We start from the raw sequence: 57,671 nt of genomic DNA on the forward strand, positions 1-57,671 counted from the left end.
CCTACCCCGACATGAGCGACATCACCGCCTGGACCTTTGTCATTTTGGCACTGGGTGCATGGTCGGTGCGGGGCTGGATAACAGCTTACGGACAGGAACGTGTCGTCAGCATCTTTGCTTGGTCTTTATTGATAGGTGCAACCATACAGGCTGCCATCGTTTGGTTGCAATTTAAAGGCTGGTCCAACGTAGAGTGGTTGAACGGCATCGTCGCCCGAAGCAACGGCACCGTAAACGGCCAACTCGGCCAGCGCAATCATTTGGGACATTATTTGATGTGGGGTATTTTGGCGGCATCCTATTTATGGACGGCGCGCAAAATGTCCAATGCAGCAGGTTTTCTGTTCGTATTGGCATTAACTGCGACCCTCGGCCTTGTCAACTCGCGCACCATCTTAGGCTACATCGCCGCCCTATTCCTGATTACGCCGTTATGGTTTTGGCGTACCCGTTTCCAATACAAACGTGCACTGTGCATTTTCCTTCTGACTGCCATCCTGGCCGCCGCTTTCCAATTCGGCATGGGCAGCCTGTTGGATTTGTTTGGCAATATTAAATACGAAACCGCTGTCGAACGCGCAGGTACCAGCGGTTTTGAAGGCTCCATGCGCCAAATCGAATGGAGCAAGGCATGGATTGCCTTTCAATCCGCACCTTGGTTCGGACATGGCTGGAACAGCTTTGCCCAGCAAACCTTCCTGATCAATGCCCAACAACAATACTTCCCCAACAATATTCTCGGCGTACTGTTTACCCATTCGCACAATATCGTCATGCAGTTATTGTCTGAAATGGGCATTGCCGGCACCTTGCTTGCAACCTTAACCCTGCTTGCAGCCGTATGGCGACTGTCGGGCCGCAACCAAACGCCGGCTTCCCTGTTTTTGCTGACCGCCGCCGCCGTCAGCCTCTGCCACAGCATGCTCGAATATCCGCTTTGGTATATTTATTTTCTCACCGTATTCAGCCTGATTCTGTCGCTGACACCTTCTTATCCAAAAGATGTTTCAGACGGCCCTTTATCTACCCGAATCAGACAGTGGACAGGCGGTATAGCCGCTTTATCGATTTTAATCGGCATGGCAAACCTCAGCTGGGAATATCAAAATCTGACCCAATATAGCCGTGTAGGGAAAACCGACGATCCGCAAACAGTCCAAAACAAAATCGACGGTTTGCAGCAGCTTTCCAAAGAAAGCCCTATGCTTGCCTATTACGCCGATTTAAGTTTGAGCAAACGTGCCGACCCGACCGATGCCTACATCCGCCCATGGGCAGAAGAGGCCGCACTTAAAGCCCTGACCTACCGCCCCTACTCCAACGCCTATCAAGTTGGCCTCTACCTCTACCGACAAGGCAAAAAAGAAGAAGGTGCGCAATGGATGCAGGCAGTGCAATATTATTATCCGTATATGATGTATTTCTACGCCGACAAAATACGCAGCCATCCGGCATTCGCCCCACTGCTGCCCAAACTTTTGTCTGATTGCAAAGATTTCATCAATGCACCGAAACACCAAACTGCCAAATCTTGTGATAAACCCTAAACAAAACTCACTCAATTGTCAGTTTGTCCTTACAGGCCGTCTGAAAATGTAAAGAGCGACAAGTTTCTATGCAAAAAAGCGCAAAAGCACAGAAAATTACGCTATCAACAAAAGCAGATTGCATGTTAAGATTGAATACAACTCTATTTTAATCGCCGCACCGCCTATTTAGTGCCACGGCGCATACAATCACGAAAAGGAAATTCCATGAGTCGCGTATTACTCGTAGATGACGATGCCCTCTTGACCGAATTGCTGACCGAATACCTGACTGCCGAAGGCCTCAACGTTCATAGCGTTCCTGACGGCGAAGCCGGCGTTCAAGAAATTCTGACCGGACAATACGATGTCGTCGTATTAGACTCCATGATGCCTAAAATGAACGGTTTGGACGTTTTGAAAAACGTACGCACCCAAAGCACTGTGCCCATCATCATGCTGACTGCAAAAGGTGACGACATCGACCGCATTATCGGTTTGGAAATGGGTGCGGACGATTATGTACCGAAACCATGCACACCGCGCGAACTCTTGGCGCGTATCAACGCCATCTTGCGCCGTGCGCAACACAGCAACGAACAAAACAACGCGCCTAACAGCATTTCTGTCAGCGACGTTGTCCTCTATCCTGCCAAACGCCAAGCCAGCATCAAAGACACCCCGCTTGAATTGACCAGTACCGAGTTCAATCTGCTCGAAGTTTTGATGCGCCACGCCGGACAAGTGGTCAGCAAAGAAACTCTGTCCATCGAAGCACTCGACCGCAAACTGGCTAAATTTGACCGCAGCATCGACGTACACATCTCCAGCATCCGCCACAAATTGGGCGATGCTTCCCTGATTCAAACTGTACGCGGCTTAGGCTACCTGTTTGTTAAAAATTAAAGATTAAACAGATCAATGAAACTGTTTCAACGCATCTTCGCCACATTTTGCGCAGTCATCGTCTGCGCAATCTTTGTGGCGAGTTTTTCATTTTGGCTGGTACAAAACACCCTTGCTGAAAACCAATTCAACCAACGCCGCACCATCGAAACCACATTGATGAGCAGCATCATCTCCGCGTTTAACTCGCGCGGAGACAGCGGTGCGCGCGAAATTCTTTCGGAATGGAAAAACAATCCGGTTTCCAATGCCGTTTATGTGATTACCGGCGACGATAAAAAAGATATTTTAGGCCGCAACATCGACAGCCTGTCCATCGAACGCGCCCGCATCTTTGCCATCAACAATCCCGAATCCGATTTAGCCCACATCGAATACGACCGTTTCGGCGAAGAATACCTCTTCTTCATTAAAGGCTGGGACAACCATCAAGCCCAACGCCTGCCCAGCCCGCTCTTCATTCCCGGCCTGCCGCTCTCGCCGATTTGGCACGAATTTATCATTCTGTCTTTCATCATCATCGTCGGCCTTTTGATGGCATATATCCTTGCCAACAACATCACCAAGCCCATTAAAATTCTTGGCGGCGGTATGGACAGGGTAGCCAACGGCGAACTCGAAACCCGCATTTCCCAGCAAGTTGACGACCGTGACGACGAATTGTCCCACCTTGCCGTGCAGTTCGACAAAATGGCCGAGAAACTGGAAAAACTTGTTGCCAAAGAGCGTCATTTGCTCCACCACGTTTCTCATGAAATGCGCTCGCCGCTGGCGCGTATGCAGGCGATTGTCGGCCTGATTCAATCTCAGCCGCAAAAACAAGAGCAATACCTCAAGCGCCTTGAAGGCGAATTGGTACGCATGGATACTTTGGTCGGCGAATTGTTGACCCTCTCTCGCCTGGAGACCTCCAATATCCCTTTGGAAAAAGAAAACCTCAAACTCGTTCCTTTCCTGACCAACTTGATTGAGGACAACCAAAGCATTGCCCACCAAAACAACCAAAGCGTTACCCTGAGCATTGACCCAAAAATCCCTGAAAATGCCGTGGTCAGTGCCAACGAAGGCTATCTATACCGTGCCTTTGACAACGTTATCCGCAATGCCATCAATTACAGTCCGGAAGGCAGCACCATTCAAACCCATATCGGACAAGACGGCAAAAACTGGATTATCGATGTTACCGACAACGGGCCTGGTGTAGATGAAATGCAACTTCCGCATATTTTCACTGCCTTTTATCGCGCCGACTCCAGCGCGCACAAACCCGGTACAGGTTTAGGGCTTGCATTGACACAGCACATTGTGGAACAGCACTGCGGTAAAATCATCGCTGAAAATGTCAAACCCAACGGCCTGAGGATGCGTTTTATCCTTCCCAAAAAGAAAGCCGGAGACAAAAAAGAAGTCTAAAAATAAGGCCGTCTGAAACTTTTCAGACGGCCAAAAACACAAATAAGGAACCATCATGAGTGCAACCGTCCAAACCGGCTACTTCTTCATGCCTGAACACATCATCCTCGTCGGCGCCAGCGAACGTCCGCACAGCCTTGGCGAACGTATTTTCAGCCACCTGCTCGGTTCCTCATATCAAGGCAAAATCACCCCCGTCAATCTTCGACACAGCAGTGTCGCAGGCATTCCCTCCTACTCCAGCCTCAGCAAAATCCCGGGCCAAGCCGATTTGGTTGTTGCCGTTATCCCGCCCGACCATTACGACTCGCTGTTCAAAGCCTGCCGTAAAAAAGACCTACGCCACATTATCCTGATTCAAGATTGGGAAAACCTACCGCCCGAATCCTGTAAAAACGCCCGTTCCATCATTCAAAAACATCACGGCGACGAATTGAACATCAGCGTATGCAACAGCGCAGGTATCCAACTTCCCTCGCTCAACCTCAACATCGGCACCCAAACCGACTATCCGGCCGGCCATATTGCTTTACTGACCGGCCACAGCACCGTCAGCCGCAACATCAACCATCTGCTGAACACAATGCATCAAGGCGTATCGCGCCACATCAGCCTCAACTATGATCTAAGCCCCACTACATCCGCCGACTGGCTCAACCGCTTCGGCCACAACCGTCATACCAAAGTTGCCGTCATCCACTACAATCCGGCCGAAAACCAACGCGAGCTGTTCAGCGCCATCCGACACTTTGCACGCCACACCCCGCTTATCCTGTTGTCCACACATTACACCGACGACACAGACAAAGCCGTCCTACACAGCCTCGGCCGCCATTGCAACTTCCTGCCGGTATTCAATATCAACGAACTCGAAGCAGCCTTAAAAGCCCATCTTTCCGGCATTCCCGTCATTACCCATCCCACTATTTTGTCCGATACGCCGATAGAATGGCTGCGCAGCACCGCCGATGCCTGCCAATTGACCCTCAACCTCCCAACCGACGCACCATCCATCCAACAAGGCTGCATCGGCAGCGACCCCACGCCCGCACGCATCCACCGCCTGGCACTCGAACAATTGCAAAATCCGCACACCCAAGCCCTGCTCGGCATTATTTCGCCGGACACGCCGGACGCGTACGGCATTCATCAAACACTGAATAACTTAGCACAAAAAACCAGCAAACCCATTCTCATCAGCCATCGTTTTTCAGACGGCCTGACCCGGTTCAACACCCCGGAAGAAGCCTTGCTGACACTTTATTTCCGCAATCAAACCGCCTGTTTGCAACAAGCGCAAAACACCCCTGCCCCGGCCAAAACAGGCCGTCTGAAAACGCCTAAAAACAAAAGTATCGATAAAGCCATTGCATCCGGCCAAACCGATCTGATGGCAGAGGCCCTATACCTGCCTCCGTGCCAAACCCAAAAGCACAATGCCGTTCAATTCCGATTCAGCCGTCATCCCATTTACGGCAACATCCTTACCGCCCGTTACAACGGCCAAACCCAAGCCGCATTACCGCCCTTTACCACGCTCGATATCCAGCGTTTAAGCCAATTTGCAGAACTTGACAACACTTCCGTTCTCAATCAATTCCTGCATTCCCTAAACACGCTTATCCACAACAACCAGCATATCGGCGACATCATCCTCAACTACAACGGCAGCCAATACAGCAGCACCATCATTCCCGAAATTGTGGAAAAACCAGCCGCGCCGACAACCAAAATCCCAAAAAAAGCCGTCCAAACCTTAGAACAGGCCGCCGCCAAAATGCAAAGTGCCGCCGCCTACCTCCAACAAAAAAATCCGGCCGCAGCCGAGTTTCTACGCAACACCGGCGAAGCCGCGTCCGAACTGCTGCACCCTAAAACCGAAACGCCCGAAATACGAAACGTACTCGCCCCCTACCCGAACCAAACCGACACATTCACTCTACCCGACGGCAACACCCTGCACATTCGCGCACTAGAGCCTGAAGATGCCGAAGCCAAACAAAAATTTGTCCGTCAATTACCCGCGGCCGACCGCTATACGCGCTTCATGACCCACACCAACGAATTGCCGCAGCCCACACTCGCACGGCTGACCCGCCCCGATTTCCATAACGAATGCGCATGGGCCGCCTTCGCTTCAGACGGCCGTATCATCGCAGTCAGCCGTTACAGCCGCATCAATCGCAACGAATGCGAGTTCGGCATTACATTGGCTGCCGAAGCCCGCAAAACCGGCTTGGCCGGCAAAATGATGAGCCTCATTATCCAAACTGCCACACAGCAAGGTTATCAAACCATGAATGCGGAAATCCTCAAAGAAAACACACCGATGCTCAAACTCGCTGAAAAATCAGGATTTACCGTTACTCCGTCGGAAACCGACCGCGGACTGTATCAAGCAAGCCTCGATTTGAACGCATGGCAAAACAGCAACAAAAACAAATAAAAACTTGCATAACCCGTGTGAAATATCCTAAAATTAGCGGTTTCTATATATCCGCATTTTTCAAAAGGACTCAAAATGGTAGTTATCCGTTTGGCTCGCGGCGGCTCAAAACACCGCCCTTTCTTCAACGTAGTCGTAACTGACTCTCGCAACCGTCGTGACGGCCGCTTCATCGAGCGCGTAGGTTTCTACAACCCCGTTGCCAACGAAAAACAAGAACGCGTACGTTTCGACGCAGACCGCATCAACCACTGGGTTGCTCAAGGCGCGAAAGTTAGCGATGCAGTTGCCAAACTGATTAAAGAGCAAAAAATCGCTGCTTAATCAGCTGAAACGACCATGACAGACACTCAAAAACGGGTAGCCATGGGCTACATCAAAGGCGTATTCGGCATTAAAGGCTGGCTTAAAATTGCCGCCAATACCGAATACACCGACAGCCTGCTGGACTACCCAGAGTGGCAGTTGTGCAAGGATGGCAAAACCCTGAATGTCACGCTTGAGGCAGGTAAAATTGTCAATGGTGAACTTCAGGTCAAATTTGAAGGGATAGACGATCGCGATCAAGCATTTGCCTTGCGCGGCTATACCATCGAAATTCCCAGAGAGTCATTCGCCCCTACTGAGGAAGACGAATACTACTGGGCAGATTTAGTCGGCATGACCGTCATCAACAAAGAAAACATCGTCCTCGGCAAAGTCAGCAACCTGATGGAAACCGGCGCGAATGATGTTTTGATGATTAAAGGCGAACACGGACAAATCCTGATTCCCTTCGTCTCCAACTATATCGAATCTGTCGATACCGACAGCAAAACCATTATCGCCGACTGGGGTTTGGACTACTGATGCTGATTCAAGCCATCACCATTTTTCCAGAGATGTTCGACAGTATTGTCGAATATGGCGTTACAGGCAGGGCAAGAAAACAAAACCTTTGGCAGTTTCAAGCCATTAATCCCCGAAAATTTGCCGACAACAAACTTGGCTATATCGATGATCGCCCCTTCGGAGGTGGCCCGGGAATGATTATGATGGCACCACCGCTTCAAGCGGCAATCGAAGAAGCCAAAGCAAACTCGCAAAAACCTGCCAAAGTAATTTATCTCAGTCCGCAAGGTCAGCCGCTGACACATAAAAAAGCCGCAGAACTTGCCGAACTGCCCCATCTTATTCTTCTATGCGGACGCTATGAAGGCATAGATGAAAGACTGTTGCAACGCAGTGTGGACGAAGAAATCAGCATTGGCGACTTTGTCGTCTCGGGTGGCGAATTGCCCGCCATGATGTTGATGGATGCCGTCTTAAGATTGGTTCCGGGTGTATTGGGCGATATACAGTCAGCCGAACAAGACTCGTTTTCAGACGGCCTTTTAGACTGTCCTCATTACACCAAACCCGTAGAATTCCAAGGCATGATGGTTCCTGATGTCTTACGTTCAGGAAATCATGGCTTGATTGCCGAGTGGCGATTGAAACAATCGCTACAACGCACTTTAGAGCGCCGACCCGATTTATTGGAAAAGCGCAGTTTAATCCCAAAGGAATCCCGCCTCTTAAAAGAAATCTTGCAAGAGCAACAGGAAATCCAATCATAACTTAGGAAAAACAAATGAACTTGATTCAACAATTAGAGCAAGAAGAAATCGCTCGCTTGAACAAAGAAATCCCTGAATTCGCTCCAGGCGACACCGTTGTCGTATCTGTACGCGTGGTTGAGGGTTCCCGCAGCCGTCTGCAAGCATACGAAGGTGTGGTTATCGCCCGCCGCAACCGTGGTCTGAACAGCAACTTCATCGTTCGCAAAATCTCTAGCGGCGAAGGTGTAGAACGTACTTTCCAACTGTACTCCCCTACCGTAGAAAAAATCGAAGTTAAACGCCGTGGTGACGTACGTCGCGCCAAACTGTACTACTTGCGTGGCCTGACCGGTAAAGCGGCCCGCATTAAAGAAAAATTGCCTGCTCGCAAAGGTTAATCGCTTTCTTCAAAAACCCACTTCAATGAAGTGGGTTTTTTGTTTTTATACAAGATCTCCTCGTCTTTCTTACACAATCCTGTAAGCCAATCACAATTCCCATCTCACGCATAAACTTAAACAGAATCCCCTACTTTTGACCTCTATAAAAAAGGCCGTCTGAAACAAAAGATTCAGACGGCCTTGAATTACATCGGGCGGTTATTTAAACCATCCCGCTAATGCTGGAATACGTGATAATAACAGTGTATCCAAAATCCAAATAACAGCGATTGCGGCAATAGCCGTCGGGAAAATCACAGCCAAAATAAGAAGTGGCACAGCCATTGCCCACCATACCGGCAATTTGATTTTCTGTGCAGGAGGAACCAAACCACGTGCTTCCGAAGGACGGCGTTTCCACCACATCACACAGCCGCTGACACAGATAAAAATAATCGCCAGGCAGAACACAACATTCGCCAACACGCTCCACCAGCCCAGTGTACCCATATGCAAAGCAATACTTGCCGCCATAAACTTGCCAAACCAGTTGTAATCGTCAAAATGAATATCAGCCAGGATTTTGCCACTGTATTGATCAATGTGTACCGTACGATCCGCAGTCGGACTAACCATATCGTAGCTCATTGAGTCTTGCGACAGCGTCCATACGCCGGTTTCGCCTTTAGGTAGGTTCAACTGATAGCGGCCTTTGAAGCCAATTTCGCGCGCAAAGCGGTCAACCGTTTCCAACGTCATCGGTTCACTTGGATTAATGCCGTTTTCGCCCAGTGTCGTACCGGAAACCGGCATAGGCGTCAGCTCTAAAATCCACGGCACTTCTTTGGATTTGCCATCATTCAACACATCGCCATGAGTTGGCACGGAAGATACCGGATTAGGCTCCACGCCCCATTTACCGGCTGGGAATTGACTCCATGCCTGAACCACTTTACCACCCCAAATACCGGCCCAAGCAATACCAGACAAACAGAACAGCAGCAAAATCAAAGAAACCCAAGAGCCAAATGCACCGTGCAGGTTGCGCCACCAAGAACGGCCTTTGCCTGCTTTAGGCAAAAGGACGGCCTTCAGACTACGCTGTTTCACCCACCACAAATAGATACCGGTCACAATCATGATGATGGTTAGCGACGCAGCAGTTTCCAACAAGTAGTCACCAGTCGCACCCATCATCATATCGCCGTGGATTTCGTCCATCGTGTGATACCAGCCTTGACTGCGCGGCATCGTATTCACGACTTTTGCCGTATAAGGATCAACGGCAACCATAGTGGCTTTATCGTCGTTGTTCACACGAAATACGGCCACCATATCATCTGCGCGCGGCGCAATATACTGCACTACAGAAGCAGTTTCCGGATTAACAAACTGTCTGGCGGCTTCAGCCTGAGCCGACAAAGGCTGCACCACTGCTTGCGGCGTAACATGTATCCGCTCGCCTTCTTTACCGGTAATATTGGCAAATAACAGCATTCCCAACCCTGTAACAGCCAGCAGGGTTAAAAACGGTGCAACCAAAAGTCCGGCATAAAAATGCCATCGCCAAACAGTCAAATAACGGCGGTTAGCCTGTTGTTCATTTTGGGAAGTTGGTTTTGTTTCCATATATTCTCTTTATATAATTAAAGTAGACTAATCCTTAAGGATTATTAGCAAACATTTTAATCAAAACCATTCATTTACGAAACCGTTTTTCAAGCGTAGCTTTGAAATACTTCAACATTTAGTTTGCAGGCCGTCTGAAAAAACAAAATAGACAGAAAACAACACTTTACTGAAAACCCATTTTAATCATTGCGGTTTCGGCAGAATTTGGTAGAATACAGGCATTACTTATTTATTCATCAAGCCGCCAAGCTTTGGCGGCTTGTATTTTTATTTCCAATCCGGCTGCCGCGCGTGGCCGGATAAAATTTTAAAAGCATCATCATGCTTTCATGGAGAACTCAATGCAAAAAATCCCTTTGACCGTCCGTGGTGCAGAATTGTTGAAACAAGAACTTCAACACCTCAAAAGCGTGGCTCGTCCAGAAATTATTGAAGCCATTGCAGAAGCACGTTCACACGGCGATTTGTCTGAAAATGCCGAATACGAAGCCGCCAAAGAGCGTCAAGGCTTTATCGAAGGCCGTATTGCCGAGCTGGAACACAAACTCTCTATGGCCCACATCATCAATCCTGCCGAAATCCATGCTGAAGGAAAAATCGTATTCGGCACAACAGTAACACTGGAAGATTTGGAAACCGAAGAACAGGTTACCTACCAAATCGTCGGCGAAGACGAAGCAGACATTAAAGAACGCAAAATCTACGTTGGCTCCCCAATTGCCCGTGCCTTGATCGGAAAAGAAGAAGGCGACGTTGCAGAAGTTCAGGCCCCCGGCGGCGTGCGTGAATATGACATCATTGCCGTACAATATATCTAAATAAACAAAAGGCCGTCTGAAAACATTTTCAGACGGCCTTTTGTTGTACCTAAAAACACCATAATCAAAGAAAGCGAAATCTTCCCAGGAGAAGCATAATGAATCTACTGTACAAAATTATCCAAACCGCTTCCGCCATGTGGCTCGGTATGCAGCTGACCGCAGGCTATGTTACTGCTCCTGTCCTGTTCCGCCTCCTGCCTAAAATGCAGGCAGGAGAAATTGCCGGCATCTTGTTTGCCATTACAGCACTATGTGGCTTAGTTATTTTTGGCGTAGCCTATGCCTTTTTCAGAAAGCAACTGGCCTCACTTTCTTGGTGGATATTGGTTCTTTGGCTACTCTTAGCCTGCAACCATCTTTTGGTTACACCGGTTATCGAGGCGCACAAGTACGGGCTGGATAACTGGCTGCTGTCCCTAGTAGGCGGAACATTCGGAGTTTGGCACGGCTTATCCAATATCATCTTTTTGATTTGCACAATACTCGCCGCTGTTTGCGTATGGAAATGGCCGAAGCCAAACTAATCTGTCTTAATAAAAGGCCGTCTGAAAATAAATCTTTCAGACGGCCTTTTATTTTGAATCATGAATTCCCCAAATCTTCAAATATAAACCATAAAAAAATGCCCTGCACATTGCAGGGCATTTTTCACAAACCGATTAAGGTTTAGCGTAACCGTGAACGCCATTGTAAGGAGCTGGGATCCAACCTTCATCAGTAGCAGGCAATTCGCCTTGACCTTCGATAGTTTGGCCTGGAGCAACTTGACGAGTGACAACGCTGCGGATTTTAACATCAACGCGACGGTCAGGTTCGATACAAGCGATAAGAGCAGCACGTTTCTTAGCTTTAGAAACTTTTTTGCCCAGTTTAGCAACTTCAGCTTCACAAGTAGCAGTCATGCGAGCTTGAGATTCGCCCAGACCTACTGCAGAGATTTTGCTAGAAGCAACGCCATGACCTACCAAGTAGTTAGCAACTACGTTGGCACGACGCTCAGACAGAGCTTGGTTGTATTGCTCAGAACCCATGAAGTCAGTATGACCTTCAACACGTACGGTTTGTACGCTTTCGTTGCTCAGGCGTTGAGCCAAAGCGTCCAGGTTTTCTTGAGCTTCAGGGCGCAGGTTGTCTTTGTCGAAGCCGAACAGAGTTTTAGTAGACAGAGAAACAGTTTCATCAACATACTCAGGAGCTTGTTGTACAGGAGCAACTGCTTCGCGGTCACCACATTCAACACGGCCTTGGGTAGCTTTGTCGAAGTAGCTGTTTTTCCAGCATTCGCCGTAGTTGTTACGGACGATTTCTTGAGATTGGCTGCTTACGGTGTAACCGTGTTTGGTATGCGCTTCGCTGGCCATTGCGGTGCCAGAGGCAACCAAGGCAACGAACAATGCGCTTAATTTCAGCTGTTTGGTCATTTTATTCCCTCATCAAATTGTTATGCGGCGGACTAGGAAAGCAACCGCTGCAAAGTACCAATATACAGGCCGCAGTATCAAAACAGCGGCAAATCGGATATATCAGGTTGCACTATAAAGAAGCGCAAGGCAAACTGTCAATACTCGATGCCTTCAAACAATTATGAAGTGCCTGCTTCCTAGTAGTTAATCATGCCGAAAAATCAATCTTGTGTCATTAATTTAGGGCAAAATCAGCCAATTCACCCGCCCAAAGTTGTACAAAAACAACAAAACTTCATCCCCCTTTCATTCACAGATTTCCTGTTTTCATATCATTAAAAGATATTTTCATTAAAAACAACCATTTTCAAAACTCAGGGCAAAACCGGGCAAAATATGTTAAATTACAGACCGTTTGTCGCACAAAATCCACAATAACAACGTATCCGATACTGCCACCATGAAACTGCAACAATTACGTTACGCCCTTGAAGTTTACCGGCACAATCTGAATGTCTCCGAGGCTGCCGATGCGCTTTTTACATCCCAGCCCGGCATTTCCAAACAAATCCGCCTGCTTGAAGAAGAATTGGGTATCCAAATTTTTATCCGCAGCGGCAAGCGTGTGGTTTCCGTTTCGCAACCGGGCAAAGCCGTGTTAGAGATTTCGGAACGGATTTTGCGCGATGTACAGAACATTAAAAATATCGGCAGCGAATTTACCGATCATGACAGCGGCTCCCTGACCATTGCCACGACGCACACCCAGGCGCGTTATGCATTGCCTAAAATCGTTGCAGAATTTGTGAAAAACTACCCTAAGGTCAATTTGACCATCAAACAAGGCAGCCCTTCCGCCATTGCCCAAATGGTCAGCAGCGGAGAAGCAGATTTGGCAATTATTACCGAACGCATTGACGATCACCCCGAGTTGGGCAAACTGCCCTGCTATGAATGGAACCATGCCGTCATTGTCCCGCACGACCACCCTCTTTTAGACTGCCGCAATCCTTTAAGCCTTGAAGATTTAGCTTCTTTTCCGCTGGTTACTTACGAATTTGCGTTCAACTCTGGCAGCAGCATTGCGCGTACCTTTAATAAAGCGCATATCGAGCAACCTGATGTTGCTTTATCGGCTGCCGATACGGATGTATTGAAGACGTATGTACGCTTAGGCTTAGGCGTAGGTTTGATGGCCAAAATGGCTTACGATCCCGTTGTCGATCAAGACTTGCAGTTGATAGACGCGGCGCACTTATTTGAGCCATCGCCCACTTGGATAGCCTTACGCACCGACACTTACCTGCGTGGCTATGCCTATGATTTTATACAGATGTTCGCACCGAAACTGACCAGAGAAGTAGTCGACTGCATTCTGTACACGCCGGTTGTTGAAGATTTTTCAATTTAACATCTAACTATCACCTGCGTAACTTAACAATTATTCTTTAACTTTTGTTAAAAAGGCCGTCTGAACAATTTCAGACGGCCTCAGATTCAGATAGCGTGCGAACAACCGGAAACCATTTTCTTCAAAGTCGTCGCATCTAGGATTTTGATGTGCTTGTGTTCAACCGAAATCAAGCCTTCGTGATGGAATTTGGATAAGGTGCGGCTGACCGTTTCCAGCTTCAGCCCTAAATAGCTGCCGATTTCCTCACGCGACATTCGCAGGATAAAATCGTTGGCGGCAAAACCTCGTGAATAGAGACGCTGAGACAAGTTAAGCAAAAATGCGGCCAAGCGCTCTTCGGCGCGCATATTGCCCAAAAGCAACATCACGCCCTGATCTCGGACAATTTCACGGCTCATCAAGCGGAAAAAGTGAGAGCGCAGACTGGGAATATCCTGACCAAGTTCTTCAATGTGTGTAAACGGAAGCTCGCATACCTCGCTATCTTCCAAAGCCACAGCATCACAACTATGAATATGGGAGCAAATCCCATCCATCCCGATCAGCTCGCCCGACATAAAAAAGCCGGTTACCTGATCCCGTCCGTCTTGGCTGGCGACTGTTGTCTTAAAGAAGCCTGCACGGATGGCAAATAAAGAGGTAAACGGCTCGCCGGCACGAAATAAGTACTCGCCTTTTTTCAGACGGCGGCTTTGACGGATCACCGCATCCAATTGTAAAAATTCGTTAGGCATTAGTCCAACAGGCAAACACAGTTCGCGTAAAGAACATGTGGAACACAAGGTTTTCATTTGATGTGTTGCATTGTGTGTAGCCATAACGCACCTTTAATTTGCTTAGTTCTCTCAATCCCTGATTAAGCCGAATAACTATTGACCCATATCAAAGTCGGCATATCATTATGAGGCATTCTACCAAACTATCGAAATTTTGACTAAAATTTTCCCTAATTTCCTTACTTCATACTACAAGCCCCGACCATGAAAATCATCCCCATCTCAAATAACACCAACGCAAACAATGAATTACCGGAATTCGACCGCGAATTGATTGCCAGTTTGCCATCAAGCGGTCCACGTTATACATCCTATCCGACCGCTGACCGCTTCCATGAAGGCTTTAAAGAAGCCGAATATATCCAAGCTTTAAACCTGCGCAACATGGGCGCGCTCAACAAACCCCTTTCACTCTACATCCACATTCCCTTCTGCAATACCATCTGCTACTACTGCGGCTGCAATAAAATCATTACCAAAGACAAAAGCCGTGCCGATGCCTATATCCAATATCTGGAAAAAGAAATGGAATTGCTGGCACCGCATTTGGGCGGAAGACACCAGCTCGCGCAACTCCACTTCGGCGGCGGCACGCCGACATTCCTAAGCGACGACCAACTCGAACGCGTCTTCGACATGATCCGCAAATACTTCCAGCTGATTCCCAACGGCGAATACTCCATCGAAATCGACCCGCGCAAAGTCAGCCGCGAAACCGTCCTCAAACTGGGCAAACTCGGCTTCAACCGCATGAGTGTCGGCATTCAAGACTTCGACCCTAAAGTGCAGGCAGCCGTCAATCGTATCCAAAGTTACGAAGAAACCAAAGAAGTCATCGATGCCGCCCGCGAAGCAGGGTTCAAATCTGTCAGCGTTGATTTGATTTACGGCCTGCCGCACCAAAACACCGAAAGCATCAAAACCACCATCGACACGGTCTTGTCCCTCAACCCCGACCGCCTCGCCCTCTACCACTACGCCCACCTGCCGCATATCTTCAAACCGCAACGCCGTATCGACACCAATGTCGTTCCCGGCAGCGAAGAAAAACTCGATATGCTGCAATATTGCGTCCAAACCCTGACTGAGCGCGGCTACGTCTTCATCGGGATGGACCACTTTGCCAAACCTGACGACGAGCTCTCCATCGCCCTCAAAGAAGGTTTCCTGCAACGAAATTTCCAAGGTTATTCCACCTATGCCGACTGCGACTTGGTAGCAATCGGCGTGTCCTCTATCGGCAAAATCGGCAGCACCTACTCCCAAAACGAGCGCGACATCGATGCCTATTACGCCGCACTCGACGCCGGACACCTGCCCATCATGCGCGGCTACCAGCTCAATCAAGACGACATTTTGCGCCGCAACATCATTCAGGATTTGATGTGCCGCTTCTCGCTCGACTATCGGATTTACGAAAGCGTGTTCGGCATTCCGTTTAGCCGTTATTTCGCGGTCGAACTGGAGGACATGAAACAACTGGAAACCCTCGGCCTGGTCCGCCTCAAACCGCACGGCCTGACCGTTACGCCGAAGGGACGTTTCCTGATCCGCAACATCGCCATGGTGTTCGATTATCATCTGCGCCATAAAGAAACCAAAGCCAAATACTCGCAAACCGTATAAACACTTAGGCCGTCTGAAAGTATGTGTTATATTTCAGACGGCCTTTTTCACATCAAAAGCAACACAATGGATCAACCCGATTTCTTCCCCATTCCCAGCCCCTGTATCGGCGTTTGCGAAGCCAATGCCAAAGGCTATTGCAAAGGCTGCCTGCGCAGCCGGGAAGAGCGCTTGTACTGGCACCAGATGACCGACAGCCAAAAACATCAAGTCATGCACCTCCTAGCCCTCAGAAAAACCAAAATCCGCAACCGCAAAACAGAAAAGCCCGACACGGGCGAACAACCGGTTCAAAACCTGCTCGATTTCTAAACCGCCCTTACCGCACACACCAAAAGGAAAAACATGAAAAAACTACTCGCCTGCCTGCTTGTTCCATTGACCGCCCTTGCCTTGGGTGCCTGCAAACCCGCCGCAACTTCAACCGACAACAAACCTGCCGAACTTAACTGGCAGCAGCCTAAACTGACCAGCAATGTTTGGAAAATCAGCAAAGAAGGCCAACCCGATTCCTATCTGCTCGGCACCATCCACATGGGGCAAACCAATCAAACCTTGTCTTCCGATGCCCTCAAACTATTACAATCCACCGACCAACTGACCACAGAAGTTAACGCATTGCCGGACAGCAGTCCGGAAACAAAAAAAATGTATCAAAAATACTTCAAAGAAGTCATGAGTACCGAACCGCTCAGCCGCAAGCTTGGCAAAACAGATTTCCGTCTTTTACAAGAAATCTATTCACAAAATGAAGAAAGCCGACCCATCGCCCAAATTGCCGACAAACTCCATCCGTGGGCGGCATTCATTTTTGCCGGCAGTACATTTCCCCAAGAGTATAGCTCAGAAACCGGTGCAGATATGTTGCTGACCAACGCGGCAGTCGGCATCAATAAGCCGCGTGGTTCATTAGAAAGCTTGAACGATGTTACCGCGATCTTCAAAGCCCAGCCTGAAGAAACCATGCTCAACTTTCTGAAAGCCAGTATTAAAACCAATAAAGAAGAAACCGAAGATGTCAAAAAACTCCATCAAGCCTATTCAGACGGCCGCTTTGAAGAACTGATCCCACTTTTGGAAGAAACCGAACAACGCACCCTCAAACGTGTTGATGCCAAATACGCCAAAGCCATGTCCGATTGGCTGAAAAACGACCTCCTGATCCGTCGCAACCAGGCATGGTTGCCTGAAATCCGCAAGCAATCCGCCAAACAAAGTACCCTCTTTGCCGTCGGCATTGCCCATTTACCCAGCGAAAAAGGCTTAATCGAATTGCTACGTCAAGAAGGCTATCAAGTAACCCCCGAACCCAAAGTCCTGATTTGGCAATAAACCCCAATCCAACAACAAGGCCGTCTGAAAATCTTTCTTTCAGACGGCCTTTATTTAATCTCTATTAAATGAAGCGGTAAGCAATGTTGAGCGCAAAATCAATCGCCCAATGCCGCTACCATCACCGCTTTAATCGTGTGCATCCGGTTTTCTGCCTGATCAAACACGATGCTGGCTTCGCTTTCAAAGACTTCTTCCGTTACTTCCACACCATTCAGGCCGAATGTCTCATAAATCCATTCGCCGACCTTGGTTTCACGATTATGGAAAGCAGGCAGGCAATGCATAAACTTGACTTGCGGATTTTCAGCCGCCGCCATCAACTCGGGCGTAACTCGGTAATCTTTCAGCAAATCGATACGTTCCTGCCACGCCTCTTTAGGCTCGCCCATGCTGACCCACACATCGGTATGGATAAAATCCACGCCTTTCACGGCTTCTTTCACATTCTCCGTCAACAAAATCCGTCCGCCGGTCTCTTTGGCAACAGCCTGCACCGTCTCGATAATGTTTTCAGACGGCCACAAACTTTTCGGCGCACCGATACGCACGTCCATGCCCAGTTTCGCAGCCAACACCAGCAACGAATTGGCCATGTTGTAACGCGCATCGCCGACATAGGCAAACGCAATTTGGTTCAAAGGCTTGTCGCTATGCTCGCGCATCGTCAGCGCGTCGGCGAGCATTTGAGTCGGGTGAAACTCGTTGGTCAAACCGTTGAACACAGGTACGCCTGCATACTTGGCCAGCTCTTCCACCACATCCTGTCCAAAGCCGCGATATTCGATGCCGTCAAACATCCGCCCCAAAACACGCGCCGTATCCTTAATGCTTTCCTTATGCCCGATTTGGCTGGCAGAAGGCTCCAGATAGGTCACCCCTGCACCTTGGTCGCGCGCGGCCACTTCAAACGCGCAACGGGTGCGGGTCGATGTTTTCTCAAAAATCAGGGCAATGTTTTTTCCCTGCATCCGCTGCACCTCGCGCCCTGCTTTTTTAGCGGCTTTCAATTCGGCGGCAAGGTCGAGATAGGCAGTAATTTCTTCGGGTGTGAAATCCAAAAGTTTTAAAAAATGACGGTTTTTCAGGCTCATGTCTTATTTCTCTTTTTTCTAGCGTGGGCGTTACCCAACATTTTTCTCCATGCAGATTTCGTCGGGCTTCCACCGACCTTCTGCTGCTCAATTTTTTTTAACGTGCGAAGCCTACCCGAAGCATGACCCCTTATGCTCTATCAAAACTCAAAACAAGGCCGTCTGAACCTCGCCTCGCTCCAACGCAAGCAACGATTGTTTGCGGTTCAAACCGCCTGCGTAGCCGGTCAGTTTGCCGTCACTACCGATAACACGGTGGCAGGGAATCAGGATGGACACCTTGTTCTGCCCGTTTGCAGCGGCAACGGCGCGAATAGCCTTAGGATTGCCCAACTGTTGCGCCTGCTCCTTGTAGCTGCGCGTTTCGCCGTAAGGAATAGTCAGCAACGCATTCCATACCTGCTGCTGAAAGGCCGTGCCTATCATTTCCAAAGGCGTCGCAAAAGCTTTCAGACGGCCTTGGAAGTATAAATCCAATTCTTGGTGCAAAAGTTGCGTTTGCTCATTTTCTTGGAAAATAAACTGTCCGTGCAAAGCTTTTTGGACAGCCGTGATTTCCTGCCCTAGCTGTTTCTGACCGACAAATTCCAGCAGACACAAACCCTTGCCACCGAACACCGCCAACATCTCGCCCAACGGCGTGGCAACTGCGGCAACAGTCAGTTCGTTCGGACTATCCGGATAACGCGTTTCCAACAGTCCGATGGTTCGGCGGGTACGGACATATTCTTCAGGGGCGCAACCGATACTGTCGATAAAATCCTGCTCAAGCTGCTTGGCTTCATGTTCCGTAAGACGCTCGTGTAACAAGGTTTCGAGGTCTGTGGAAAAATCGGTTTCCAGCCGCTCGCGGATTTCATTCCACTTTGATGGAAGCTCGTTTAAAGAAGGCAGAGTAATCATATTTTGCCTTATGCAATTATTGATAACTTCATAGAAAACAAAAAGAGCAAAAGAATCATATCGCCCTATCGTTTTTCAAAGCCTACGGTACGGCCTTTTCACTTCAACAAGCGTTTCAACATACCCTCATACACCGCCGACAGCTTCGGAATATCTTCCAAACGTACGTTTTCGTTGATTTGGTGGATGGTCGCGTTAGATGGGCCTAATTCGATGAGTTCTTTGGCAATGGCTTTGATGAAGCGTCCGTCCGAAGTGCCGCCGGTAGTGGACAATTCGGCCTCAACGCCACAAATCTCGGCAATGGCTTCGCGTGCCACGTCGGTCAGTTTGCCCGCGTGGGTTAGGAACGGTTGGCCTGAACAAGACCACTGCAAATCGTATTGCACGCCGTGTTTGTCCAAAATGGTGTGGACGCGTTGTTTCAGACCTTCTTCGGTGGACTCGGTAGAAAAACGGAAATTGAATTTGACGTTCAGCTCGCCCGGAATCACATTGGTCGCGCCTGTGCCGCCGTTGATATTGGAAATTTGGAAACTGGTCGGCGGAAAGTATTCGTTGCCCTCGTCCCAGACTTCCTGTGTCAGCTCTAACAAGGCTGGGGCAAAAGTATGCACGGGGTTGATGGCCAAATGCGGATAGGCAATATGGCCTTGCTTGCCTTTGACGGTCAGGTTGCCCGACAACGAGCCGCGGCGGCCGTTTTTCAACATATCACCCAATTTATCCACGGCAGTCGGTTCGCCGACGATACAGTAATCAATCAACTCGCCGCGCGCTTTCAACACATCGACGACTTTGGTCGTGCCGTCCAGCGCATCGCCCTCTTCGTCCGAAGTAATCAGGAGTGCGATGCTGCCTTGATGATCGGGATGTTCGGCAACGAAACGCTCGCAGGCGGTAACGAAACAGGCAATGCTGGTTTTCATATCCGCTGCACCGCGACCATACAGACGGCCTTCACGCTCGGTCGGTTCAAACGGTGGCGAATCCCATTTTTCAACAGGGCCTGTCGGCACGACGTCGGTATGTCCGGCAAAGCAGAACACCGGAGCCTGTGTACCGCGGCGCAACCAAACATTTTTGGTGTCGCCAAAATGAAGCTCTTCTACGGCAAAACCGATTTTTTGCAGGCGTTCGGCCAGCAGTTGTTGGCAATTTTGGTCATCCGGCGTAACGGACGGGCGGGAAATCAATGCTTTGGCGAGTTCTAGGGATTGGGTTTCGGTCATTGTGTTTACTTTGAAAAACAGGCCGTCTGAAACGTTCTGAATATGATTTTCAGACGGCCTTGAGTTTATTTGAAGATACTGAATGGGCAGTCTGCCTTTCAGTATTCTGAGTTATTTTCCATGGCAAGCTTCATAAAGCGGCAGTAATTCTTCCACTGTTTCCACTATCCATTTCGCAACATCCTGCTTGCCCAAATCATCGCGTTCGATGTGTTTGCCGATACAGAAGAAATCTTTGTCGTCTCGAAGCTTTCTATCGCCGTCGCTTTGTTGGGCGACGGTACGATAATCGTCATATTCGCTTTCCGCACCGTGCCACATATCGAATGAAGCGTATTTTTCGGTATCAAAATTATCCAGCCAGCGGTTGTAATCGGGCAGCGCAATGGGGGAAACATCGGCTTTATAGCAGTGCCAATCCAAGCTGACGCTCAAACGGCGGCGGTTGAGCAAAATCGATAAAATTGCTGCGGAATTTTTATATTGTTCGTATTTGAAATAGGCAAAGAAATGGGCGCGGACCTGCCAGCCGTTACACCAGCGTTCGATATGCGGCGGCGCAAACGGTGCACCCAATTCGGCGGCAACCTGCTGGATCAGCTGCTGCCATACTTGCCAGTTTTCTTTATAGTCGGCCTTGATTTGCGGAATGCTTTCAGGCTGATATTTTTTAAGCTGGGAAAATTGGAAAAAGGGAATATTGAACAAATCGCAACTTTTTGGGGTCAGCATAATATATCCTTGAGACGATTGTTTCAGACGGCCTTATTTGCGGCGGCGTGCAGCCATAATTTCTCCGATTTCGGTCAGTTTTTCTTTGGGGATAAAGGTTTTGCCCATATCAAACAGCGGCTCTTCAATCGCCAGATGAACATCATATCCTGCGACAAAGCGTTTGAACGCTTCCGCATCGGGGACATAGGCGTTGTCTGCTTCGAGTTTGGCGAATTCAGCGGATACCGCCGCCCAGTTGTTGTGCAGGCTGATATGTTGGCGCAAAAGCTCGTCAACGCTTTCTTGAGCTTGCGGCGCATATTGCAATAGAAGCGGGAAGAAATTTTCTTCTTCGTCTTCATGGTGCAACGGCGCGGCAACATTAAAATATTGGGCAATCTGGTGGATGGTTTGCAAAACGATTTGATTGCAGCCGTTTTCGGTAATATAGTCCGACAACATGGCAACCTGGCTGCAGAAACGGCGCACTTTACCATGACAGGCGTACAGCATTTCAATGGGTTCGGCAAAAGTAACGCTTTTGGTTTCAAACGGATTCATGGTTTTGAGGTTTTATTCTTAAATTAATGTTTCCAGATTATAACAAAACAGCCTGCGCAAGGCAGGCTGTCTATTTTTAAGCTTAAAGCGGATTAGTCAACCAAAGTAACTTTACCGTTCATCAAAGCACCGTGACCTGGGAAGGTACAAGCGAATTTGTATTCGCCGCCGGCCAATTTAGCAGGATCCAGAGTCAGAGAAGCTTCTTCGCCGCCGCCAACCAGTTTGGTGTGGGCAACAACGCGTGCGTCGTCAGGTTTAACGTAGTCAGTTGCAGCAGCACCGGCACCATCTTTGAAAATACCGTCCATGTCTTCGGCTTTACCGATGACGATGTTGTGACCCATGCTTTCTTTAGGTTGGGTACCGGTGTGTTTCAAAGTGATGGTGAATTCTTTACAAGCTTTGCTTACTTGGATTTCTTTAGTGTTAAACTGCATAGCGTCGTTGGCTTCAACAGTAGTTGCGCAGTTGCCGGCAGCAGGAGCGGCGGCAGCATCGGCCGGAGCAGCTTCAGAGGCAGGAGCGGCATCGGCAGGTGCAGTAGTTTCTGCAGGAGCAGCTTCAGAAGCAGCGGAAGCAGCAGGTGCTTCAGCAGGTTTTGCAGCTTCTTGAGAGCATGCAGCCAAGCCGATAACGGCAGCGGAAATCAGAGCCAGATAAGCTTTCATTGATGTATCTCCTAATGATGAGAGTCTTGTTAAGTTCTATTAATAGAACCCGCGCGAATATATTAACAAAGGCAAATACCAGACTTAAACTTATTCACGCAGAGCGATAAGAAATTCAGGCGTTATTTTGCTATAAACTTCGCACGAAATCAAAGTTTCAGGCCAAGTTTACATCAGTTTACCTAAAAGAAAACAGTTACTGTTTAGGTCGTATTTCTTTAGTATTAGATGCTATCGGTCAAATGAAATAAGTTTTAACATTTATTAACCATAATCTCATTCGGCATGATTTTAGCGGCTGTGCTTGCGTACCAATTCTGCCAATGCCGCCGCCAATTCGGGATGTTTGCCTTCCAATTTGGCTGCCGCCTCATCGAAACTGTCTAAAGCTGCCTCGCTCAATCGCAAACTATTGGTTTTCGGCTGAGCCGGAGGCTTGGGGACTACCCTGACCACCACTTCCCTCACGCCTGCATGCAATGTTTGCAACTTGGGCAGCATGGCGGGCAGGATCATTTTTAAACGCGAAGCAGCCATATTGTTGGCGGCAAGCAAGACCAATCTTCCGTCTTCTACGCAGGCCGTCTGAAAATGCGGATGCAGGTTGGCCGGCAAAACCGTTTTGATTTTTGTATCCAATTTCCGCCATTGTTGCGATTGTTGCAACAAGCCCGCCAATAAATGATCGCGCTTGCCTAATTGTGCTAAATCCATATATTTCAGACGGCCTCTCAGTAAATTAACCAAACAATTACAATTGAAATACAGCAAAACCGCCTTTATTTCAAACAGCATTACCGCGTTATACAAGCGCTTGTGTTAAAATCCCAGTTTCGCCCACTATTATATCAAGGCGCAGGAATTATTCATGCTGACAAACATTGCTAAGAAAATCTTCGGCAGCCGCAACGACCGCCTGCTGAAACAATATCGTAAATCCGTTGCCAAAATCAACGCGCTTGAGAAACAAATGCAGGCCTTGAGCGATGCAGAACTGCAAGCTAAAACAGCCGAATTCAAACAACGTCTCGCCGACGGACAAAGCCTGGACGACATCTTGGTCGAAGCCTTTGCCGTCTGCCGCGAGGCATCCCGCCGCGTATTGGGCATGCGCCACTTCGATGTACAGCTGATCGGCGGTATGGTCCTGCACCATGGCAAAATCGCCGAAATGCGTACCGGTGAAGGTAAAACATTGGTGGCTACCCTTGCCGTTTACCTGAATGCATTGTCAGGAAAAGGTGTACACGTCGTTACCGTCAATGACTACCTCGCCTCCCGTGACGCAGGCATTATGGAGCCGTTGTACAATTTCTTAGGCTTGAGCGTCGGCGTGATCGTAGCCGATTTGCAACCTTTCGAACGCCAAACCGCTTACGGTGCCGACATTACTTACGGCACCAACAACGAATTCGGCTTCGACTACCTGCGCGACAATATGGTGACTGACCAATACGACAAAGTTCAGCGCGAATTGAACTTTGCCGTTGTCGACGAAGTGGACTCCATTTTGATCGACGAAGCGCGTACGCCGCTGATTATTTCCGGCCAGGCAGATGACAACATCCAGCTCTACCGCGTGATGGATGCTGTTCCGGCCCACCTTATCCGCCAAGAAACCGAAGAAGGCGAAGGCGATTACTGGGTAGATGAAAAAGCACACCAAGTTATTCTGAGCGAAGCCGGTCACGAACACGCCGAGCAAATCCTGACCCAAATGGGCTTATTGCAGGAAAACGACTCGCTCTACTCTGCCGCCAATATCTCCCTGATGCACCACCTCATGGCGGCATTGCGTGCACACACCCTGTTCCACAAAGACCAACACTACGTCATTCAAGACGGCGAAATCGTGATTGTAGACGAGTTCACAGGCCGTCTGATGGCCGGCCGCCGTTGGTCCGAAGGCTTGCACCAAGCTGTTGAAGCCAAAGAAGGCGTAGAAATCAAACGCGAAAACCAAACGCTTGCCTCCATTACCTTCCAAAACTACTTCCGCCTGTACAGCAAACTGTCCGGCATGACCGGTACGGCCGACACCGAAGCCTTCGAGTTCCAAAGCATTTACAACCTCGAAACCGTCATCATCCCGACCAACCGTCCGGTACAACGTAAAGACTTCAACGACCAAATCTTCCGCTCGGCCGAAGAAAAATTTGAAGCCGTTGTCAAAGACATCGCCGAATGTCACAAAAACGGCCAACCGGTTTTGGTCGGTACCACCAGCATCGAAAACTCCGAACTGGTTTCCCGTTTGTTACACGAAGCCGGTCTGCCACATAACGTCCTCAACGCCAAAGAACACGAGCGCGAGGCATTGATTGTGGCCCAAGCCGGTAAAGTCGGCGCAATTACCGTTGCCACCAACATGGCCGGCCGCGGTACCGATATTGTCTTGGGCGGCAACCTCAAACATCAAATCGAAGCCATCCACGCCGATGAAACCCTGAGCGAACAGCAAAAACAAGCGCAAATTTCCGCCCTTGAAAGCGGTTGGCAAACCGAACACGACCAAGTTGTGGCCGCAGGCGGTTTGCACATTATCGGTACGGAACGCCACGAAAGCCGCCGTATCGACAACCAATTACGCGGTCGTGCAGGCCGTCAGGGCGACCCCGGCTCCAGCCGTTTCTATCTGTCGTTTGAAGACCCATTGCTGCGCCTCTTCGCACTCGACCGTGCCGCCGCCATCCTCAACCGCCTGGCACCCGAGCGCGGCGTTGCCATCGAACACGGCCTGCTGACCCGTCAAATCGAAGGCGCGCAACGTAAAGTCGAAGGCCGCAACTTCGATATGCGTAAACAGGTTTTGGAATACGATGACGTTGCCAACGACCAACGTAAAGTGATTTACCATCAACGCAACGAAATCCTGACAACTAAAGACGTCAGCGATTTGACCCGCGAAATCCGCGCCGACGTTATCAGCGACTTGGTTGATTACCACATTCCGCCTGACAGCATGGAAGAGCAATGGGACATTCCGGCACTTGAGCACCAACTTGCCGCCGATTTCCGCCTGCATGTCGATATTAAAGGCTGGTTGAAAGAAGACAGCACTTTGGACAACCAAGACATTAAAGAGCGTCTCATCAAACGCATCGAAGACGAATATGCCGAGAAAGTCGAATTGGTCGGCAAACAAGCCATGTCGGATTTCGAACGCAACGTTATGCTGCAAGTTATCGACAACCAATGGCGCGAACACCTCGCCGCCATGGACTACCTGCGCCAAGGCATCCATCTACGCAGCTATGCTCAGAAAAATCCGAAACAAGAATACAAACGTGAAGCTTTCATCATGTTTGAAAACCTGTGGCGCAGCATCAAACAAAACATTGCCGCTTTGCTGACTGCCGTTCAAATCGAGCGCAACAGCGAATACGACCACACTGCCGCACAAAGCGTCAGTGATGTTCAAACCGTCCACTCCGACGCGCCCGATATGGAAGAATTGCTCGGCCAATCGCAAACCGATTTGGTGACCGAAGCATTCGATCCTGACGGTACCGACTTCAGCCCTGAAGCACTTGCTCAAAACGGCCTGATTGTTCACCGCAACGATCCTTGCCCTTGCGGCAGCGGCCTGAAATACAAACAGTGCCACGGTAAATTGAACTAAGCAGTCAATTCAAAAGGCCGTCTGAACAGTGAAACGAGAATCTTTGATTTCGTTCTCACGTCTGTTCAGACGGCCTGAGAATTATCCAAACAAAAAATTTCCAAACCCAATTTCAAAAGAGTATCCCTATGGCAGGCAATACTTTCGGACAAATCTTTACCGTTACCACTTTCGGCGAAAGCCACGGCGCAGGCTTGGGCTGCATCATCGACGGCTGCCCGCCCGGATTAGAATTGAGCGAAGCGGATATCCAGTTTGACCTTGACCGCCGCAAACCCGGCACCAGCCGCCACGTTACCCAACGCCGCGAAGCCGACCAAGTCGAAATCCTCTCCGGCGTATTTGAAGGCAAAACCACCGGCACCCCCATCGCCCTCCTGATCCGTAATACCGACCAACGCAGCAAAGACTATGGCAATATCGCCACCAGTTTCCGTCCCGGACACGCCGATTACACCTACTGGCACAAATACGGCACACGCGACTACCGCGGCGGCGGTAGAAGTTCCGCCCGCGAAACCGCCGCACGTGTTGCCGCCGGAGCAGTCGCTAAAAAATGGCTGAAAGAAAAATTCGGCACGGAAATTACCGCCTACGTTACCCAAGTAGGCGAAAAAGAAATCCAGTTTGAAGGTTACGAATATATTTCCCAAAATCCTTTTTTTGCCGCCAACCAAAGCCAAATTGAGGACTTGGAAAACTATATGGACAGCGTGCGCAAAGCATTGGACTCTGTCGGCGCGAAACTGCATATCGAAGCGGTTAATGTCCCCGTCAGCTTGGGCGAACCTGTTTTTGACCGCCTCGATGCAGAAATTGCCTATGCCATGATGGGCATTAATGCCGTCAAAGGTGTAGAAATCGGCGCGGGTTTTGATAGCGTAACGCAACGCGGCAGCGAGCACGGCGACGAGCTCACGCCACAAGGCTTTCTATCCAACCACTCAGGCGGCATCTTGGGCGGCATCAGCACCGGGCAAGACATTCATGTGAATATTGCCATCAAACCGACCAGCTCCATCGCCACACCGCGCCGCAGCATCGATATAGAAGGCAATCCTGTCGAGCTTGCCACACACGGCCGCCACGACCCCTGCGTCGGATTACGCGCTGCTCCGATTGCCGAAGCCATGCTGGCATTGGTATTGATTGACCACGCCTTACGCCATCGTGCACAAAATGCCGATGTACAGGTCAATACACCGGACATCGCCAAACTGGGAAAATAACCGTTTATTTCTGAATATTCTCAGAAAAATTTAGCCAAATCACAGTCTTTATACTACAATAGCACCTTATTGCCGTATGAAGAAAATACGGATTTAGATTAGAGGAATACAACCGCAATGGCACAAGAAACCGCTTTGGGCGCTGCACTGAAATCTGCCGTCCAAACCATGAGCAAGAAAAAACAAACAGACATGATTGCCGACCACATTTACGGCAAATATGATGTGTTCAAACGATTCAAACCGTTGGCTGTCGGCATCGACCAAGATTTGGTTGCCGCCCTGCCCCAATACGATCCTGCACTGATTGCACGCGTACTGGCCAACCACTGCCGCCGCCCACGCTATCTGAAAGCCTTGGCCCGCGGCGGCAAACGTTTCGACCTAAACAACCGCTTCAAAGGCGAAGTCAGCGCAGAAGAGCAAACCATCGCCCAACAGCATCCTGCCGTTCAACAGGCATTGGCTGCACAAGCCGAACGCCAAGCCGCTAAAGCTGCCGCTGAAGCAGAAGTGGCCCCTACTCAAGCTGAGGAGACCAACAACGCTGCTGAATAATGTTCAGACGGCCTGATAAGGCTTGCACTAAATAAATAGAGACCCCAATTCAATACGACATCTTTAACGTCGATGAATTGGGGCTTTTTTATTGCCTTAACCTTATAGTGGACTGATTAAAAATAACTTTGTTTGCCCTCACTAAGCCAAGTTTTGAAACCAAAAATCTTTTCTAAAATATTCCCAATAAGGTATTTCTCTATCATCTTGATTATTCTTGTATCAGTTCAAACATTGAAAAGCATGATTTATGCATCTCTAAAACAAACTGAAAACTACCCCTTATAAAGATAAGCAAAGACCGTCTGAAATCTATCTTTCAGACGGCCTTTTTCAATCAAGCACTCAGTTAAAACACGGCTTGCAAAACCAAATAGCTGACAACAGACAAAACGGCAGCGGCAGGCAAGGTAATGACCCAAGCAAGGCCGATCGGTTTCATCAATTTCCAGTTGGCATTGCGGTTAACCAAACCGATACCCAAAACTGCACCCACCAAGATATGAGTACTGGAAACAGGCAAGCCCATAAATGATGCGGCCATCACGACGGCGGCGGCAGAAAGCTCTGCAGAAAAACCTGACGCAGGGTGCATTTCCGCCAAGCTGGTCCCTACGGTTTTAATCACTTCTTTACCGACAAACCACAAACCGACGATCAAAGCGATACCGAAAGTCAACATGGCAATCGGCGGCACGGCGTTTTGAGCAGTAATGCTGTTGGTACGCAGCACATCCATAATCGCGGCAAACGGACCAATCGCATTGGCAATATCGTTCGCACCATGGCTGAATGCGAAACCGCAAGCGGTAAACACCTGCATCCATGAGAACATTTGGAAAGTCGATTTATCCAAATCTTTGCGTTTCAAACTTTTGGCAAATACAAACGTACCCATCCAAATAGCCGCACCGATCATGAAAATGGTCAGGAAGCTGTTGACATTGCTCATGCCCAAATGCAGATTTTTCAGACCTTTGAAAATCAACATGGCCGCAATCATCATACCGCCGACAGAGGCAATAAACGGCACCCAGGAATGCAGGGCTTTGTAAGAATCCACTTCGCCCTTACGGCTGTCAAAGCGGTATAGGCCGCGATAATACTCAGACTGCAACTCTTCGGGATCAAAGTCCGGCTCATCATAAATTTGGGCATCGTGCGCCATTTTAGTGGCGTATTCGACTTTTTCAGATTCACTCAAGGCCTCAAAAAACTGGCGGTGCTCTTCTTTATAGGCTTTCTTCTCCAGTTTGATGCCTTTCAGCGTATTGCCGGCCCAAGAGTTGTAATCCAAAACATTTTTCTTGATTCGTGAAAACAACAGATAGGAAACGATGCCGCCCAAAACCGGGGACAAAATCCAAGACAAGGCAATCTCACCCAATTTATCCCACTGAATCAATGCAACGGAATCTACGCCGTTTAACGTCGCCATGCACAATGCACTACCGACAATACCGCCGATAATGGCATGCGTCGTTGAGACAGGAAGGCCTTTGTGCGAGGCAAAAAGCAGCCACAATGCCGCAGCCAAAAGCGCAGACATCATAATAAAGACAAACTGCATCGGATCCAAATGCATCGCATTCAAATCGACAATACCCTTGCGGATGGTATCTGTTACCTCGCCGCCGGCAATCACTGCGCCGCTGACTTCAAATACCGCCGCAATCAGCAAAGCTTGCGGAATGGTCAATGTGCCGGAGCCGACACTTGTACCGAAAGAGTTGGCAATATCGTTACCGCCCACATTAAACGCCATGAAGACGCCGAAAAAGGTGGCAAGGATAAACAGGCCGGAATGGTTGTAATGGGTATAACCTAGGCCCCAATAAATAAAATAGCCGACCATGCTCACAAGCATAGCGGCGAAAGCCGTATTAATCAGCTTCAAGTTCGCACTCGACTGAGTTTGAGCCATGGAAAGTTTCCTTTTGGAAAACATGTTGAGTCGCGCTATTTTAACCTCTTTGTAATCTTTCTTGCACCAACTATTTACATTAAATGCCGAAATTCCCGTAAAAACGTCAAAAGGCGTTAAAATGTCGTTTTACCTTCTCTTTCTGTAACCGAAATGCAACCCCAATACTATATCGGCATCATGTCCGGAACCAGCATGGACGGTGCCGATGCCGTACTGATTCAAATGCAGGGTAAACAATGGCAACGCGCCGTCGCCCATAGCTTTCTACCCTATTCAGACGGCCTGCGCCAAGAATTGTTGGCACTGCAAGACATAGGCGAAAATGAATTGCACAGAAGCAATATCCTGGCGCAAACACTCAGCCGCCTATACGCCCAAACCGTACAGCAACTGTTGACAGAGCAAAACCTGTCTGCCAAAGACATTACCGCAATCGGCTGCCACGGACAAACCATCCGCCACGCGCCTGAACACGGTTACAGCATTCAACTGGTCAACCTCCCCCTATTGGCCGAGCTGACCGGCATCTTCACGGTCGGAGACTTCCGCAGCCGCGACCTTGCCTGCAACGGCCAAGGTGCGCCCCTCGTCCCAGCCTTTCACGAAGCGCTGTTTCGAGACGTAAATGAAACCCGTGCCGTACTTAATATTGGCGGCATTTCCAATATCAGTATCCTCCCGCCCGACGGCCCTTCTTTCGGCTTCGATACCGGACCCGGCAATATGTTGATGGATGCATGGATGCAACATATTTGGCAGCAGTCTTACGACAAAAATGGGGAAAAAGCCGCACAAGGCGAAATCCTCCCTGACCTGCTCGCTTCCCTGCTCGACCATCCTTACTTCAGCCGCCCCTATCCGAAAAGTACAGGCCGAGAGTTGTTTTCCCTAAGCTGGCTTCAAGGCCGTCTGAAAGGTGATGAAAAGCCGGAAGACGTCATGCGCACATTGGTCTTTTATACCGCACAAACCATTTTTGACGCGACCAAACAAGCTGCCCCGGCGATTCATCATCTTTATATCTGCGGCGGCGGCATCCGCAATCCGGTTTTGATGCAAGACTTGGAAACCCTGTTTTCTCCCGACACCCAATTGCACAGCACAGCCAAGCTCCATCTTGACCCGCAATGGGTCGAAGCCGCCGCTTTTGCCTGGCTTGCCGCCTGTTGGTGCAATCAAGTTCCGAGCAATCCCCACCATGCGACCGGCGCACATTCACACCGAATTTTAGGCTCTGGACATTACGGCAACTAAAGTCGGATAAATAAAAAGGCCGTCTGAACATTTTCAGACGGCCTTATCTATATTAATTAGCCTCTACTTATTCTTCTTCCGGCAAACGGTTGATTTTCACACGGGCAATCCGTTGTCCGTCCTTCTCGACCACTTCAAAACGCCAACCGTGATAATTGATAAAATCGCCTACATCAGGAATACTTTGCAACTCTTCCATAATTAAGCCGGCAACGGTATGAAAGTCAGCGTCTTCCTCTTGGGCAGGCAGACTTAATTGAGAAGCCAATTCCACATACTCCAATGCACCATCCACAGACAGCGTTTCATCCTGACTGGCTGGAGCAGCCTCTTCTTCCTCACGCTCGAATTCCTCGGGGAATTCACCGGCAATGGTTTCCAACAAATCTTTCATGGTCACCATACCCAACACCGCGCCAAATTCATCCACCACCAAGGCATAATCCGCGCTGCTTTGACGGAACAATTCAATCGCATTCAACGCCGTCGTACTGTCCGGCAAAATCAACGGCTGGCGCAAGGCCGTCTGAATATTGATTTCTCCCGATTCAAGCAGCTGGTTCAGCAAATCTTTTTTACTGATATAGCCCAAAGGCTCATCTACACCTGCCTTACCGACAACCAACAAACGGCTATACGGCGTATTTTTCAACTGCGCATTTTGTTCTTCCCGACTTTGGGAAATATCCAATTTCTCGATTTCCCGACGCGGAATCATCACACCCATAATCGGACGCTCCGCCAAAGTCAGCACGCTGCGAATCATGGATTTTTCGTTTTCTTCAAAATGCTCGTCATCGCCGCCATTATCGCCTGCTTTTGCCAAAATGCTTTCGCGGATACCCATCATGCCCAACACATTTTCAGCGGTGCGCTTACGCCAAGAGGTACTGATGTAGTCATTTTTGCGGGCATTCTTTTGCGAAACCTGATTAAACAGTTCGATCAAAATCGAGAAGCCGATCGCCGCATACAAATAGCCTTTCGGAATATGGAAATGGAAGGCTTCCGCAATCAGGCTGAAACCAATCATCAACAAGAAACCCAAACACAACATCACAACGGTCGGATGCTTGTCCACAAAGGCAGTCAACAGTTTGCTGGCAGAAATCATCACCGTCATCGCCACAACCACTGCACCCATTGCCACCACAATATGATCCACCATCGCCACTGCCGTAATAACAGAATCGATAGAAAAAACCGCATCCAAAATCAAGATTTGCGCCACAACGCCCCAAAAGGAAGAATGCTTCTTCTGCCCTTCAGCAACAGCAAATTGATTGTGGCCTTCAAGGCGCTCGTGCAGCTCGGTAGTCGCTTTATAAAGCAGGAAAATACCGCCGGCAAACATAATCATGTCTTTGCCGGAAATCTCCAAGCCGCCTAACTCAAACAAAGGCCGTGTCAGCGTCATGATGTGCGCCATGAAGCCCAACATGAAAATCCGAATAACGACAGCCAAACCCAAGCCCGTTATCCGCGCCCTATCCCGTTGCGACGGTTTGACCTTGTTTGCCAAAATCGCTACGAAAACAAGGTTATCAATACCTAAAACAACTTCCAAAACCAGAAGCGTGGCAAAGCCTATCCAAGTATGCGGCTCGGCCAACCAACTGAAATCCATAATGATTGCGTTCCTTTAAAATACAAAAAGGCAGCCGTTCCGCTTAAAACGGACAGACTGCCAAATTTCGGGCATAAATAAAGGGAAAGAAGCGGTATAACAACTACTCTGCTCTGCGTCTTTCATGAAAAATTTATGCCCCGGTCAAAAATAATGGCAAACAGTTTATCAGTTTGACGAAAGAAAGGCAAAGTCCGACAGCATATTTTCTTTTAAAAACAGCCTACAGCTGCCAACAAATCACTTTCTCCAGCGTTAACAAAAGGAATCGGTCGATATATTTGGTGATTATGGTTTGTTCGGTTTGCTGAAAGAAGATTCTTATAAGAAATCCCCTAAATGCCTGAGTGAAAATTTATTTTTTTTTTACCAAGGTCTCAAACCGTCTAAAAAATTGGGATTTTTTCAGACGGCACGGTTTATATAGACAATAATTTTCTTAGAAAATATAACGATTATATTCTTTCAGAAATTACGGATATATTTAATCTCCATACAGTTAAAGTAATTAATCTGCCATCTAAATAAGAATATTTTAATTGAAGAGCATCATCTACAAAGCAAATATTTCCAGCTGTAAATGTATTGCCATCTAGCCTACCTGTTATCTTATATTGTGCACTATCACCTATTCTTTCAAAAGGAATAATAACAGATTCATCTGTATTAACCTCTTCCAATATAAACTTATCAACAATGAAATAGTCAAGTTCCACATTGTAAACTTTATTTACTTCAATAGCCATTGGACAATAATCGAGGAAACAATATAGGTCGTTATTTTCTATAGAAAAATATGCAAATTCCTCAATTATTTCATCCATTTTTTTTAGCTTTGCTGAGTAAATCATTTTTAACCTTTCATAAATTATTTTACTTCATAAATTGTTTTATCTTTTGGATTGCTACGATTTATAGATCTCCAAAAGTCTTTTCCACTTTTCACATGGATGGTTGTGATGTAACCTTGATGATTTGTTCCTATAAAGGCTGATGAATTAAGTGTAATCATTTAATCAATTATCATCAAAATATCTTAAAATATTAACCAATAGATAAAACAAAAACCACCATACAAGATGGTGGTTTTCAAATCTGGCTCCCCGACCTGGGCTCGAACCAGGGACCTGCGGATTAACAGTCCGTCGCTCTACCGACTGAGCTATCGGGGAATTAAAGATGAGATTATATAGAAAATATCAGAAACCTGTCAAGCAACAATCTATATAAAAACAAAAATATTTTTATATCTTTTTAATTTATAAAACTTTTATAAGATTTCAGCAATTTGTTTGGCCGCACGTTTCGCATCCAACAAAATCAAACCCAATTTACCGCTTTCTTTTGCCATCAATGCCAACACTGCATTTTCACCTGCCTGACTCAGCAGAATATAGCCATTTTTACCTTTAACCATTACCTGATCCAACTCACCGCAAGCCAACTCGTGTACGGAACGATTACCCAACGCCAAAAGCGTTGCCGACATCGCACCCACACGGTCTGCATTCAAATGCGAAGGCAGCATGGTTGCGATTGGCAGGCCGTCTGTAGAAATAACTGCAGAAGCAGTGATATCCGCAGAGGTATTGTTCAAATCGCTTAATACAGAGATTAATAGTTGTTGCATAGTCGCTCCATTCTAAAATAAATATCGGTCAGGCAAAAATCAACGGCTGCCGTATCGGTGGTACAGCACTTTAACCAAAGTAACAAAAGCCTCTTTATTTAAGTCAGGCATGCCGCCAATTACCAAAATCAGTTTGGTCATGCCAATATACAGAGGGAAAAAGGTCAATTCACTTTGGCCTGAAGGATCACAAATACCCCATGCGCTATTATTGATATGCAGGTTATTGCGAATCAAAAGACGGTGATTGTCTTCCATTTTGGCCACTTCGCTCGCCAAAAGGCCCAATTCTTCCGCAGCCTCGTGATGGAAATTGGCATTGGCAAAATACAAGCCGTTTTCATCAGCCAACAAAGCTTTGCCAGAATTAGACAACTGTTCCAATAATGTCGGTAATTGTTCGTCAGTCAGATGGATGTCCTCTGTGCTGATTTCCTCGTCACCGTACAAAAACTCCAAGCGTTGGAGGCGATACAATAGGTTTAAAGCGGTATTGATATCGCTGGTGTCTGCCCACGCCAAAAGTTTTTCACTGCTGATGGTTTCAGACGGCTCTGCGCGTAACAAACCATACAATAAAGTTCTGCTGGCACTAGGCGTATCGCTTGAAACGGCATAATACGCACCTGCCGGTGTAATCTTAGGATATAAATTTGATTGTAAAGAGAGTGTCGCTTCCATCTTATACCTCTAATCCGGGGTCAATTGAGAACAACATGGCAGTAACCAATTGTTTTACATCGTCTTCTCGACGTGCATCAATCTCAAAAACCGGTACATTAAAATTATTCTGTGCTAAATATTTTTGATAAACATCTACGCTTGGCAAGGAGCGGATATCCATCTTCGTTACCCCTACAACCAAAGGCGCTTTTTTTAGCAACTCTCGGAACGCATCCAAGAAGAATTGCAAATCTTTCAATGGGTTGCTTCTTGTATTATCTAAAAGAAGCACCAAGCCCATACTGCCTTGGCTCAGAATTTCCCACATAAAATTAAAACGCTCCTGACCAGGCGTACCGTAAAGGTGAACCTTGGTTTCCTCATCCAAATGAATGACACCGTAGTCCATTGCCACAGTCGTGTACCCCTTGCGGACAAGTGTCATATCGGATGCGGATGCATCGGTTTGAACTGGCGGTTCATCAGATAAAGCTGAAATTGCAGTGGTTTTACCTACGCCAACAGGACCGGTAAAGATAATTTTATTTTCTTTCATGACGTGTCCTTTACGATTTACCCAGCAACTTACGCATCAGGCGTTGCAACAGGCCGCGAGGTTGTTCTTTAGACGGACCGGCAACTTTTTGAGCCTCTTTGCTCATTGCTGTTTCAGGTACGTCTTTGCTATTCACATCAATCTGTTCATTCAAGGAAGGCGTATTGTTCGCATCTGTTGCAAACTCTGTATCTGTCGCCAAAAAGCCTGTTATATATGTTGCCGATAAATAATTCAAAATATCAGGCATCTCTAATGGCATGACTTTATAGAGAACATTCAGATTAACGGATGTTTTCGTCAGAAATGCCGACAAACGCATAGATTCCGGAACATGCGCCAAACGGGTTAAGTTTGGCCAACGCTTGAGTGTAAAGACAGTTTGCGGCGTCATCGGATAAATCAGACGGCCTGATGCAGTCCAAATAGCCATTTGCCACAAGCATGACATAATGGTAACTTTGGCTTTTTCTTTCCATTGAGGATTATCAGGAACGGCCTTACACACGACAGCCAAGTTATCGTTCTTACACAATTTCTCCAACTCATTGGCGCTGACTGTCAACAGTACTCGCTGGATACTAGGAAACACGATCAATATCGGCTTGCCTTCATGCAAGACGGCAATATCTTGGTGTCCTTGACTGGCAAATTTCAACGCACCCAACAAGCCTTTATTTGGATTAAATCGGCGAATGGTGGCTTTTCTTGCGCCATCAGAATTTGATTGTCCTTTATTCTCTTCAGCCGCTTGTTGTTCAGACGGCTCAAAAACATTCCCGCCCTGAGCCAGGCTGCGCAAAACAGGAAACAAGGTATCGAATTTAACCGGCTTGGCCAAATAAGGAGTCGTTACGGTTGGCAACTCGGAAGAAAACATCGCCACAGGTACTTCCGGATAAGTTTTCTTCGACTCTTTCCAAGCTTCTACACCTGCCGGCGTATCGGTATCAACCAATACCAAATCCGGTTTTTCATCAGAATCAGGAGAAACGATGACGTAATTCGTCGTATTGTGCATTTTAAATGCCATACGGAATACCGCCTGCTGTTGCTCACCCATCTCCTGTAACATAACCCGTATGGTTTTAATTTTTGGTAAATGATTATTCATTACTCGTACTTTCTACGATTATCTTATTTTTTTGAATATTGGTTCATTCGTTGCAAGAGACGGCTCATTGCCAAGACAACCTCTTCAGGCAGGCTGACAACACGCTCGCGCAACAGGCGCAGGAATTGTTCTAAACGTCCCCAGTCTTCGACGCGTTCGTACAAATCAAACAAGATGATGTACAGCTGCGATTCTTGAGGATACTGTAAAACAGCTTGTTCCAGAGTGCTGATAGCCAAATCCAACTGACCGTAAGCCAACAGAGATTCCACTTCTTTCAGAGCTTCATCAGCAGGTGAAGAGCTTGCACTGATGACAGAAGAATCTTTTTGAACCAAATCGCGATATTTGGCTTTCATCTGCAAAGAACTTGGCTGAATATAACCGCGCTTCAAACCAATCTCTTTAATTTGCTGTTCAGACGGCCCTTTTTCCAAATCATCAAAAATTTCGTGATAACCAAGGCTATAACCCCAACCAAGCATACGTTCTTTTACTTGACGGCCATATTGGCCCAAAGAGTGGTAAAGCTTCCACAGATGCTTGGCAAACTGCCCTACTTCTTCATTCTGATAATCCAGACGCAAGGCATCGATAATGAGACCAGCAGGTTTCGCAGAAGTTTGGATTGCTTTGTTGTATTGATGCAAAGCAGTCTCGTAACTAATCTTGTTTTTCAGGATTTTTGCACTACGCTCCGGCTTGGCAAAACCAATCACCGCACCCATCTCTTCAGGGCTGATTTCGCCAAAGTCTTTCTTGCCTAATACGATAGGCGCGCGTTTGCCCATACCTGGCATGACAATGCGTTCGGCCGAATCGTTCTCAAAGGCAATATGCTCATCGGAAGCAACTTCCAAACCGCTTTGTTCGCCAATTTGACGATCCACTTCCTGCATATTCCAACCGAGATGATGTTCGGCAAAAACGCGCAAGCGCAGGTTGGTTGAATCCAAAGCCAGACCGGCTTTCAAGTATTCGGCAACACTGTCTTCAGAAAGGGAAGCACTATGGCGCTCAAGCGTATCTGCGAGCATGTCGATATTGCCGACGCGCAGATTCAAACCGATTAATTCATGAACCAGTTTTTCCGGCGCACCGTCTTCCAAGGTATTGAGATAACCGGCCAAAGACTCTGCAGCCTTACTCTCATAACCGAATTGTTTATAAACCTGGTATTCGGTCAATGGATCGACTTCTTGTGCAGAAACAGAAGCCGTAGCATTGCTTGAGCCGCTTCCGCCCCATTCCCAATCTTGATTATCCACATTGGAAACTGTCTGATTGACTTTCTCAATCCAGTCGTTTCCATCCTCAGAGGAGGCTGTATGAGCGGCAGATTTATGGCCGCCTTTTGATGCATGTGTGCTTTGCTTGCCTGAGTTGCCTCTTTGTTCGCTACTTTGTTTATGACGAACAAAAAACAACACCAGCAAAAAAAGCACCAGCAAAAAAATAGTTAAAAGTTGATAGTTCAAGAACACCTCCCGGTCTTGTGCTGCAAACTGCATTTATTAACATCTGTTGCTTTACACGCAACTTCAACGTTATGAATTCCCCAAACGAATGATGATAACATGAATGCACTCATTTTTACATTAAAAACCCTACTCACATAAAGGACTTGATACCAATTTACAACTCAAACACACCGATGGATTCAACATGCGAGGTTTGTGCAAACATATTCATGATTCCTGCCGCCTTAAACTTATAGCCCTTATCCACCAAGACACCGGCATCCCGTGCAAATGTTGATGGATTGCATGAAACATATACTATCTTTTGGGGCAAAAACGGTTTATGTAGCGATTTGACAACAGCATAAGCCCCGCTTCTCGGCGGATCCAGCAGCATCTTGTCAAATTTTCCCCATGACTCAACAGTTTTTTCATCGGTATCGAACAAGTCGGCAACAGAAAACGTCATATTCTCGGCACAACGATTCAGGCGGGCATTTTCCCTTGCCCTATCGACCAAATAATCGGCGCCTTCAATACCGACAACCGATGCGCCACTTTTCGCCAGCGGCAAACTGAAATTGCCCAAACCGCAAAACAAATCGGCAATCCGCTCCCCTTTTTGAGGGTTTAAAAGCCTGACCGCCCTTGCCACCATCACTTCGTTCAATTGCGCATTAATCTGCGTAAAATCACCCGGTTTGTAAGGCATTTCCACGTCAAATTGAGCAAAATTATAGTTCAGAGCAGGCGCATTCTCGGGATAAAACGGCAAGGACTCGACATGATCCTGCAGCCATATTTGCCATGCTTTTTCAGCACCCGACAATATCTTATCAAACCAATTACGCAATTCGCTTAATATTTGTCCAAACGGTTGATTTACGAAACGAATGTTGAGTACGGTCACATTTCTCCCGCAATAAAACTCAACAAATTTCACTTTTACACCGTCATCATGCAGCTTTTGCAGCAAATTTCGGACATCAGGCAATTTATCGGAAACATGTTTAGGCAAAATAGAACAATGGCGGATATTGACGACATCATGGCTTTTTTTAGCCTGAAAACCGAGTTTCAGACGGCCTTTGTTATCCACTGCAACACTTAAACGTGCCCTATCGCGATAATACCAGGAGAAACCATATAAAGGAGGCAAAATTATCTCCGGTTTGACCTTACCTATCCGCTCCAATTGTTCTTCTAAAATCCGTTGCTTTAATGCAACTTGCGCACCAAAGGAAACATGTTGGAGCGAACAACCTCCACATGTATCAAAATAGCAACAAGCTGGCTCAACGCGTTCGGAAGAAGGTTTTAAAACCGTTTCGACCTGAGCTTCTGCAAACTGCTTTTTTTCTTTATGAATGGCAAACGTTACACGCTCTCCGGGCAGCGCACCGCCGATGAATACAGTCTTCCCATCGACTCTGGCAACACCCCTGCCCTCATAATCCAAAGAAAAAACTTCCGCCTCTTGATACCGTTCTTTCACACTCATACCGTTTCCGCCAGACAGCCTCTTACCGGCCGTCTGACTGCCTTCCAATACCGAAAGCGCATATTTTCTCACAAAAACACAGAGTTTCAGGTATCATGCGCCAAAAACTTTCATTTCAATCCCTACAAAAAAAAGACGACATGAAAAAATTATTCCTTAGCCTGACAGCCGCCCTTCTGACCTCGGCCGCTGCTGCAAACACACTTATTCCAGACGTCTCTCCCGCCTCTTCCGGACAACACGTCGTTATCAATATTACGCAACAGCGTTTGTTCCTCTACGACAACGGCAAACTGAGCAAAATTTATCCTGTTGCCGTCGGCAAAGCCATGACCCAAACCACTCTGGGCGAACACAAAATCGGCGCCAAAGCCTACAACCCGGTTTGGCACATCCCTAAATCCATCCAAAAAGAACGCAATGACGGCGTAAAAAGCGTACCGGCCGGCCCAAATAACCCGCTGGGCCCCGTATTTGTCCGCCTTGGCGACCCTAAATTGAGCCTGGGCATTCACGGCACCAATGCCCCTGCCAGCGTACCCGGCGTCCGCAGCCATGGTTGCGTGCGCATGAAATCGCCTGACGCATTGGAATTTGCCAAAACCATCGCAACAGGTGCTCCTGCCTCCGTTATCTACCAAATGGCAAGCCTGAACGAAGATGCCAACCAAAACTTGTGGCTGGCTGCCTATCGCGACCCGTACGACAAGAAAAACCTTGATACGGCTGCCCTGAAAAAAAGCATTGCCGCTTGGGCAAAAGCGCACGGCAAAACCATTCCTGCCGCACGTGTGGATGCAATCCTGAAAGGACGCACCGGTGCGGCAAACTGTCTGACCTGCGCCAAAGGCGTGAAACTCAAATCGCCTTTAAAATCTTTGGCATGGACCAGCGGCACGGATGCTTACAGCAAACCCAAAGTCATGCCGAAACCGGCTCCTGCTAAAGATGTGGTATTGCCTCAAGGCACTGAAATCGAAGTCGATGCTACCGACGATACAAACAAAGCAGCATCCGAACCGAAACAAAGCGTTCGTCCGACTCCGGTGAAACCGGCAAAACCAGCTGCCAAACCGGCAACCACTCCTGCCGAGACGCCTGCTTCGGAGCCTAAAGCCGCTTCCGAACCGGCTACTGCCCCGGCCTCTGCGCCTGTGAAAGAGGCTCCGGCAAGCAGCGAACCGGAAGATTTGCTGTTCTAAGCAGAACAAAACACATAACCAAAGGCCGTCTGAAACGAATTGTTCAGACGGCCTTTTCGTATAATTGGATATTGGAAATAGATGCCCCTCTTAATTCAGACGGCCTTTTTGCTTTCCAAATATTCTGACAAGCCGCGCTCGCGCAAAATACAGCTCGGGCATTCATGACAACCGCCGACCACGCCGTTATAACAAGTATGCGTATGCTCGCGAATATAATCCAACACACCCATTTCATCCGCCAATGCCCAAGTTTGCGCTTTGGTTAAATACATCAAGGGCGTGTGGATTTGAAAAGCGTAATCCATGGCCAGATTCAGCGTAACATTCATCGACTTGACGAACACATCGCGACAGTCGGGATAACCGGAAAAGTCGGTTTCGCACACGCCGGCAATGATATGGCGTATCCCCTGCCCTTTGGCGTAAATGGCGGCATAAAGCAAAAACAAAGCATTGCGCCCATCTACAAATGTATTGGGCAGGCCGTCTGAAGCCGTTTCAATCGCCGCCGTATCATCCATCAAGGCGTTATGCGTAATCTGTTGCATTAGGCTCAAATCGAGCACGGTCTGCTTCACGCCCAAATCTTGGGCAATCCAACGCGCGCGCTCCAATTCGATGGCGTGGCGTTGTCCATATTGAAAAGTGATGGCCTGCACATTTTCAAGGCCATAGGTTTGAATTGCCTGAATCAGGCAGGTTGTTGAATCCTGCCCGCCCGAAAAAATAACGAGGGCCTGCTGTTTTTCCATAGTAAATTCCTAGTTTTGTTAACGCGGGAGGTTTGCGAACCGCGTGATTCGAAGATTGACGGATTATAACGGATTTCGTCTATAATCACGGCACTTCATTTTCTTTTATATAGCATAATCATGAGCATCTACGCCCTGAAACCAAAATTTCAAAACCTGTTGCGCCCCATTGTTAAGCGACTGTATCAAAAAGGCATTACTGCCAATCAGGTTACCCTGTTTGCCTGCGCCGTTTCCATTTTGATCGGTTTGCTTTTAGCATTGTTTGCAGGTGTATCCACATTATTCTGGCTTTTGCCGATCTGGTTGTTTGTCCGCATGGCGCTGAATGCGATGGACGGTATGCTGGCACGGGAGTTCGGTCAACAATCGGCATTGGGCGGCTATTTGAATGAAATCACCGACATTGTCGCCGATGCTGCTTTGTATCTGCCTTTTGCCTTTATCGCGCCCTTCGGCGGTGTGCAAATTGCCCTGTTTATTTGGCTGGCGGCAATGACTGAGTTTTGCGGCGTTTTGGGGCAAATCCACGGCAACGGCCGGCGTTATGACGGGCCATTCGGCAAAAGCGACCGTGCATTCTTTATCGGCGCATTGGCCGTATGGTATGCAGTCGCCGGCAGCTTCCATTCTCTTTTCTATATCCTTATGTGGCTCGCCTGCGCGGCATTGGTTTATACCTGCTACAAACGTGTCATCAATGGCTTGAAGGCCGTCTGAAATTTATCCACGTTCTTGGGTTAATCATCATTGATTGGAGTATTTAAACCCATCAACCTGTTTTACTGAAAACAAGAAGGCCGTCTGAAACCATAAACTATCGGTTTCAGACGGCCTTTTATCCGTCAGCCAAGATAACTTACTGTTTACCCAGTTGACTGTAATCTACCAACATATACTTGGCAGTAATTTTCTGTGAAGCATTGCCTTCGTCGCCCATCAAAATCATCTGCGGCTTGCCGTTAACGGTAATCGAATCGACGGCTTCAACGTTGGTGATGTGTTGCAGATTAGGCAGAGAGATTTTTTGCGGTTCATCGGTCGGATTACCGCTCCAAGTCCACAGTTGCGAGAATTTCTGTCCATTCTCATCCTTCACTTCATTGGCAATCACATAGGTTTTCAACACAGGATCATAGTTGAGGGAACGGATACCGCCGCCATCAATATCAATCACCGCCACTTCATCAAATTCAGGTTTGGCGTTGCGCTCAAATACATCTTTCGGATTGCTGATAAACGCGACCAAAGCCATGTTGTTGAACTCAGGATCACGAAATCCCAAAACGAGACGTTTTTTCACCGGATCAAACGCCATGCCCTCAATATTGATTTCTTCAAAAGAAACTTCAGCCTTGGTTCGCTCGCGAATCAAATCATGCAGCTTATGATCGGTTTCCAAAACCTGCGTCAAATTGTCGTAACTGGTCAGCCCCAACACATTGCCGTCTTGGATTTTAAAGCGCATCAGGTGTTCGCGGTCGGGCGAACGGTTGCCTTTACGGGTGCGCGAATGTGAAGTCAGCGCGTAGATAAAGCCTTCATCATCGCGCGCCAGAGCCTCCAAGTCGCTGAGACGGCGTTTGAAACCGGTAATCACGCGCGTATCCAATGCCTCGTCTTCCACAAACCTGCCGGTTTTATCAATGCTGACAATACTGAACGCATGGTTGGGTTCGTCTTCCGCAATCAACAAATTGCCGTCCAGAAGCTGTTGTACGGCGGAAGGCTCATACACACCGTTAAACATATTGATTCCCAGCGAACGCAGCTCTGCCGCATTGTTGGCCGGCGGTATCAGCAATGACGGCAATGTTTTCACGCCGATAAATGCCACCAGTGAAGCCAGCAAGCCCCAGCGGAATACCGCGTAAGACAAATTGATGTATTTGAACTGTTTGTCCGCCAACAAACCAAGCCAATAAAGATGGTCGCTCATCTTTTCATAGATTTGTTTACGGTCGCCCATAATCTCCTGCATCATTTCCCAATATTGATCTTTTTGCAGTTTCACACGGTCTTCATAAATCAAAATATTGGGTTGGCTGCCGCCAAAAAAGCGCGTTTCGGTACTGCTGAGACGGGTTTTCAAATCCTTCAGCTTAGAACGGCCGCGGATAAAATCCTTAAACCATGTCCGCGCCGCCTGCATTTTGCCGATACGTTCCGGCGAAGCAGAAAGCAATGCAAACACGATAGACGCGGCGGCAGTAATCATAAACGTACTGGCCGGAATCAGAAATTCGGGCGACGATGAAAAAATAAACGCACCCGAAATCATCAGTGCAGACACGATAAAACCATTCAGCGAAATCATAATATTCGCTTTGGTTGCCGCCAGCGCCAACAATTCCATCTCCGAGCGTACGGCATTGCGGAACATGGTTTCCACGCCCTTATTCGTACCCAACAAATCAGGCGCATTCAAATCTTCGGCTTTATTTTTTTTCTTTTTCGCCTTGTCTTTTTTGCGTTTGGCTTTCTTTTCACTTTTTTCAGACGGCATCTCAGGATGTTCAACTGCTTCCTGACCTTCTACCGCCTCCTGAATTTCTACCGCTTCAGCCGCAACACCAACTTCGTTTTCAACAGTATTGTTTCGATCGCGATCCCAAAAATCAACGTCCTGTTGGGAATCGGCAGATATACCGCCGTTTAAAGGTCTGCCTTGGTCGCCCATCTGCTTCTGCCGGCCGTCTTCCTTCCAATCATTCAAATCCATATCATGACTCCCAACATCAAACACTTTGAATTAAATGGAAAATAAAAAGCATATTTAGTTCATTTATTTTAGGTAATTTACATGCCGCTTACATTCTTTAAATACCTAAATAGCAAACTGCCGCAGAACCCCAAAGTCCTGCGACAACCCGCTTTGCATCAAAATATTAATAGTCGATGCGTTCTTTAATAATTTTCAAATCAGGATAAGACAAAACAATGTCGTACTCACGACCATCTTTAAAAGCCTCGATATCCAACACAGGCTGGCCTCGACGGCTATCGGCTTCAACATCGTGAACTTGATAGCCACGTTGTTCCAATATTTTTACGGCTTTAGCACGATTTTGCTCGAAGTTTTTGTCGCTGTAGATTTTTTGTTCAATGTAATCGCTGGCACCGGCAGTAGCGGCAGACAAAGCAACGATGGCGGTCAATAAGAATTTTTTCATGTTTGATTTCCTTTTCAAATGTGTATTCGGGTTTCGATGGATGTATTAAAACACAGTAAAATTAGCAGTTAATTAGTGCTTGGTTAAACGCAGTAAAGGCCGTCTGAAAACTGTTCAGACAGCCTTTAACCTTAATCATCAAATTTCAAACGTATTGCTCAAGTGTAAATCCAGAGAGTTAGAAACAATGAAAAGCCTGCAGCGAATATTCACCCAACAAATGGAAAAACCATGAACAACTTTTGCGAAATCACCTTTTGCCAACAAATCGGCAGCAACAAACAACACAACCAAGATGCCCTTTTTAACGGCGAGCAAGTGTTTCAATATAAACTCAAAACCGCTGAAACACGTCTTGAAACCCGTCCACGCTTTATCATCAGGATAGCCGACGGCATTTCCAATAGCAATCGTCCCGAAAAAGCCAGCAAATTAGCCATGCACCTATTAAGCCATACAACCAAACTCAGCCGTCAAACCATCAATCATGTACAAACCGCTTTATCTAAAGAGTTGGCAGAGGATTATTTTGGTTCCTCAACCACTTTTGTTGCCGCCGAAATCGACCAAACCACCGGCAAAACCAAAATCATCAGCGTAGGCGACAGCCGCGCCTATTTGATTGATACACAAGGAAAATGGAAGCAACTGACCCAAGATCACTCGATACTCTCCGAATTGCTGGATGGTTTGTCGGATAAAAAAGAAGAAGGGTTTGCCACCATATATGGCGGTGTTTCTTCTTATCTAGTAGCAGATTATTCCGATTTCCAAGACAAAATGTGCCATGTCGAGCTTACGCTTAAAGCAGGAGAAAGCCTGCTGCTTTGTTCAGACGGCCTAAGTGACGCTCTTTCAGAAGAAATAAGAGAAAAAATTTGGCAACAATATGATAACGATAAGTCCCGTCTGACTGTATTTCGTAAATTAATGGCGAAACAAAAAGTTTATGATGATATGTCGGTAGTAGTTTGTAAGGTTATCCAAACGCCCTCTATCTAACTCTTTTAACAATCACTGTCATCAGTTTTAAGTGAAATTTGAAACCATCTTTTACCATATCTCTCCATCATTGCATTCATCCGTCTATCGGATAATCATTGCATTTATTCGATATGTCATGATACTGTTCAAAAAATATGACTATTAGGAGTTTCTCATGTCCGAACAGCAAAAATTCTTTTCAACCCAAGACGGGACTTCGCTTTTCTACCGCTATCGCCCTGCTGCCGATGGTTCTTCCGATAAAGCCATTGTGCTGTTTCATCGCGGACATGAGCATTCCGGCCGGATGATGTTTGTGGCGGATGAGCTGGGTTTCAACGATTTTTCCTATTTCGCTTGGGATGCGCGCGGTCATGGTTACAGCCCCGGTGAACGTGGCGATAGTCCGAGTATCGGCACTTCGGTTGCTGATGTAGATGATTTTATCCGACACATTCAAAGCGAATACGGCATCAAACCTGAAAACATCTGCGTGATTGCGCAAAGTGTCGGCGCGGTATTGGTTTCTACTTGGTTGCACGATTACGCACCGAAAATCCGTTGCGCCGTATTGGCTTCGCCTGCGTTCAAAGTCAAACTCTATGTTCCGTTTGCCCGTACCGGTTTGAAACTCATGCAAAAATGGCGCGGCAATTTCTTTGTCAACAGCTACGTCAAAGCCCACTATCTGACCCACAATGTCGAACGTCAAAAAAGCTACGACAATGACCCGCTGATTACCCGCGCCATTTCTGTGCGCATCCTGCTGGGTTTATATGAAGCGGCCGAACGCGTCGTTGCCGATGCACAAGCGATTACTACGCCTGTACAACTGTTAATTTCAGGCAGCGATTGGGTCGTTCATCACAAACCGCAACACGATTTCTACAATCGTTTGGGCAGCCATATTAAAGAGCGCCATATCCTGCCCGGTTTCTACCACGATACTTTAGGCGAGCAAGACCGTGAAATTGCGTTTGTAGAAATGCGCCGTTTTATCCGCGAGCGTTTCAACCAACCTTTGCAACCAGTTGATTTAACCCAAGCACATTTGTACAGCGACAGCCGCCGCGAAGCTGACGAACTGGCTACGCCTTTGCCTATTTGTTCGCCACGCGGCGCATTTTGGGCAATATATCGTGCCTCGCTCAAACTGGGTGCGCGCTGGAGTGAAGGCTTGAGAATCGGTCAAGAAACAGGTTTTGATTCAGGCAGCACGCTGGACTACGTCTACCGCAATCAACCGCAAGGCAGCAACGCTTTCGGTGTATGGGTGGACAAATACTATCTCAATGCCATCGGCTGGCGCGGCATCCGCCAACGCAAAGTCAATATCGGCAAAGCCATTCAGACGGCCTCAGCCAAACTGCGTGAAGCAGGCAAACCTGTACACGTTTTGGATATTGCATCCGGTCATGGCCGCTATGTATTGGATGCCCTGACTACCGATACGTTGCCTGATTCCGTACGCTTGCGCGATTACAGCCCGATTAATGTCGAAGCCGGACGCAAACTGATTGCCGAGCGCGGCTTGCAAAACACGGTAACCTTCAATGAAGTCAATGCCTACGACCGCGCCAATTATCACGATTTACAGCCGCGTCCAACGCTGGGCATCGTCTCCGGCCTGCACGAATTGTTTGCCGACAACGATTTAATTTTGAACTCACTCTACGGCTTCGGCGAAGCCATTGAAACCGGCGCCTACCTGATTTACACCGGCCAACCTTGGCATCCGCAACTGGAAATGATTGCCCGCGCCCTGACCAGCCACAAAGCAGGCAGCCCAAACTGGGTAATGCGCCGCCGCAGTCAACAGGAAATGGATCAGCTGGTTGAAAAAGCCGGTTTTGAAAAAATCCATCAATGGATAGACGAAGACGGTATTTTCACCGTGAGCTTGGCAGTGAAGAAATAAAATATAGGCCGTCTGAACAAATTTTTAACTTTCAGACGGCCTTATTAAACCATGTACCTATCCATGAAACCCGCCCTCAAAACCTCCCTAATCAAGCTGATTTCAGTCGGTATCCTGTTCTACACCAGCTACGGCCTGTCCAACCATTTTGCGGCATCGCTGGACTATGTGCCTGAAATCGCTTTTGCATGGGAGCGCAATATTCCGTTTTGGGCATGGACGATTGTGCCTTATTGGTCGCTAAACCTGATGTATGCCGCGGCATTTTTCCTTTGCCGTGATACACATGAACAAAACCGATATGTAGCGCACCTTGTAGCTGCCCAACTGATTGCGACTCTTTGCTTCGTGCTGTTTCCGCTGCGTTTCGGGTGGTCTAAACCGCCTGCCGATGGGCTGTCGGGCTGGCTGTTTGATTCATTGGCTGCATTTGATTTGCCGTACAACCAAGCGCCATCTTTGCATATCGCGTTGGCGATTATCGTGGGTGCGTTTTATTGGACGCGCTTTCCAAAAATCCGCCTGCCGCTTTTCTTATGGCAAAGCCTGATTGCTTTGTCGGTATTGACGACTTATCAACATCATTTTATTGACGTGCCAACCGGAGCATTGCTCGGCTGGCTGGTGTTGTGGGCTTTCCCGCGTCAGATGGCTTCACCGCTAAAACTGGGCTTGAGTCATGCACGCTCACAAAAGATTGCGCTGCTGTATTTACTTGGTGCGTGTTTGATGGCTTTACCTGCGCTGCTGGGTGGCGCGTGGCTGTGGTTGATATGGATTAGCATGTCTTTGTTGATGGTGGCTTTTGCCTATTTGACTGGAAATGCAAACGTATTCCAAAAACAGGCTAACGGTAAATTATCGGCAGCAGCGACGGTTTTACTATTGCCTTATCTAGTGGGCGTACGGCTAAACATGGCGTATTGGTTACGCGGTAAAGCGAAAACGGTACCAGTCCACCATAATGTATGGATTGGCAGCGTTTTAGGGATTTCAAACCATCAGCCTGCGGTATTGGATGTATGCGCCGAATATCCCTGCCGTAGCCATCAAGGAGAATATCGCGCTCTGCCTTTACTGGATATGGCAACGCCGTCTGAAAACGATTTGGTTCAGACGGCCTTGATATTGGAAACCTTGCGCCAAAAACACGGTAAAGTATTGGTATGTTGCGCTTTAGGTTATGGAAGAAGTGCCGCAGTGATGCTGACGTGGCTGCTGGTCTATGGTGGCTGCAAAGACTTGGCGCAAGCGAAGGCCGAACTCAAACAGGCTCGGCCGCAAATGGTATTATCGCCGGCCACTGCCCAAGCAGTCGAAGCTGCGGCCAACCGTTTAAAACAAGGATAATGATGGACAACGCAACCGATAGCCGTATTACTGCCCACCTACTCTCTACCGCACATTATATTGCCGTCTGCAATGCCCTGCTGCTTGCCTTATCGGCAAAATATGGCGGCACATGGTTTGCGGTGCAACTCGTCTTAGCAGCGGTTTTGTTGTACTGCCATATCCGCATTCACTTCGACCGCCGCGTGTTCCAAGACTTTGCCGACAACCGCTACTCGCCTGAAGACTTTGACCAATCCTTACAGCAAAACGGTTTGCGCCAAATTTCAGGCAACCGTACTTTGACCCAACGGATAAACGGCGCACTTTCCTTATGGCGCAAATGCTTATACCTGACCGCCGCCCAATTTTTAATTTTGCTTATCCAAAGCATTTGATTATTTTGCTGATTTACTCAAATCGAATCCTTAGCGGTATCTCACCCCAAAAGGCAGAAACAATGAAAAACCTCCTTAAAAAACAACTTGCCTGGCTAACCGACCAAGCCTTGTGTCTGTCGGTCTCTTTTCTTACGGGCGTACGTCCTAAAAGTCCGCGCGAGCTGACATTCAATCAGCACCAAAAAGTTTATTACGCCAATCACGGCAGCCATGGCGATTTTGTGTTGGTGTGGATTTCCCTGCCCCGCCGCTGGCGTTTGTCCACGCGCCCTGTCGCCGGTTCGGATTATTGGCTGACGAGCAAACTCAAACGCTTCATCATTCAAAACGTTTTCAATGCCTTGCTGATTCCGCGCCATAGCGATAATCCGCAGGCGATTACCGAACAGATGAAAGACGCGCTGAACGCGGGCGACTCCTTGATTATTTTTCCTGAAGGCACGCGTAACACTGACGACAACACCATCCTGCTGCCGTTCAAGTCCGGCATTTATCACCTGGCGAAAAGCAAACCCAATACCGAATTTGTGCCGATTTGGATAGACAACATCAGCCGCGTGTTGCCCAAAGGCAAAATCCTGCCTATCCCGCTTTTGTGTGAAGTCCATATCGGACAACCGCTTACCTTGCAGGAAAACGAAGACAAAGACAGCTTTTTGACACGCAGCCGTGAGGCATTGCTGGCACTCAGGCCGTCTGAAAACGACCGCAGCGAGCTTCGCCAAAATGAATCTGAAGTTCAGCAAAACAAAGGAGGACAAGCATGAGCCTTTCTACGACTTCCCAACAAATCATCGTCGAACAAACCGCCGCTCATCTGACTCCGCAAGCCGGCTATATTTTTGTCGGCGTATTTGCCGTATTGTGTTTCGCCAGCATCATCGGACAATGGCTCAAGCGCAAAAACGGCGCAGATAATGCCACCATCGCCAACCTCAACGCCCGCATTTACGCATGGTGGCTGATGACGCTGGTGTTGCTGGGTGCGTTTTGGTTCGGCAAAATCGGAACGGTTGTACTGTTTTTCCTGATTTCATTTGCCGCACTGCGCGAATTCATGACCCTCGTCTATCGCCGCCGCAGCGACTATTACAGCATGGTGGTCTGCTTTTACCTGCTGCTGCCGGTGCAATACTATTTCGTCTATGACGGCTGGTACGGCATGTTCAGCATTTTTATTCCGGTTTACGGCTTTTTGATACTGCCGATTATTGCCAGCCTCAGCGGCCAAACCGCGCACTTTTTGGAACGCGCCGCCAAAACACAATGGATGGCGATGATTTGCATCTTCTGCCTGTCCCATGTTCCGGCGCTGATGTTTCTCGACTTGGACGGCTTTGACAACGGCAACAATATCCTGTTGCTGATTTTTCTGATTGGCGTGGTGCAAGTATCGGATGTGTTGCAATACGTTTGGGGCAAACTGATCGGCGGTGCAAAAATCATGCCCTCGCTTTCCCCGTCCAAAACCATTTCCGGTACAGTCGGCGGTATTTTGTCGGCCACGGCCATTGCCGCGTTGATGGCGCCGATCACGCCGTTCTCCCACGGCCAAGCGGCCGTTATCGGCTTTATCGTCTGCCTGATGGGCTTCTTTGGTGGCCTGGTTATGTCTGCCATCAAACGCGATTATGGTGTCAAAGACTGGGGCAATATGATACGCGGCCACGGCGGCATGCTTGACCGCGTGGATTCGATTTGCTTTGCCGCACCCGTGTTTTTCCACATCACCCGCTATTTCTGGAACGGCTAAACTTCAGGCCGTCTGAAAACTATTTTTCAGACGGCCTCTAATATCCGAAACCGCCAATCCGCCGATTCGTTATACAATACGCAACTCTTGTTATTACATATACACAATATGAATAAACCCTCTCCAATCTTTCCCATTTTTCTTGCTACGCTTATCTTCGCCCTCATTGTTTGGTCAGGTATCAATCCCCATGACCGCGCGGTTTGGTACGCCGAAATCATCCCCGTAGCCTCCGCATTTTTCCTTCTGGTTGCCACTTACCGCATTTTCCGCTTCAGCAACTTGGCCTACTTATTCATGAGCTTCTGGCTGATTATGCATTCCATCGGCGCATACTATACTTTTGCCGATGTGCCGTTTGAATCCATCAACCGCTTTGTCGAACCGATTTTGGGCGAAAACCGCAATCATTACGACCGTATTGCCCACTACATCATCGGCTTTTATGCCTACCCGATGGCTGAATGGCTGCTGCGCCGCAAGCTGTGTAATCTGCCGCTGGCTCTGTTTTTCTCCCTGTTCTTCATCATGAGCGTGGCTGCCGCCTATGAAATCATCGAATGGCAATATGCCGTTATCGACGGCGGAGAGGCCGGACTGGAGTTCTTGGGTTCTCAAGGCGATATTTGGGACGCGCAAAAAGACATGCTTGCCGATACTTTGGGCGCGTTAACCTCGCTGTTTATTTTTGTGTTTACCCGACCCGATAAGCGTTTGGGTTTCTCTTAAATACATCCCTTTAAAGCAAAAGGCCGTCTGAAACCAGATTTTCAGACGGCCTTTTTTCATTTTTCCATCGCTATTATTGTAAAAATTAATAAATACGATAGTTAAAAACATAAGCCGATTTTGAAACAAAATCCGTCATCAAAATTTTTAAGCACATGAAATATATAAAAAACAACGTCTGTTAAGATTTTGTAAACAATATGCCTACGTCAACCTGAATTTTTCAATTTGATTTAAATCAGCATATCTTGTGTCATTAATCCATAAAATATCCGGAATTCTACAAAATATTGATTAACCCGATAGAGGTTATCATCAAGACGAGGAACACAAAATGCAGAAAATTCCAGAATTGGTCTGCCCCGCCGGCAACCTGCCTGCACTGAAAACCGCTGTGGACAACGGTGCGGACACGGTTTACATGGGTTTGAAAGATGCGACCAATGCACGAAACTTTCCGGGACTGAATTTCGATATGAAATCGGCGCGGGAAGGTGTAGCTTACGCCCATGCGCGCGGGCGCAATGTACTGATGGCCATCAATACATTTGCACAAGCGGGTCAAGTGGAGCGTTGGCACGCCGCTGTGGATACGGCGGCGGATTTGGGTGCCGATGCGATTATTGTTGCCGACCCCGCCATCATGGCGTATGCGGCAGACAAACATCCGAATTTACGCCTGCATATGTCAGTACAAGGTTCGGCTACCAATTACGAAGCCATCAATATGATGAAGGAGCTGTTCGGCATCCGTCGTGCCGTTTTGCCGCGCGTACTGACCATCGATCAGGTCAAACATGTGATTGACAATACTGATGTGGAAATTGAAGTCTTTGGCTTCGGCAGTTTGTGTGTGATGGTAGAAGGCCGTTGCATCTTGTCGAGCTATGCAACAGGCGAATCGCCCAATATGCAAGGTGTCTGCTCTCCGGCAAAATCCGTCCGCTGGGAACAACTGCCCGACCGCATGAACGTACGTCTAAACCAAGTATTAATAGACCAATACAAACCCAATGAACCGGCAGGTTATCCAACCTTGTGCAAAGGCCGCTTTGAAGTCAATGATGAAACCTACTATGCTTTGGAAGAACCGACCAGCCTGAATGTTTTGGAAATGTTGCCCGAACTCATCAAAATCGGTGTGTCCGCCATCAAAATCGAGGGACGCCAACGCAGTCCGATGTATACGGCACAAGTAACCAAATCCCTGCGCCAAGCACTGGATGCAGCCGCAGCCGACCCGTCGCATTTCAAAGTCAATCCGTCCTGGAACAATGCCTTGAGCAAAGTTTCGGAAGGTCATCAGACAACTTTGGGCGCATACAACCGCCCATGGAAATAAGGGGAAGAAAATGAATTCATTGAAATTGTCGTTGGGCCCTATTTTATTTTTCTGGCAAAAAGAAGCCCTGCTGGAATTTTACGTTTCCATGCTGGATACGCCGTTGGATACGGTCTATTTGGGTGAGGTAGTCTGCTCACGCCGTCAGAAAATGCGCTTTGCCGACTGGTTCGGACTGGCTGAAGACCTGGCAGAAAGCGGTAAGGAGATTATTCTTTCCTCACAAGTCCTGCTCGAAAGCGAATCCGATCTGAAACGCCTGCGTAAAATCACGGAGCAGGGAAAGTTTAAAGTTGAAGCCAACGACATGGGTGCGGTCAAATTGGCACGCGAACACAGCATCCCGTTTGTTGCCGGTGCAAGCCTGAATATCTACAACGAAACCACTTTGGACGTATTCCGAAAATTAGGGGCATTCCGCTGGATTGCACCGTCCGAGCTGAGCCGCGATAAGGTTGCCGAAATCATCAAGGCTTCAGACGGCATTGAAACCGAACTCTTTGCTTGGGGTAAAATGCCACTCGCCTATTCATCACGTTGCTTTACCGCCCGCCATTACAATCTGAATAAAGACAGTTGCGAGTTCCGCTGTCTCGACCACGAGCACGGTATGGCCATGAATACGCGAGAAGGCCAGCCGTTTCTCACCATCAACGGCATCCAAACCATGTCTTACGGCTGCCAAAACCTACTGCCCCACCATGAAGATTTGAATAAAATCGGCGTGAATATGCTCAGACTGTCGCCACAAATGCACGGCATGGCTGAAATTATCCAAATTCACCGCGATGTATTGGACGGAAAAGCCACATGGGAAGATGTCCGCCCCGAATTGGAACGACTGACTACCGGAACACTGGTTGACGGCTATTGGCGCGGTCAGCCCGGTATTGAAACCGTGAAGGAGGCATATTATGGCGCTGCCTGAAATCATATTACCCAAATGGATGGCGAAAATCGGTACCAAACTTCCCGGCAAACCTCCGCGCTTTGTTTTGGTCTCCGTATTGAATACCATGCTGAAAAAAGGTTTACTGCCTGCCGATATGGAACTTTTTGCCGGAAGGAAATTTGAAATTGAAGTTTTGGATGCCGGTATCAAAGTGCGGTTTAGTGCCGATACGGAAAAATTTCTGGATGACAACTTCAGCGGCACTCCCGATCTGAGATTGGCCGCCAACGGCATAGACTTCATGCGCATGATGATGCGCGAGGAAGATCCCGACACCTTATTTTTCAACCGTAAATTGCAAATTGAAGGCGATACGGAACTAGGGTTAATTACTAAAAACTTACTCGACAGCGTCGAGTGGCCTTTCAGCGAATGGTTCCTGAAACGCAGTACGTCCACTTTGGATTGATTAATTTTGGTTGAGTCTGAATGTTTCAGACGGCCTTATATATTTTGCCTCTTTTTGATATGTTTTTTCTTATTGGTTTTATCAAATATAAAAAAGCGTACCTTGTTAGGTACGCTTTTTTCAATCCAACTCAAAATTAGAATTTTGCACCGGACTCATTTGCCATAAAGTCTACAGCCGCTTTAACCTCATCGTCACTCAAGCTGCTGTTGCCGCCTTTGGCAGGCATTGAATTAAAACCTTCAAGCGCGTGTTTGTGCAAAGTGTCTTTACCTTGCTTGATTCGAGGAGCCCAGTCGTCTTTTTTACCGACAACAGGTGCACCCGGAATCATACCGCCATGACATGTTTTACAGTTGGCTTCAAAAACAGCTTTGCCATCTACCTTAACCGGAGCCGCTTCTGCTTTTTCAGCAGGTTTGGCTTCAGCAGCCGGAGCAGCTTTGGCATCTGAAGCAGCTTTATCGGCAGCAGGAGCCGAAGCGGCCGCCGGAGCAGAAGCATCGGCAGGTTGAGCTGCCGGAGCAGGCTCGGCTTTTTTAGCAGGAGCTTTTTTACCGTCTTTGTTGGACAAACCCCAAACATAGGCAGTCATGATGTGCAGCTTGTCTTTGTCGAGGAAGTGACCCCAAGCCGGCATTTGACTGTGTCGGCCGTTGGTAATGGTTTCGATAATCGATTTTTGAGTACCGCCCCACAACCATACGTTGTCGGTCAGGTTCGGAGCAACGCCTTGGATACCTTGACCTTTGTCGCCGTGACAGGTAAAACATCTTGCCGGGGGACCGTTAAACAAGACTTTACCACGTGCGGCACGTTCTTCATCGTATTGGTCTTTGGATTTGGATAAGGACATGACATAGTGTGCCACATCTTTTACTCGCTCTTCGCCTAATTCAGGACCCCAAGCCTTCATTGTTGCCGTACGGCCTTTTTCAATGGTTTCCTGAATTTTTTCAGGTTCGCCGCCCCACAACCAATCGTCGTCGGTCAAATTCGGGAAGCCTTTGGAGCCTTTGGCATCTGAGCCGTGACATTGGATACAGTAGGTATTGAAAAGGTTTTGCGCAATAGCACGGGCTTCAGGATCTTTAGCCACTTTCTCAATCGGCATATTGGAAAATTTAGCATACGCTTTACCGTATTGCTGATTGGCTTTGGCAACTTCTTCTTCATATTGACCATGGCTGCTCCAGCCCCACAGGCCTTTGTAATCGCCGATACCTGGATACATAATCAGGTAGCCGACGCCAAACAGCCATGTGCAGACATAAAGCCAAAACCACCAACGTGGCAGAGGGTTGTTGTACTCCGAAATGCCGTCCCACTCATGACCTGTGGTTTTTACTTCTTCGCCTTTTTTAGGGCGTTTCACAACGTTTTGCGAAAGCAGAAGCCAAGCCAGGCCGATGAAGCTGAGCACGACGATAACGGCAATATATATACTCCAGAAACTACTGGTAAATTGGGATGTTGTGTTCATTATTTTGCTCCGTGATCACGGACTGACTGAGCTTGATCGTCCTTTTCAGACGGCCTTTGTTCGTCATTATCGAAAATACTGCTGGCAGCATCGTCATAGTTTTTCTTATTGCGTCTATTGAACACAATATAGAGGACTAAAATAAAGCTGATAAATACCCAAACAGTAAAGAGCGAGCGAGCCCAGTTAGCGTCCATGATGTTACCTTACGTTTTTCAATGCCAAGCCCAAGCCTTGCAGGTAGGCGATAACAGCGTCCAGCTCTGATTTGTTGGCCAGCATTTCAGGTGCTTTGGCAATTTCTTCATCGCTGTAAGGTGTACCCACTTTACGCAGGGCTTTCATATGCGCCACAGTTGCCTCGGCATCGACTTTATTGCGTGCGAGCCATGGGAATGCAGGCATATTGGACTCCGGCACAACGTCGCGCGGGTTCAGCAGGTGAATGCGGTGCCATTCATCGGAATAACGGCCGCCGACACGAGCCAAATCCGGACCGGTACGTTTAGAACCCCATTGGAACGGATGGTCATAAACAGACTCACCGGCAACAGAGTAATGACCGTAACGTTCAGTTTCTGCACGGAATGGACGAATCATTTGAGAGTGGCAGTTGTAGCAGCCTTCGCGCACATAAATATCGCGACCGGCCACTTGCAGGGCGTTATATGGTTTCACGCCGGGTGCAGGTTCGGTAACTGCCTTGGTGAAGAACAGCGGAACAGCCTCGATCAGAAGGCCGACGCTGACTACAAGCAGGGTGAATACAATCAGTACACCGACTTTTTCTTCAGCTAATTGTTGTAATTTCATTTTGGTAGCCTATCTTTCTTGTCATTAGTGGTGTTGAGTTTGAGAAACCGCAGGAATCTCAGCATCAACTGCTTTACCACTGATAGCAGTACGGTAAACGTTATATGCCATGATGCACATACCGCTCAGGTACAGAAGACCGCCGGTGAAACGAATCATGTAGTAAGGCATGGTACGTTTTACGGATTCAACGAAGGAATAAGTCAGCGTGCCGTCGTCATTCAAAGAACCCCACATCAGACCTTGCATTACGCCGGCAATCCACATTGCAGCGATATACAGAACCACGCCGATGGTCGCGATCCAGAAATGCGCCTCAACCAATTTGGTGCTGTACATTTCATTTTTGCCGAACAAGCGGGGAATCATATAGTAAACGGAACCGATGGTTACAAAGCCCACCCAGCCCAATGCGCCGGCGTGAACGTGTGCAACAGTCCAGTCGGTGTAGTGGCTCAGAGCGTTAACGGTTTTGATAGACATCATCGGGCCTTCGAAGGTAGACATACCGTAGAAAGACAGAGAAACGATCAAGAATTTCAAAATCGGGTCGGTACGCAGTTTGTCCCATGCGCCGGACAGAGTCATGATACCGTTGATCATACCGCCCCAAGAAGGCGCAAACAGGATCAAAGACAATACCATACCCAAAGATTGAGTCCAGTCAGGCAATGCAGTGTAGTGCAAGTGGTGAGAACCAGCCCACATATAAGTGAAAATCAAAGCCCAGAAGTGGACGACGGACAAGCGGTAAGAGTAAATCGGACGGCCTGCTTGTTTAGGGACGAAATAGTACATCATACCCAAGAAGCCGGCTGTCAGGAAAAAGCCCACCGCATTGTGGCCGTACCACCATT

General features: G+C 48.0%; 56 protein-coding genes, 1 tRNA gene and 1 riboswitch (2 of these 58 only partly in view). Of the genes, 30 read left to right on the top strand and 27 right to left on the bottom strand.

What is annotated here, in order from left to right; translation table 11 throughout:
- From FOC66_RS06185 to rplS, 8 genes are all read left to right on the top strand, one after another.
- Positions 1–1,547: the 3' portion of a PglL family O-oligosaccharyltransferase gene (locus FOC66_RS06185; protein WP_003748665.1), read on the top strand. Its footprint begins 286 nt before the window's first position; the window shows 1,547 of its 1,833 coding nt (coding positions 287–1,833); its start codon lies beyond the left edge, outside the window; its stop codon occupies positions 1,545–1,547.
- Between the two features lie 207 nt (positions 1,548–1,754).
- The gene (misR, locus tag FOC66_RS06190; RefSeq protein ID WP_003748666.1) at positions 1,755–2,432 is read left to right on the top strand and encodes a two-component system response regulator MisR; all 678 of its coding nucleotides are present in this window, start codon (positions 1,755–1,757) and stop codon (positions 2,430–2,432) included.
- 15 nt (positions 2,433–2,447) lie between these two features.
- On the top strand, positions 2,448–3,845 hold the full coding sequence (locus FOC66_RS06195) for a sensor histidine kinase (protein WP_003748667.1): 1,398 nt from the start codon (positions 2,448–2,450) through the stop codon (positions 3,843–3,845).
- A 55-nt stretch (positions 3,846–3,900) separates the two neighbouring features.
- A complete protein-coding gene (locus FOC66_RS06200) occupies positions 3,901–6,291 on the top strand; it encodes a bifunctional acetate--CoA ligase family protein/GNAT family N-acetyltransferase (RefSeq protein WP_003748669.1) in 2,391 nt (796 codons plus the stop codon).
- Positions 6,292–6,366: 75 nt separating this feature from the next.
- Entirely contained in the window at positions 6,367–6,615 is a 249-nt protein-coding gene (gene rpsP / locus FOC66_RS06205) for a 30S ribosomal protein S16 (protein WP_003684452.1), read from the top strand.
- Positions 6,616–6,630: 15 nt separating this feature from the next.
- Entirely contained in the window at positions 6,631–7,140 is a 510-nt protein-coding gene (rimM, locus tag FOC66_RS06210; protein WP_003748672.1) for a ribosome maturation factor RimM, read from the top strand.
- Positions 7,140–7,889, top strand: a complete 750-nt coding sequence (gene trmD, locus FOC66_RS06215; protein WP_003748674.1) for a tRNA (guanosine(37)-N1)-methyltransferase TrmD — start codon at positions 7,140–7,142, stop codon at positions 7,887–7,889. Before rimM ends, trmD begins: the two co-directional genes overlap by 1 nt.
- Before the next feature lie 14 nt (positions 7,890–7,903).
- Entirely contained in the window at positions 7,904–8,269 is a 366-nt protein-coding gene (rplS, locus tag FOC66_RS06220) for a 50S ribosomal protein L19 (RefSeq protein WP_003679470.1), read from the top strand.
- A 201-nt stretch (positions 8,270–8,470) separates the two neighbouring features.
- Here the strand turns inward: rplS and FOC66_RS06225 are convergent, their stop codons facing one another.
- Positions 8,471–9,880 carry a PepSY-associated TM helix domain-containing protein gene (locus FOC66_RS06225; RefSeq protein ID WP_003748677.1) on the bottom strand — a complete coding sequence of 470 codons (1,410 nt, stop codon included), beginning with the start codon at positions 9,878–9,880 and terminating at the stop codon, positions 8,471–8,473.
- A 344-nt stretch (positions 9,881–10,224) separates the two neighbouring features.
- Between FOC66_RS06225 and greA the strand changes: the two genes are divergently transcribed.
- Positions 10,225–10,701, top strand: coding sequence for a transcription elongation factor GreA (gene greA, locus FOC66_RS06230; protein WP_003748679.1), 477 nt, complete (start codon positions 10,225–10,227; stop codon positions 10,699–10,701).
- Between the two features lie 98 nt (positions 10,702–10,799).
- A complete protein-coding gene (locus tag FOC66_RS06235) occupies positions 10,800–11,228 on the top strand; it encodes a DUF4149 domain-containing protein (protein WP_003748681.1) in 429 nt (142 codons plus the stop codon).
- 135 nt (positions 11,229–11,363) lie between these two features.
- Here the strand turns inward: FOC66_RS06235 and FOC66_RS06240 are convergent, their stop codons facing one another.
- The gene (locus FOC66_RS06240; RefSeq protein ID WP_003748686.1) at positions 11,364–12,125 is read right to left on the bottom strand and encodes an OmpA family protein; all 762 of its coding nucleotides are present in this window, start codon (positions 12,123–12,125) and stop codon (positions 11,364–11,366) included.
- Positions 12,126–12,567: 442 nt separating this feature from the next.
- Between FOC66_RS06240 and FOC66_RS06245 the strand changes: the two genes are divergently transcribed.
- A complete protein-coding gene (locus tag FOC66_RS06245) occupies positions 12,568–13,518 on the top strand; it encodes a CysB family HTH-type transcriptional regulator (RefSeq protein ID WP_003748688.1) in 951 nt (316 codons plus the stop codon).
- An 86-nt stretch (positions 13,519–13,604) separates the two neighbouring features.
- Here FOC66_RS06245 and fnr read toward each other — a convergent pair whose 3' ends face one another.
- Positions 13,605–14,339, bottom strand: a complete 735-nt coding sequence (fnr, locus tag FOC66_RS06250; RefSeq protein ID WP_003748691.1) for a fumarate/nitrate reduction transcriptional regulator Fnr — start codon at positions 14,337–14,339, stop codon at positions 13,605–13,607.
- Between the two features lie 162 nt (positions 14,340–14,501).
- Here fnr and hemN point away from each other — a divergent pair, with 162 nt between their 5' ends.
- The 3 genes from hemN to FOC66_RS06265 all read left to right on the top strand — a co-directional run bounded on the left by hemN (position 14,502) and on the right by FOC66_RS06265 (position 17,255).
- Positions 14,502–15,923, top strand: a complete 1,422-nt coding sequence (hemN, locus tag FOC66_RS06255) for an oxygen-independent coproporphyrinogen III oxidase (protein WP_003748693.1) — start codon at positions 14,502–14,504, stop codon at positions 15,921–15,923.
- A 66-nt stretch (positions 15,924–15,989) separates the two neighbouring features.
- On the top strand, positions 15,990–16,235 hold the full coding sequence (locus tag FOC66_RS06260) for a DUF1289 domain-containing protein (RefSeq protein ID WP_003748694.1): 246 nt from the start codon (positions 15,990–15,992) through the stop codon (positions 16,233–16,235).
- Between the two features lie 33 nt (positions 16,236–16,268).
- A complete protein-coding gene (locus tag FOC66_RS06265; protein WP_003748697.1) occupies positions 16,269–17,255 on the top strand; it encodes a TraB/GumN family protein in 987 nt (328 codons plus the stop codon).
- A gap of 98 nt (positions 17,256–17,353) precedes the next feature.
- Here the strand turns inward: FOC66_RS06265 and argF are convergent, their stop codons facing one another.
- The 7 genes from argF to FOC66_RS06300 form a co-directional block, all read right to left on the bottom strand.
- On the bottom strand, positions 17,354–18,349 hold the full coding sequence (gene argF, locus FOC66_RS06270) for an ornithine carbamoyltransferase (RefSeq protein ID WP_003748699.1): 996 nt from the start codon (positions 18,347–18,349) through the stop codon (positions 17,354–17,356).
- A gap of 147 nt (positions 18,350–18,496) precedes the next feature.
- Positions 18,497–19,252 (bottom strand): methylated-DNA--[protein]-cysteine S-methyltransferase, encoded by a 756-nt coding sequence (locus FOC66_RS06275; protein ID WP_003748702.1) that lies wholly within the window; start codon positions 19,250–19,252, stop codon positions 18,497–18,499.
- Positions 19,253–19,350: 98 nt separating this feature from the next.
- Positions 19,351–20,484, bottom strand: a complete 1,134-nt coding sequence (gene dapE / locus FOC66_RS06280) for a succinyl-diaminopimelate desuccinylase (RefSeq protein WP_003748705.1) — start codon at positions 20,482–20,484, stop codon at positions 19,351–19,353.
- Positions 20,485–20,595: 111 nt separating this feature from the next.
- Positions 20,596–21,216 (bottom strand): glucose-6-phosphate 1-dehydrogenase family protein, encoded by a 621-nt coding sequence (locus FOC66_RS06285; protein ID WP_003748707.1) that lies wholly within the window; start codon positions 21,214–21,216, stop codon positions 20,596–20,598.
- Positions 21,217–21,249: 33 nt separating this feature from the next.
- The gene (locus FOC66_RS06290) at positions 21,250–21,759 is read right to left on the bottom strand and encodes a hemerythrin domain-containing protein (protein WP_003748710.1); all 510 of its coding nucleotides are present in this window, start codon (positions 21,757–21,759) and stop codon (positions 21,250–21,252) included.
- Between the two features lie 92 nt (positions 21,760–21,851).
- Entirely contained in the window at positions 21,852–22,430 is a 579-nt protein-coding gene (gene azu, locus FOC66_RS06295; protein WP_003748712.1) for an azurin, read from the bottom strand.
- 291 nt (positions 22,431–22,721) lie between these two features.
- On the bottom strand, positions 22,722–23,144 hold the full coding sequence (locus FOC66_RS06300) for a DciA family protein (RefSeq protein ID WP_003748714.1): 423 nt from the start codon (positions 23,142–23,144) through the stop codon (positions 22,722–22,724).
- 154 nt (positions 23,145–23,298) lie between these two features.
- Between FOC66_RS06300 and secA the strand changes: the two genes are divergently transcribed.
- The 3 genes from secA to FOC66_RS06315 all read left to right on the top strand — a co-directional run bounded on the left by secA (position 23,299) and on the right by FOC66_RS06315 (position 27,839).
- Positions 23,299–26,052 carry a preprotein translocase subunit SecA gene (gene secA / locus FOC66_RS06305; protein ID WP_003748718.1) on the top strand — a complete coding sequence of 918 codons (2,754 nt, stop codon included), beginning with the start codon at positions 23,299–23,301 and terminating at the stop codon, positions 26,050–26,052.
- 128 nt (positions 26,053–26,180) lie between these two features.
- Complete coding sequence (gene aroC, locus FOC66_RS06310) at positions 26,181–27,281, top strand: chorismate synthase (RefSeq protein ID WP_003748720.1); 1,101 nt, start codon at positions 26,181–26,183, stop codon at positions 27,279–27,281.
- Between the two features lie 117 nt (positions 27,282–27,398).
- Positions 27,399–27,839, top strand: a complete 441-nt coding sequence (locus FOC66_RS06315; RefSeq protein WP_003748722.1) for a ProQ/FINO family protein — start codon at positions 27,399–27,401, stop codon at positions 27,837–27,839.
- A 349-nt stretch (positions 27,840–28,188) separates the two neighbouring features.
- Here FOC66_RS06315 and FOC66_RS06320 read toward each other — a convergent pair whose 3' ends face one another.
- On the bottom strand, positions 28,189–29,763 hold the full coding sequence (locus FOC66_RS06320; RefSeq protein WP_003748724.1) for an inorganic phosphate transporter: 1,575 nt from the start codon (positions 29,761–29,763) through the stop codon (positions 28,189–28,191).
- Positions 29,764–29,916: 153 nt separating this feature from the next.
- Between FOC66_RS06320 and FOC66_RS06325 the strand changes: the two genes are divergently transcribed.
- Positions 29,917–31,020 (top strand): anhydro-N-acetylmuramic acid kinase, encoded by a 1,104-nt coding sequence (locus FOC66_RS06325; RefSeq protein ID WP_003748727.1) that lies wholly within the window; start codon positions 29,917–29,919, stop codon positions 31,018–31,020.
- A gap of 67 nt (positions 31,021–31,087) precedes the next feature.
- On the opposite strand, the gene FOC66_RS06330 is transcribed toward FOC66_RS06325, so the two are convergent.
- From FOC66_RS06330 to rlmD, 9 genes are all read right to left on the bottom strand, one after another.
- Positions 31,088–32,647 (bottom strand): TerC family protein, encoded by a 1,560-nt coding sequence (locus FOC66_RS06330; protein WP_003748729.1) that lies wholly within the window; start codon positions 32,645–32,647, stop codon positions 31,088–31,090.
- A 455-nt stretch (positions 32,648–33,102) separates the two neighbouring features.
- A complete protein-coding gene (locus FOC66_RS06335; RefSeq protein WP_036494005.1) occupies positions 33,103–33,498 on the bottom strand; it encodes a hypothetical protein in 396 nt (131 codons plus the stop codon).
- 245 nt (positions 33,499–33,743) lie between these two features.
- Positions 33,744–33,819 (bottom strand) — tRNA-Asn (locus tag FOC66_RS06340).
- A 98-nt stretch (positions 33,820–33,917) separates the two neighbouring features.
- The gene (locus FOC66_RS06345; protein ID WP_003679682.1) at positions 33,918–34,277 is read right to left on the bottom strand and encodes a roadblock/LC7 domain-containing protein; all 360 of its coding nucleotides are present in this window, start codon (positions 34,275–34,277) and stop codon (positions 33,918–33,920) included.
- 39 nt (positions 34,278–34,316) lie between these two features.
- Positions 34,317–34,958, bottom strand: coding sequence for a hypothetical protein (locus FOC66_RS06350; protein WP_003748732.1), 642 nt, complete (start codon positions 34,956–34,958; stop codon positions 34,317–34,319).
- Between the two features lies 1 nt (position 34,959).
- Positions 34,960–35,496: a GTP-binding protein gene (locus FOC66_RS06355; RefSeq protein WP_003748733.1), complete on the bottom strand. Its 537-nt coding sequence runs from the start codon at positions 35,494–35,496 to the stop codon at positions 34,960–34,962.
- Between the two features lie 10 nt (positions 35,497–35,506).
- Positions 35,507–36,610 (bottom strand): response regulator transcription factor, encoded by a 1,104-nt coding sequence (locus tag FOC66_RS06360; RefSeq protein ID WP_003748735.1) that lies wholly within the window; start codon positions 36,608–36,610, stop codon positions 35,507–35,509.
- 23 nt (positions 36,611–36,633) lie between these two features.
- The gene (locus FOC66_RS06365; protein WP_003748738.1) at positions 36,634–38,121 is read right to left on the bottom strand and encodes a hypothetical protein; all 1,488 of its coding nucleotides are present in this window, start codon (positions 38,119–38,121) and stop codon (positions 36,634–36,636) included.
- A 124-nt stretch (positions 38,122–38,245) separates the two neighbouring features.
- Complete coding sequence (gene rlmD / locus FOC66_RS06370) at positions 38,246–39,571, bottom strand: 23S rRNA (uracil(1939)-C(5))-methyltransferase RlmD (RefSeq protein ID WP_003748740.1); 1,326 nt, start codon at positions 39,569–39,571, stop codon at positions 38,246–38,248.
- Between the two features lie 140 nt (positions 39,572–39,711).
- On the opposite strand from rlmD, the gene FOC66_RS06375 reads away from it, so the two are divergent.
- Positions 39,712–40,773 (top strand): L,D-transpeptidase, encoded by a 1,062-nt coding sequence (locus FOC66_RS06375; protein ID WP_036494034.1) that lies wholly within the window; start codon positions 39,712–39,714, stop codon positions 40,771–40,773.
- A 95-nt stretch (positions 40,774–40,868) separates the two neighbouring features.
- Here FOC66_RS06375 and queC read toward each other — a convergent pair whose 3' ends face one another.
- A complete protein-coding gene (gene queC / locus FOC66_RS06380; RefSeq protein WP_003748743.1) occupies positions 40,869–41,528 on the bottom strand; it encodes a 7-cyano-7-deazaguanine synthase QueC in 660 nt (219 codons plus the stop codon).
- A 3-nt stretch (positions 41,529–41,531) separates the two neighbouring features.
- Positions 41,532–41,577: riboswitch (PreQ1 riboswitch) on the bottom strand.
- Positions 41,578–41,648: 71 nt separating this feature from the next.
- On the opposite strand from queC, the gene FOC66_RS06385 reads away from it, so the two are divergent.
- The gene (locus tag FOC66_RS06385) at positions 41,649–42,248 is read left to right on the top strand and encodes a CDP-alcohol phosphatidyltransferase family protein (protein WP_003748744.1); all 600 of its coding nucleotides are present in this window, start codon (positions 41,649–41,651) and stop codon (positions 42,246–42,248) included.
- Between the two features lie 139 nt (positions 42,249–42,387).
- On the opposite strand, the gene FOC66_RS06390 is transcribed toward FOC66_RS06385, so the two are convergent.
- Entirely contained in the window at positions 42,388–44,034 is a 1,647-nt protein-coding gene (locus FOC66_RS06390; protein WP_430438934.1) for a Pycsar system effector family protein, read from the bottom strand.
- A 382-nt stretch (positions 44,035–44,416) separates the two neighbouring features.
- Positions 44,417–44,701 carry a PepSY domain-containing protein gene (locus FOC66_RS06395; protein ID WP_003748751.1) on the bottom strand — a complete coding sequence of 95 codons (285 nt, stop codon included), beginning with the start codon at positions 44,699–44,701 and terminating at the stop codon, positions 44,417–44,419.
- A 231-nt stretch (positions 44,702–44,932) separates the two neighbouring features.
- Here FOC66_RS06395 and FOC66_RS06400 point away from each other — a divergent pair, with 231 nt between their 5' ends.
- The 10 genes from FOC66_RS06400 (at position 44,933) to ubiT (ending at position 54,518) form a co-directional block, all read left to right on the top strand.
- Positions 44,933–45,703, top strand: a complete 771-nt coding sequence (locus FOC66_RS06400; protein ID WP_003748753.1) for a PP2C family protein-serine/threonine phosphatase — start codon at positions 44,933–44,935, stop codon at positions 45,701–45,703.
- Between the two features lie 157 nt (positions 45,704–45,860).
- On the top strand, positions 45,861–47,603 hold the full coding sequence (locus FOC66_RS06405; protein WP_003748755.1) for a bifunctional alpha/beta hydrolase/class I SAM-dependent methyltransferase: 1,743 nt from the start codon (positions 45,861–45,863) through the stop codon (positions 47,601–47,603).
- A gap of 63 nt (positions 47,604–47,666) precedes the next feature.
- Entirely contained in the window at positions 47,667–48,953 is a 1,287-nt protein-coding gene (locus FOC66_RS06410; protein WP_231288108.1) for a phosphatase PAP2/dual specificity phosphatase family protein, read from the top strand.
- Between the two features lie 2 nt (positions 48,954–48,955).
- Positions 48,956–49,330, top strand: coding sequence for a hypothetical protein (locus tag FOC66_RS06415; protein WP_003748759.1), 375 nt, complete (start codon positions 48,956–48,958; stop codon positions 49,328–49,330).
- Positions 49,331–49,392: 62 nt separating this feature from the next.
- Entirely contained in the window at positions 49,393–50,100 is a 708-nt protein-coding gene (locus FOC66_RS06420; RefSeq protein ID WP_003748762.1) for a lysophospholipid acyltransferase family protein, read from the top strand.
- Complete coding sequence (locus FOC66_RS06425; RefSeq protein WP_003748763.1) at positions 50,097–51,086, top strand: phosphatidate cytidylyltransferase; 990 nt, start codon at positions 50,097–50,099, stop codon at positions 51,084–51,086. Before FOC66_RS06420 ends, FOC66_RS06425 begins: the two co-directional genes overlap by 4 nt.
- A gap of 108 nt (positions 51,087–51,194) precedes the next feature.
- The gene (locus tag FOC66_RS06430) at positions 51,195–51,815 is read left to right on the top strand and encodes a DUF2238 domain-containing protein (protein WP_003748765.1); all 621 of its coding nucleotides are present in this window, start codon (positions 51,195–51,197) and stop codon (positions 51,813–51,815) included.
- Positions 51,816–52,149: 334 nt separating this feature from the next.
- Positions 52,150–53,157, top strand: coding sequence for a ubiquinone anaerobic biosynthesis protein UbiU (gene ubiU / locus FOC66_RS06435; protein WP_003748766.1), 1,008 nt, complete (start codon positions 52,150–52,152; stop codon positions 53,155–53,157).
- A 10-nt stretch (positions 53,158–53,167) separates the two neighbouring features.
- The gene (locus FOC66_RS06440; protein ID WP_003748768.1) at positions 53,168–54,085 is read left to right on the top strand and encodes a U32 family peptidase; all 918 of its coding nucleotides are present in this window, start codon (positions 53,168–53,170) and stop codon (positions 54,083–54,085) included.
- A complete protein-coding gene (gene ubiT, locus FOC66_RS06445) occupies positions 54,072–54,518 on the top strand; it encodes a ubiquinone anaerobic biosynthesis accessory factor UbiT (RefSeq protein WP_003748771.1) in 447 nt (148 codons plus the stop codon). Before FOC66_RS06440 ends, ubiT begins: the two co-directional genes overlap by 14 nt.
- Positions 54,519–54,654: 136 nt before the next feature.
- Here ubiT and ccoP read toward each other — a convergent pair whose 3' ends face one another.
- The 4 genes in view from ccoP to ccoN are tightly spaced (at most 24 nt apart) and all read right to left on the bottom strand, a layout consistent with a single transcriptional unit that may run on beyond the window.
- On the bottom strand, positions 54,655–56,001 hold the full coding sequence (gene ccoP / locus FOC66_RS06450) for a cytochrome-c oxidase, cbb3-type subunit III (protein ID WP_003748773.1): 1,347 nt from the start codon (positions 55,999–56,001) through the stop codon (positions 54,655–54,657).
- Complete coding sequence (locus FOC66_RS06455; protein WP_003748776.1) at positions 56,001–56,198, bottom strand: cbb3-type cytochrome oxidase subunit 3; 198 nt, start codon at positions 56,196–56,198, stop codon at positions 56,001–56,003. Before FOC66_RS06455 ends, ccoP begins: the two co-directional genes overlap by 1 nt.
- A gap of 4 nt (positions 56,199–56,202) precedes the next feature.
- Complete coding sequence (gene ccoO / locus FOC66_RS06460) at positions 56,203–56,814, bottom strand: cytochrome-c oxidase, cbb3-type subunit II (protein ID WP_003748778.1); 612 nt, start codon at positions 56,812–56,814, stop codon at positions 56,203–56,205.
- Positions 56,815–56,838: 24 nt separating this feature from the next.
- Positions 56,839–57,671: the 3' portion of a cytochrome-c oxidase, cbb3-type subunit I gene (ccoN, locus tag FOC66_RS06465; protein WP_003748780.1), read on the bottom strand. Its footprint extends 601 nt past the window's final position; the window shows 833 of its 1,434 coding nt (coding positions 602–1,434); the start codon falls outside the window, past its right edge — the gene reads right to left on this strand; its stop codon occupies positions 56,839–56,841.

Origin of the sequence: Neisseria mucosa, assembly GCF_013267835.1 — a bacterium.
Taxonomy (GTDB): domain Bacteria; phylum Pseudomonadota; class Gammaproteobacteria; order Burkholderiales; family Neisseriaceae; genus Neisseria.

What these genes read in the sequence shown, in the direction of transcription:
- FOC66_RS06375 (WP_036494034.1), top strand. Translation starts at nt 39,712, where the DNA reads ATGAAAAAATTATTCCTTAGCCTGACAGCCGCCCTTCTGACCTCGGCC.
- azu (WP_003748712.1), bottom strand. Translation starts at nt 22,430, where the DNA reads ATGAAAGCTTATCTGGCTCTGATTTCCGCTGCCGTTATCGGCTTGGCT.
- FOC66_RS06355 (WP_003748733.1), bottom strand. Translation starts at nt 35,496, where the DNA reads ATGAAAGAAAATAAAATTATCTTTACCGGTCCTGTTGGCGTAGGTAAA.
- FOC66_RS06275 (WP_003748702.1), bottom strand. Translation starts at nt 19,252, where the DNA reads ATGATTACTCTGCCTTCTTTAAACGAGCTTCCATCAAAGTGGAATGAA.
- FOC66_RS06440 (WP_003748768.1), top strand. Translation starts at nt 53,168, where the DNA reads ATGAATTCATTGAAATTGTCGTTGGGCCCTATTTTATTTTTCTGGCAA.
- FOC66_RS06410 (WP_231288108.1), top strand. Translation starts at nt 47,667, where the DNA reads ATGAAACCCGCCCTCAAAACCTCCCTAATCAAGCTGATTTCAGTCGGT.
- FOC66_RS06425 (WP_003748763.1), top strand. Translation starts at nt 50,097, where the DNA reads ATGAGCCTTTCTACGACTTCCCAACAAATCATCGTCGAACAAACCGCC.
- FOC66_RS06240 (WP_003748686.1), bottom strand. Translation starts at nt 12,125, where the DNA reads ATGACCAAACAGCTGAAATTAAGCGCATTGTTCGTTGCCTTGGTTGCC.
- FOC66_RS06330 (WP_003748729.1), bottom strand. Translation starts at nt 32,647, where the DNA reads ATGGATTTCAGTTGGTTGGCCGAGCCGCATACTTGGATAGGCTTTGCC.
- trmD (WP_003748674.1), top strand. Translation starts at nt 7,140, where the DNA reads ATGCTGATTCAAGCCATCACCATTTTTCCAGAGATGTTCGACAGTATT.
- FOC66_RS06325 (WP_003748727.1), top strand. Translation starts at nt 29,917, where the DNA reads ATGCAACCCCAATACTATATCGGCATCATGTCCGGAACCAGCATGGAC.
- FOC66_RS06415 (WP_003748759.1), top strand. Translation starts at nt 48,956, where the DNA reads ATGGACAACGCAACCGATAGCCGTATTACTGCCCACCTACTCTCTACC.
- FOC66_RS06235 (WP_003748681.1), top strand. Translation starts at nt 10,800, where the DNA reads ATGAATCTACTGTACAAAATTATCCAAACCGCTTCCGCCATGTGGCTC.
- greA (WP_003748679.1), top strand. Translation starts at nt 10,225, where the DNA reads ATGCAAAAAATCCCTTTGACCGTCCGTGGTGCAGAATTGTTGAAACAA.
- ccoP (WP_003748773.1), bottom strand. Translation starts at nt 56,001, where the DNA reads ATGAACACAACATCCCAATTTACCAGTAGTTTCTGGAGTATATATATT.
- FOC66_RS06345 (WP_003679682.1), bottom strand. Translation starts at nt 34,277, where the DNA reads ATGCAACAACTATTAATCTCTGTATTAAGCGATTTGAACAATACCTCT.
- FOC66_RS06455 (WP_003748776.1), bottom strand. Translation starts at nt 56,198, where the DNA reads ATGGACGCTAACTGGGCTCGCTCGCTCTTTACTGTTTGGGTATTTATC.
- FOC66_RS06420 (WP_003748762.1), top strand. Translation starts at nt 49,393, where the DNA reads ATGAAAAACCTCCTTAAAAAACAACTTGCCTGGCTAACCGACCAAGCC.
- rimM (WP_003748672.1), top strand. Translation starts at nt 6,631, where the DNA reads ATGACAGACACTCAAAAACGGGTAGCCATGGGCTACATCAAAGGCGTA.
- FOC66_RS06400 (WP_003748753.1), top strand. Translation starts at nt 44,933, where the DNA reads ATGAACAACTTTTGCGAAATCACCTTTTGCCAACAAATCGGCAGCAAC.
- FOC66_RS06335 (WP_036494005.1), bottom strand. Translation starts at nt 33,498, where the DNA reads ATGATTTACTCAGCAAAGCTAAAAAAAATGGATGAAATAATTGAGGAA.
- FOC66_RS06290 (WP_003748710.1), bottom strand. Translation starts at nt 21,759, where the DNA reads ATGAATCCGTTTGAAACCAAAAGCGTTACTTTTGCCGAACCCATTGAA.
- FOC66_RS06390 (WP_430438934.1), bottom strand. Translation starts at nt 44,034, where the DNA reads ATGCCGTCTGAAAAAAGTGAAAAGAAAGCCAAACGCAAAAAAGACAAG.
- rlmD (WP_003748740.1), bottom strand. Translation starts at nt 39,571, where the DNA reads ATGAGTGTGAAAGAACGGTATCAAGAGGCGGAAGTTTTTTCTTTGGAT.
- FOC66_RS06285 (WP_003748707.1), bottom strand. Translation starts at nt 21,216, where the DNA reads ATGCTGACCCCAAAAAGTTGCGATTTGTTCAATATTCCCTTTTTCCAA.
- FOC66_RS06300 (WP_003748714.1), bottom strand. Translation starts at nt 23,144, where the DNA reads ATGGATTTAGCACAATTAGGCAAGCGCGATCATTTATTGGCGGGCTTG.
- secA (WP_003748718.1), top strand. Translation starts at nt 23,299, where the DNA reads ATGCTGACAAACATTGCTAAGAAAATCTTCGGCAGCCGCAACGACCGC.
- FOC66_RS06265 (WP_003748697.1), top strand. Translation starts at nt 16,269, where the DNA reads ATGAAAAAACTACTCGCCTGCCTGCTTGTTCCATTGACCGCCCTTGCC.
- FOC66_RS06385 (WP_003748744.1), top strand. Translation starts at nt 41,649, where the DNA reads ATGAGCATCTACGCCCTGAAACCAAAATTTCAAAACCTGTTGCGCCCC.
- fnr (WP_003748691.1), bottom strand. Translation starts at nt 14,339, where the DNA reads ATGGCTACACACAATGCAACACATCAAATGAAAACCTTGTGTTCCACA.
- rpsP (WP_003684452.1), top strand. Translation starts at nt 6,367, where the DNA reads ATGGTAGTTATCCGTTTGGCTCGCGGCGGCTCAAAACACCGCCCTTTC.
- FOC66_RS06195 (WP_003748667.1), top strand. Translation starts at nt 2,448, where the DNA reads ATGAAACTGTTTCAACGCATCTTCGCCACATTTTGCGCAGTCATCGTC.
- FOC66_RS06430 (WP_003748765.1), top strand. Translation starts at nt 51,195, where the DNA reads ATGAATAAACCCTCTCCAATCTTTCCCATTTTTCTTGCTACGCTTATC.
- hemN (WP_003748693.1), top strand. Translation starts at nt 14,502, where the DNA reads ATGAAAATCATCCCCATCTCAAATAACACCAACGCAAACAATGAATTA.
- FOC66_RS06405 (WP_003748755.1), top strand. Translation starts at nt 45,861, where the DNA reads ATGTCCGAACAGCAAAAATTCTTTTCAACCCAAGACGGGACTTCGCTT.
- misR (WP_003748666.1), top strand. Translation starts at nt 1,755, where the DNA reads ATGAGTCGCGTATTACTCGTAGATGACGATGCCCTCTTGACCGAATTG.
- FOC66_RS06395 (WP_003748751.1), bottom strand. Translation starts at nt 44,701, where the DNA reads ATGAAAAAATTCTTATTGACCGCCATCGTTGCTTTGTCTGCCGCTACT.
- argF (WP_003748699.1), bottom strand. Translation starts at nt 18,349, where the DNA reads ATGAGCCTGAAAAACCGTCATTTTTTAAAACTTTTGGATTTCACACCC.
- FOC66_RS06350 (WP_003748732.1), bottom strand. Translation starts at nt 34,958, where the DNA reads ATGGAAGCGACACTCTCTTTACAATCAAATTTATATCCTAAGATTACA.
- aroC (WP_003748720.1), top strand. Translation starts at nt 26,181, where the DNA reads ATGGCAGGCAATACTTTCGGACAAATCTTTACCGTTACCACTTTCGGC.
- FOC66_RS06315 (WP_003748722.1), top strand. Translation starts at nt 27,399, where the DNA reads ATGGCACAAGAAACCGCTTTGGGCGCTGCACTGAAATCTGCCGTCCAA.
- dapE (WP_003748705.1), bottom strand. Translation starts at nt 20,484, where the DNA reads ATGACCGAAACCCAATCCCTAGAACTCGCCAAAGCATTGATTTCCCGC.
- FOC66_RS06320 (WP_003748724.1), bottom strand. Translation starts at nt 29,763, where the DNA reads ATGGCTCAAACTCAGTCGAGTGCGAACTTGAAGCTGATTAATACGGCT.
- ubiU (WP_003748766.1), top strand. Translation starts at nt 52,150, where the DNA reads ATGCAGAAAATTCCAGAATTGGTCTGCCCCGCCGGCAACCTGCCTGCA.
- FOC66_RS06245 (WP_003748688.1), top strand. Translation starts at nt 12,568, where the DNA reads ATGAAACTGCAACAATTACGTTACGCCCTTGAAGTTTACCGGCACAAT.
- ccoO (WP_003748778.1), bottom strand. Translation starts at nt 56,814, where the DNA reads ATGAAATTACAACAATTAGCTGAAGAAAAAGTCGGTGTACTGATTGTA.
- FOC66_RS06200 (WP_003748669.1), top strand. Translation starts at nt 3,901, where the DNA reads ATGAGTGCAACCGTCCAAACCGGCTACTTCTTCATGCCTGAACACATC.
- FOC66_RS06360 (WP_003748735.1), bottom strand. Translation starts at nt 36,610, where the DNA reads ATGAATAATCATTTACCAAAAATTAAAACCATACGGGTTATGTTACAG.
- rplS (WP_003679470.1), top strand. Translation starts at nt 7,904, where the DNA reads ATGAACTTGATTCAACAATTAGAGCAAGAAGAAATCGCTCGCTTGAAC.
- FOC66_RS06260 (WP_003748694.1), top strand. Translation starts at nt 15,990, where the DNA reads ATGGATCAACCCGATTTCTTCCCCATTCCCAGCCCCTGTATCGGCGTT.
- FOC66_RS06365 (WP_003748738.1), bottom strand. Translation starts at nt 38,121, where the DNA reads ATGCAGTTTGCAGCACAAGACCGGGAGGTGTTCTTGAACTATCAACTT.
- ubiT (WP_003748771.1), top strand. Translation starts at nt 54,072, where the DNA reads ATGGCGCTGCCTGAAATCATATTACCCAAATGGATGGCGAAAATCGGT.
- queC (WP_003748743.1), bottom strand. Translation starts at nt 41,528, where the DNA reads ATGGAAAAACAGCAGGCCCTCGTTATTTTTTCGGGCGGGCAGGATTCA.
- FOC66_RS06225 (WP_003748677.1), bottom strand. Translation starts at nt 9,880, where the DNA reads ATGGAAACAAAACCAACTTCCCAAAATGAACAACAGGCTAACCGCCGT.